The organism is Peribacillus sp. FW305-BF15 (genome assembly GCF_058783805.1).
Genome location: NZ_JBYSYV010000014.1, coordinates 1 through 57,671 on the forward strand (window position 1 = coordinate 1; position 57,671 = coordinate 57,671).

Annotated in this window: 45 protein-coding genes, 1 tRNA gene, 1 pseudogene and 1 riboswitch (1 of these 48 running past the window's edge); of the genes and pseudogenes, 12 read left to right on the plus strand and 35 right to left on the minus strand. The window is 39.4% G+C overall.

Annotation, left to right across the window (positions count from 1 at the left end):
• Nucleotides 1-153: 153 nt before the first annotated feature.
• Both AC3WLU_RS15805 and AC3WLU_RS15810 read left to right on the plus strand, forming a co-directional pair.
• Nucleotides 154-831 (plus strand): FadR/GntR family transcriptional regulator, encoded by a 678-nt coding sequence (locus AC3WLU_RS15805; protein ID WP_492597528.1) that lies wholly within the window; start codon nucleotides 154-156, stop codon nucleotides 829-831.
• A gap of 14 nt (nucleotides 832-845) precedes the next feature.
• The gene (locus AC3WLU_RS15810) at nucleotides 846-2,072 is read left to right on the plus strand and encodes a CynX/NimT family MFS transporter (protein ID WP_034315150.1); all 1,227 of its coding nucleotides are present in this window, start codon (nucleotides 846-848) and stop codon (nucleotides 2,070-2,072) included.
• Nucleotides 2,073-2,635: 563 nt separating this feature from the next.
• Here the strand turns inward: AC3WLU_RS15810 and yhbH are convergent.
• Nucleotides 2,636-3,805 carry a sporulation protein YhbH gene (yhbH, locus tag AC3WLU_RS15815; protein ID WP_492597529.1) on the minus strand — a complete coding sequence of 390 codons (1,170 nt, stop codon included), beginning with the start codon at nucleotides 3,803-3,805 and terminating at the stop codon, nucleotides 2,636-2,638.
• 469 nt (nucleotides 3,806-4,274) lie between these two features.
• On the minus strand, nucleotides 4,275-4,454 hold the full coding sequence (locus AC3WLU_RS15820; RefSeq protein WP_034315155.1) for a hypothetical protein: 180 nt from the start codon (nucleotides 4,452-4,454) through the stop codon (nucleotides 4,275-4,277).
• Nucleotides 4,455-4,572: 118 nt separating this feature from the next.
• Between AC3WLU_RS15820 and AC3WLU_RS15825 the strand changes: the two genes are divergently transcribed.
• Nucleotides 4,573-4,782 carry a metal ABC transporter ATPase gene (locus tag AC3WLU_RS15825; RefSeq protein ID WP_034315156.1) on the plus strand — a complete coding sequence of 70 codons (210 nt, stop codon included), beginning with the start codon at nucleotides 4,573-4,575 and terminating at the stop codon, nucleotides 4,780-4,782.
• 212 nt (nucleotides 4,783-4,994) lie between these two features.
• Here AC3WLU_RS15825 and AC3WLU_RS15830 read toward each other — a convergent pair whose 3' ends face one another.
• The 3 genes from AC3WLU_RS15830 to AC3WLU_RS15840 all read right to left on the minus strand — a co-directional run bounded on the left by AC3WLU_RS15830 (nucleotide 4,995) and on the right by AC3WLU_RS15840 (nucleotide 10,216).
• Complete coding sequence (locus tag AC3WLU_RS15830) at nucleotides 4,995-6,890, minus strand: PrkA family serine protein kinase (RefSeq protein WP_034315159.1); 1,896 nt, start codon at nucleotides 6,888-6,890, stop codon at nucleotides 4,995-4,997.
• A 497-nt stretch (nucleotides 6,891-7,387) separates the two neighbouring features.
• The gene (gene aimA / locus AC3WLU_RS15835; RefSeq protein WP_492597530.1) at nucleotides 7,388-9,022 is read right to left on the minus strand and encodes a glutamate/serine transporter AimA; all 1,635 of its coding nucleotides are present in this window, start codon (nucleotides 9,020-9,022) and stop codon (nucleotides 7,388-7,390) included.
• Nucleotides 9,023-9,226: 204 nt separating this feature from the next.
• The gene (locus AC3WLU_RS15840) at nucleotides 9,227-10,216 is read right to left on the minus strand and encodes a glutaminase (protein ID WP_492597589.1); all 990 of its coding nucleotides are present in this window, start codon (nucleotides 10,214-10,216) and stop codon (nucleotides 9,227-9,229) included.
• A 421-nt stretch (nucleotides 10,217-10,637) separates the two neighbouring features.
• Between AC3WLU_RS15840 and AC3WLU_RS15845 the strand changes: the two genes are divergently transcribed.
• Together AC3WLU_RS15845 and AC3WLU_RS15850 are read left to right on the plus strand one after the other, a co-directional pair.
• The gene (locus AC3WLU_RS15845) at nucleotides 10,638-11,900 is read left to right on the plus strand and encodes a sensor histidine kinase (RefSeq protein ID WP_283930813.1); all 1,263 of its coding nucleotides are present in this window, start codon (nucleotides 10,638-10,640) and stop codon (nucleotides 11,898-11,900) included.
• A 4-nt stretch (nucleotides 11,901-11,904) separates the two neighbouring features.
• Complete coding sequence (locus AC3WLU_RS15850; RefSeq protein ID WP_034315164.1) at nucleotides 11,905-12,852, plus strand: response regulator; 948 nt, start codon at nucleotides 11,905-11,907, stop codon at nucleotides 12,850-12,852.
• A gap of 83 nt (nucleotides 12,853-12,935) precedes the next feature.
• On the opposite strand, the gene AC3WLU_RS15855 is transcribed toward AC3WLU_RS15850, so the two are convergent.
• From AC3WLU_RS15855 to queG, 8 genes are all read right to left on the minus strand, one after another.
• On the minus strand, nucleotides 12,936-13,943 hold the full coding sequence (locus AC3WLU_RS15855) for a FecCD family ABC transporter permease (RefSeq protein ID WP_057275625.1): 1,008 nt from the start codon (nucleotides 13,941-13,943) through the stop codon (nucleotides 12,936-12,938).
• Nucleotides 13,940-14,950 carry a FecCD family ABC transporter permease gene (locus tag AC3WLU_RS15860; protein WP_063577251.1) on the minus strand — a complete coding sequence of 337 codons (1,011 nt, stop codon included), beginning with the start codon at nucleotides 14,948-14,950 and terminating at the stop codon, nucleotides 13,940-13,942. Before AC3WLU_RS15860 ends, AC3WLU_RS15855 begins: the two co-directional genes overlap by 4 nt.
• A gap of 67 nt (nucleotides 14,951-15,017) precedes the next feature.
• Complete coding sequence (locus AC3WLU_RS15865; protein ID WP_145504876.1) at nucleotides 15,018-15,938, minus strand: iron-hydroxamate ABC transporter substrate-binding protein; 921 nt, start codon at nucleotides 15,936-15,938, stop codon at nucleotides 15,018-15,020.
• Entirely contained in the window at nucleotides 15,889-16,737 is an 849-nt protein-coding gene (locus AC3WLU_RS15870; protein ID WP_057275622.1) for an ABC transporter ATP-binding protein, read from the minus strand. Before AC3WLU_RS15870 ends, AC3WLU_RS15865 begins: the two co-directional genes overlap by 50 nt.
• Nucleotides 16,738-17,018: 281 nt before the next feature.
• Nucleotides 17,019-17,768, minus strand: coding sequence for an oxygen-insensitive NADPH nitroreductase (gene nfsA / locus AC3WLU_RS15875; RefSeq protein ID WP_413002556.1), 750 nt, complete (start codon nucleotides 17,766-17,768; stop codon nucleotides 17,019-17,021).
• Nucleotides 17,769-17,844: 76 nt separating this feature from the next.
• Nucleotides 17,845-18,333: a tRNA (uridine(34)/cytosine(34)/5-carboxymethylaminomethyluridine(34)-2'-O)-methyltransferase TrmL gene (gene trmL / locus AC3WLU_RS15880; protein WP_034315177.1), complete on the minus strand. Its 489-nt coding sequence runs from the start codon at nucleotides 18,331-18,333 to the stop codon at nucleotides 17,845-17,847.
• A gap of 67 nt (nucleotides 18,334-18,400) precedes the next feature.
• Nucleotides 18,401-19,258 (minus strand): amidase domain-containing protein, encoded by an 858-nt coding sequence (locus AC3WLU_RS15885; protein WP_098864967.1) that lies wholly within the window; start codon nucleotides 19,256-19,258, stop codon nucleotides 18,401-18,403.
• Between the two features lie 424 nt (nucleotides 19,259-19,682).
• Nucleotides 19,683-20,822 (minus strand): tRNA epoxyqueuosine(34) reductase QueG, encoded by a 1,140-nt coding sequence (gene queG / locus AC3WLU_RS15890; protein ID WP_492597531.1) that lies wholly within the window; start codon nucleotides 20,820-20,822, stop codon nucleotides 19,683-19,685.
• 105 nt (nucleotides 20,823-20,927) lie between these two features.
• On the opposite strand from queG, the gene AC3WLU_RS15895 reads away from it, so the two are divergent.
• Nucleotides 20,928-21,596 carry a B3/B4 domain-containing protein gene (locus tag AC3WLU_RS15895; protein WP_057275618.1) on the plus strand — a complete coding sequence of 223 codons (669 nt, stop codon included), beginning with the start codon at nucleotides 20,928-20,930 and terminating at the stop codon, nucleotides 21,594-21,596.
• A 562-nt stretch (nucleotides 21,597-22,158) separates the two neighbouring features.
• Here AC3WLU_RS15895 and AC3WLU_RS15900 read toward each other — a convergent pair.
• The 4 genes from AC3WLU_RS15900 to mgtE form a co-directional block, all read right to left on the minus strand.
• Nucleotides 22,159-22,232: transfer RNA gene (locus AC3WLU_RS15900), tRNA-Gly, on the minus strand.
• 190 nt (nucleotides 22,233-22,422) lie between these two features.
• Complete coding sequence (locus tag AC3WLU_RS15905) at nucleotides 22,423-22,836, minus strand: YbjN domain-containing protein (protein WP_053533892.1); 414 nt, start codon at nucleotides 22,834-22,836, stop codon at nucleotides 22,423-22,425.
• A 436-nt stretch (nucleotides 22,837-23,272) separates the two neighbouring features.
• Nucleotides 23,273-24,301, minus strand: coding sequence for an NADP-dependent oxidoreductase (locus AC3WLU_RS15910; RefSeq protein ID WP_187050511.1), 1,029 nt, complete (start codon nucleotides 24,299-24,301; stop codon nucleotides 23,273-23,275).
• Nucleotides 24,302-24,613: 312 nt separating this feature from the next.
• Nucleotides 24,614-25,945: a magnesium transporter gene (gene mgtE / locus AC3WLU_RS15915; RefSeq protein WP_492597532.1), complete on the minus strand. Its 1,332-nt coding sequence runs from the start codon at nucleotides 25,943-25,945 to the stop codon at nucleotides 24,614-24,616.
• A gap of 267 nt (nucleotides 25,946-26,212) precedes the next feature.
• A riboswitch (M-box (ykoK) riboswitch) is annotated at nucleotides 26,213-26,378 on the minus strand.
• A 333-nt stretch (nucleotides 26,379-26,711) separates the two neighbouring features.
• On the opposite strand from mgtE, the gene AC3WLU_RS15920 reads away from it, so the two are divergent.
• Nucleotides 26,712-28,034: an alpha/beta hydrolase family protein gene (locus tag AC3WLU_RS15920; RefSeq protein ID WP_492597533.1), complete on the plus strand. Its 1,323-nt coding sequence runs from the start codon at nucleotides 26,712-26,714 to the stop codon at nucleotides 28,032-28,034.
• Between the two features lie 82 nt (nucleotides 28,035-28,116).
• The gene (locus AC3WLU_RS15925; protein WP_492597534.1) at nucleotides 28,117-28,863 is read left to right on the plus strand and encodes a 4'-phosphopantetheinyl transferase family protein; all 747 of its coding nucleotides are present in this window, start codon (nucleotides 28,117-28,119) and stop codon (nucleotides 28,861-28,863) included.
• A 307-nt stretch (nucleotides 28,864-29,170) separates the two neighbouring features.
• Here AC3WLU_RS15925 and AC3WLU_RS15930 read toward each other — a convergent pair whose 3' ends face one another.
• From AC3WLU_RS15930 to AC3WLU_RS15940, 3 genes are all read right to left on the minus strand, one after another.
• Nucleotides 29,171-30,421, minus strand: coding sequence for an MFS transporter (locus AC3WLU_RS15930; protein WP_492597535.1), 1,251 nt, complete (start codon nucleotides 30,419-30,421; stop codon nucleotides 29,171-29,173).
• 24 nt (nucleotides 30,422-30,445) lie between these two features.
• Nucleotides 30,446-34,549 carry a non-ribosomal peptide synthetase family protein gene (locus AC3WLU_RS15935; protein ID WP_492597536.1) on the minus strand — a complete coding sequence of 1,368 codons (4,104 nt, stop codon included), beginning with the start codon at nucleotides 34,547-34,549 and terminating at the stop codon, nucleotides 30,446-30,448.
• 126 nt (nucleotides 34,550-34,675) lie between these two features.
• Nucleotides 34,676-35,704 carry a hypothetical protein gene (locus AC3WLU_RS15940; RefSeq protein WP_427525870.1) on the minus strand — a complete coding sequence of 343 codons (1,029 nt, stop codon included), beginning with the start codon at nucleotides 35,702-35,704 and terminating at the stop codon, nucleotides 34,676-34,678.
• A 1,378-nt stretch (nucleotides 35,705-37,082) separates the two neighbouring features.
• Between AC3WLU_RS15940 and AC3WLU_RS15945 the strand changes: the two genes are divergently transcribed.
• The gene (locus AC3WLU_RS15945) at nucleotides 37,083-37,211 is read left to right on the plus strand and encodes a hypothetical protein (RefSeq protein ID WP_258832991.1); all 129 of its coding nucleotides are present in this window, start codon (nucleotides 37,083-37,085) and stop codon (nucleotides 37,209-37,211) included.
• Between the two features lie 295 nt (nucleotides 37,212-37,506).
• On the opposite strand, the gene AC3WLU_RS15950 is transcribed toward AC3WLU_RS15945, so the two are convergent.
• The 7 genes from AC3WLU_RS15950 to AC3WLU_RS15980 form a co-directional block, all read right to left on the minus strand.
• On the minus strand, nucleotides 37,507-39,006 hold the full coding sequence (locus tag AC3WLU_RS15950; protein WP_492597537.1) for a sodium:solute symporter family protein: 1,500 nt from the start codon (nucleotides 39,004-39,006) through the stop codon (nucleotides 37,507-37,509).
• Nucleotides 39,003-39,203 (minus strand): DUF3311 domain-containing protein, encoded by a 201-nt coding sequence (locus AC3WLU_RS15955; RefSeq protein ID WP_096340270.1) that lies wholly within the window; start codon nucleotides 39,201-39,203, stop codon nucleotides 39,003-39,005. The genes AC3WLU_RS15950 and AC3WLU_RS15955 overlap by 4 nt, the downstream gene beginning before the upstream one ends.
• 12 nt (nucleotides 39,204-39,215) lie before the next feature.
• Nucleotides 39,216-40,403 carry an amidohydrolase gene (locus AC3WLU_RS15960; protein WP_492597538.1) on the minus strand — a complete coding sequence of 396 codons (1,188 nt, stop codon included), beginning with the start codon at nucleotides 40,401-40,403 and terminating at the stop codon, nucleotides 39,216-39,218.
• A 176-nt stretch (nucleotides 40,404-40,579) separates the two neighbouring features.
• Complete coding sequence (locus AC3WLU_RS15965; protein WP_492597590.1) at nucleotides 40,580-41,878, minus strand: hypothetical protein; 1,299 nt, start codon at nucleotides 41,876-41,878, stop codon at nucleotides 40,580-40,582.
• Between the two features lie 723 nt (nucleotides 41,879-42,601).
• Nucleotides 42,602-43,282, minus strand: a complete 681-nt coding sequence (locus AC3WLU_RS15970; RefSeq protein WP_440438678.1) for an LbetaH domain-containing protein — start codon at nucleotides 43,280-43,282, stop codon at nucleotides 42,602-42,604.
• Nucleotides 43,283-43,653: 371 nt separating this feature from the next.
• The gene (locus AC3WLU_RS15975; protein ID WP_413002580.1) at nucleotides 43,654-43,806 is read right to left on the minus strand and encodes a sporulation protein YjcZ; all 153 of its coding nucleotides are present in this window, start codon (nucleotides 43,804-43,806) and stop codon (nucleotides 43,654-43,656) included.
• Nucleotides 43,807-43,944: 138 nt separating this feature from the next.
• Nucleotides 43,945-45,249, minus strand: coding sequence for a helix-turn-helix domain-containing protein (locus AC3WLU_RS15980; protein WP_098185642.1), 1,305 nt, complete (start codon nucleotides 45,247-45,249; stop codon nucleotides 43,945-43,947).
• Between the two features lie 475 nt (nucleotides 45,250-45,724).
• Between AC3WLU_RS15980 and AC3WLU_RS15985 the strand changes: the two genes are divergently transcribed.
• The 3 genes from AC3WLU_RS15985 (at nucleotide 45,725) to AC3WLU_RS15995 (ending at nucleotide 50,092) form a co-directional block, all read left to right on the plus strand.
• The gene (locus AC3WLU_RS15985) at nucleotides 45,725-47,269 is read left to right on the plus strand and encodes an AbgT family transporter (RefSeq protein ID WP_098864956.1); all 1,545 of its coding nucleotides are present in this window, start codon (nucleotides 45,725-45,727) and stop codon (nucleotides 47,267-47,269) included.
• A gap of 120 nt (nucleotides 47,270-47,389) precedes the next feature.
• The gene (locus AC3WLU_RS15990; RefSeq protein ID WP_098864955.1) at nucleotides 47,390-48,649 is read left to right on the plus strand and encodes an amidohydrolase; all 1,260 of its coding nucleotides are present in this window, start codon (nucleotides 47,390-47,392) and stop codon (nucleotides 48,647-48,649) included.
• 36 nt (nucleotides 48,650-48,685) lie between these two features.
• Complete coding sequence (locus AC3WLU_RS15995; protein WP_063577271.1) at nucleotides 48,686-50,092, plus strand: M20 family metallopeptidase; 1,407 nt, start codon at nucleotides 48,686-48,688, stop codon at nucleotides 50,090-50,092.
• A 193-nt stretch (nucleotides 50,093-50,285) separates the two neighbouring features.
• Here AC3WLU_RS15995 and AC3WLU_RS16000 read toward each other — a convergent pair whose 3' ends face one another.
• The 8 genes and pseudogenes from AC3WLU_RS16000 to AC3WLU_RS16035 all read right to left on the minus strand — a co-directional run.
• Nucleotides 50,286-50,807: a P-loop NTPase family protein gene (locus AC3WLU_RS16000; protein ID WP_492597539.1), complete on the minus strand. Its 522-nt coding sequence runs from the start codon at nucleotides 50,805-50,807 to the stop codon at nucleotides 50,286-50,288.
• Between the two features lie 142 nt (nucleotides 50,808-50,949).
• Nucleotides 50,950-52,008 carry an alkene reductase gene (locus tag AC3WLU_RS16005; RefSeq protein ID WP_492597540.1) on the minus strand — a complete coding sequence of 353 codons (1,059 nt, stop codon included), beginning with the start codon at nucleotides 52,006-52,008 and terminating at the stop codon, nucleotides 50,950-50,952.
• 191 nt (nucleotides 52,009-52,199) lie between these two features.
• Nucleotides 52,200-53,627 carry an MDR family MFS transporter gene (locus tag AC3WLU_RS16010; RefSeq protein WP_492597541.1) on the minus strand — a complete coding sequence of 476 codons (1,428 nt, stop codon included), beginning with the start codon at nucleotides 53,625-53,627 and terminating at the stop codon, nucleotides 52,200-52,202.
• 61 nt (nucleotides 53,628-53,688) lie between these two features.
• The gene (locus tag AC3WLU_RS16015) at nucleotides 53,689-54,261 is read right to left on the minus strand and encodes a TetR/AcrR family transcriptional regulator (RefSeq protein ID WP_063577274.1); all 573 of its coding nucleotides are present in this window, start codon (nucleotides 54,259-54,261) and stop codon (nucleotides 53,689-53,691) included.
• A gap of 259 nt (nucleotides 54,262-54,520) precedes the next feature.
• Nucleotides 54,521-54,613: a putative holin-like toxin gene (locus AC3WLU_RS16020; RefSeq protein WP_220126990.1), complete on the minus strand. Its 93-nt coding sequence runs from the start codon at nucleotides 54,611-54,613 to the stop codon at nucleotides 54,521-54,523.
• 161 nt (nucleotides 54,614-54,774) lie between these two features.
• Nucleotides 54,775-55,764 (minus strand): D-2-hydroxyacid dehydrogenase, encoded by a 990-nt coding sequence (locus AC3WLU_RS16025; protein WP_492597542.1) that lies wholly within the window; start codon nucleotides 55,762-55,764, stop codon nucleotides 54,775-54,777.
• 83 nt (nucleotides 55,765-55,847) lie between these two features.
• On the minus strand, nucleotides 55,848-56,654 hold the full coding sequence (locus tag AC3WLU_RS16030; protein ID WP_487374262.1) for a class II aldolase/adducin family protein: 807 nt from the start codon (nucleotides 56,652-56,654) through the stop codon (nucleotides 55,848-55,850).
• Nucleotides 56,654-57,671 (minus strand): annotated as a pseudogene (locus tag AC3WLU_RS16035) (sodium:solute symporter family protein); it runs 421 nt beyond the window's last position. The gene AC3WLU_RS16030 and the pseudogene AC3WLU_RS16035 overlap by 1 nt, the downstream one beginning before the upstream one ends.

Sequence of the window (57,671 nt, forward strand, 5' to 3'; positions counted from 1 at the left end):
ACGCTTGCGTCGAGGAGGCTTGGCAGACTGTCGGCGGAAAGGGAGCGGATTTCTGAAATCAACTGCAATTTTTTCAAGAATATACCCATTTTCAACATACATATGTTAAAATAACCAATGAACCAATCATCCTACAAATTTGAGGTGTGTATCTTGACCATATCTAAAACAAATCGCTTATCACTTGTAGAGCAGGTGGTTTCCCAAATCGAATCGTTAATCGAATCAGGTGAATGGAAAATAGGAAATCAAATTCCCCCTGAAATGGATTTGATCCAACAGTTCGATGTAAGCAGAAATACATTAAGGGAAGCTGTACGATCACTTGTTTATGCAGGGCTTTTAGTAACGAAACAAGGAAAGGGGACATTCGTAAGGTCATCAAGTGCCTTGGGGGCAGCATTTGAAAGAAGGATCCAGCAGTCAAGTATATTAGAAACGTTAGAGGTCCGTCATGCCCTTGAAAGAGAAGGAGCCCAGTTGGCGGCATTAAGACGTAATCAAGAAGATATAGATCAATTGCGGTTTCATATATCAGCCTGCAGTAGAGCTGCCGAAGCAAAGGATATCAAGGCCTACGAAGAAGCGGATATACAGTTACATAAATCGATTATGGTTTCATCACATAATGATTTATTGATTGATTTGTACGAACATATGGAACACTCCCTGCATGAATCCATCCATCAGATAGTGGTGATGAGTTCTGATGTGAACTTTCATTTGAACATTCATTGCAAACTTGTGGATGCCATCATCGAACAAGATGTGAACCGGGCAATCGAAACAGTGAATGAATACATTGCACAATTCAAAAAATCTTTAGAGTAAGTAAGGAGGAGATTATGGGCATTCATCAAGCGGCAAATCAACTAGAACAAAGAAAAGTGGATATTAAACCCAGATTAGGACTGCTCATCATCGGAATCATTCTTCTAGGGGCAAATCTGAGGGCTCCCTTAACATCGGTTGGACCCCTTGTCACTTCGATCCGTGATAACTTGGGGATTTCCAATACATTATCAGGTTCATTAACGACATTGCCTTTGCTTTCCTTCGCTTTATTATCACCGTTTGCACCTAGGATAGCACGGCGTTTTGGAATGGAGCTCACACTTTTCCTTTCCTTGGTATTATTAACGATCGGAATTGGGATACGCTCAGTTGGCGGAGTGCCGACATTGTTCATAGGGACCATTTTAATCGGGTTAGCCATTGCAATAGGCAATGTTTTGTTACCCAGTCTGATTAAACATAACTTTGCCAGGAACATCGGTTTGATGACAGGAACCTATGCTGTTTCCATGAATTTATGCGGCGCAATAGGTTCTGGAATCAGCATTCCCCTTGCTTCTTCATCCGGATTGGGATGGGCTGGTGCCCTTGGATGTTGGGGGATTTTATCACTTATTACAGTTTTCTTATGGATGCCGCAATTAAGACGGCCATTCAACTCAGGTAAGGATGTACAAACGGCGCAAAAGGATAAAAAGATTAACTTATGGCGTTCTGGTTTAGCCTGGCAAATTACATTTTTCATGGGTTTGCAATCGTTTATTTTCTATACAGTAATTACCTGGATGCCTGAAATCCTGGAGCAAAAAGGCCTGAATGCTGATGAAGCTGGCTGGATGCTTTCCATCATGCAGCTTGCAGTCATTCCCATAACATTCCTTGTGCCAATTTTAGCAGGGCGCTTACAAAGTCAGCGTCTGTTAGTGGTCCCGCCTGTCATCTTCCTTATATCAGGGATATTCGGAATATTATCCGGAAGCACTCTCTTCATCCCAGTATGCATGATATTGATTGGGATTGGAGTCGGAACCATATTCAGTTTATCGATGATGTTCTTTAGTCTTCGAACACAAAGCACCCATGAAGCGACGGAATTATCAGGAATGGCACAATCATTCGGGTACCTTTTAGCTGCCATTGGACCGGTATTATTCGGATTGCTTCATGACATTACACACAGCTGGACTCTTCCCTTACTGATGTTGGCCGCTATATCGGCACTTATTTTCATTGTTGGAATGCGTGCAGGAAATAATGAATATGTAACGACTCAATAAAGCCAGTAAAGGTATAAAAGGTTCTAAACGGCAATGGCCCCGGTATTGTACCGGGGCCATTTACATACCAGCCACTGATAGCGGTACGACAGGTTCCTATTCCGTGATTTTAATTTCGAATAAGTAGAGAGTGGTCTTTGGTTTAAATAGAGAAGGAATATATGGCGTTCTCGCTTCTCATTTCGGTCATTTCGCGGCTCCCTTATCTTTAGTAAAAATTATCAACCTCAAACTCTGTCAGATAAGAAAGTTTCACCTTCTCCATTTGGAGAAAAAGAAATGCCCTATACTTAGAGGAGGTTGCTGCATATTATGGTTCATTATCATTGGTTAAAGTACAAAGTGATTCCGATAACTCATTTACATTCTTTGGATCCTCGCTCAATATCCGAATGATGTGCATGCGAAAAAGCCATTGCTTAGTGTTGAGCAATGGCCTTTGTGTATTTCCTTAATGCGAAATAAAACCGATTATTCCGAAAAGGGCGTCCGATGTGAACCGCACGCCTTTTTACCTTCAACTATATTGAATTGAAAAAAAATTACTCTCCACTCTTCCTATTTTAAGCATACTTCTTACTTTCCTCATCTTTAAAAAAGCTCTTCATTGCATGGAAAACATCAGCCTTTTGCTTAAGGATATAGTACCTGAATTTTTCATTATCGATGTTCTTATAAGCTGTCATCAATGTCGAATGGCGATTGTATTGATTGACTTCCCCGTATCCGAACATATTGGAAACCTTCATGAGTTCTTCAACAAGCTTAACGCATCGGACGTTATCGGATGTTAGGTTATCACCATCGGAAAAGTGAAACGGATAGATATTAAACTTCGCAGGGTCATATTTATGATCAATAAGTTCTAATGCTTTTCGGTATACGGACGAACAAATCGTACCGCCGCTTTCCCCTTTTGAAAAGAAATCCTCTTCCGGAACGACTTTCGCTTCTGTATGATGGGCAATGAACTCGATTTCTACGGTTTCATATTTTGTCCGCAAGAAACGGTTCATCCAAAAGAAAAAGCTTCGAGCCATATATTTTTCCCATAACCCCATACTTCCGGAAGTATCCATCATTGCCAGTACAACTGCTTTGGAATCAGGTTTCTGAACCTCATTCCAGGTTTTGAATTTAAAGTCTTCCTTATAAATAGGGTGAAAACCGGGGTGCCCCCTTAAGGCGTTCCGTTTGAAAGCGGATATCATCGTTTTCTTTTTATCGATATTTCCCATCAGGCCTGTCTTGCGGATGTCGTTGAATTCAATATGTTCGAGAGTGTGCTCCGCATGTTCTTTCTTCTGAAGATTAGGGAGTTCCAGTTGACTGAACAGGGCATCCTCCAATTCCATCATCGACACTTCGGCTTCATAATAATCCTCGCCGGCCTTGTCACCTGCACCTTGACCCTTACCGGCTCCGGCATCGGACGGTGAGCCATCCCTTGCGACTACATCCCCCACTTTACTGTCTCCATCGCCTTGCCCTACATGTTTGTTCTTATCATAGTTATAACGAATTTTGTATTCATCCAAGGAGCGAATGGGGATCTTGATGACATCCCGGCCATTGGACATTACGATGCTTTCTTCTGAAATTAGATCAGGCAAATTATTCTTGATCGCTTCCTGCACCTTTTCCTGATGACGTTGTTGATCATCATAGCCTTTCCGATGGAGGGTCCAATTTTCCTGTGAGATTACATACTGTTGATTATTCTCTTCCGACATTCTCTTCCCCCCTTAAAAATGTTTGCACGCTTTTCATCATTCCTTCATATAATAAGTTAGTGTGGGAATGCCCACATCATTCCGGTTTTCCATTGAAAAATACAGTGCGAAAAAACGGATGAAAAGAAAAGTATTACTCTATCTTATGCAGCGACGCAGGATAATTTACAACAAAATTAATAATGGATGTTTGCCCATGAACTAGACAAGTCCTGACAGGGGCGTTAAAGCCCTTTAAGGTTATTTATAAATAAGGAATATAACAAAACGAACAGACCTGATGATTTTCAGGTCTGTTCGTTTTTTCATTCATTCGTAATAGGATCGCTTTAAAGCCAGAAGTAATGGAGCAGCAAAAGACTTCCAAGGACATTTAAAAAAAGCAATGGAACACAACAAAAAGGGTGTCCCAGCAGTTTTTCTGGACACCCCTTTTACACAGATAGAATGATTCTGGTTGTAATATTCGTCAATCCTTCTCTTCCTCTATTTCATGTTGAACTGTACCTGGGCGTTTATCCCACTCTTTCAATTCTTCATTCGTCCTTTGATTTTCCATCTGCTTTCCAAGTTCTTTCATCTCTTCATAATCCTTAGCCATGGAGCTATTTTCCGGTACATGTTCTTTTTTCAGTTCCTCTTTGCTCATTTGCCATCACCTCTACTTATTGATACCCAATATTACCAAATCCGAAACGTAACATATCTAATGGAAATATGGGGTATAGATAAAACATTATGAGCAAATGTAAGGAGGTGCAAGATCTATGCAAACAACAACCCTTTATGTAAAGGAAGCAACGTCAGAAGGCCCTATTTTAAATCTGGAGTCCATACTTTTGAAAACGGAAGGTGTGGAACGTGCGATCATCGATGTTGATGATGGGGAAATTAAAATCGACCATAGCGAAGAAAAACTCTCACCGAATCAACTTATTACACTTATTGAACAGTATGGCTTGAATGTAACTAAATAGAAATCAATAGCACCGGGTTTCCTTCATTCAGAAGGGCCCGATGCTTTGTTGAGTTATAATCTCCCATGCCTACTATAATCACCGTTTTCAAAAGATTCATGATTTCAATAGAAATTCTGGATTTCCTCTAATCCACCTTTCATCCATCCAACCTACCGTAAACGGTAATAAACCCCTGCCCGATGAGGGGGCAGGAGCAAAAAAACTATGGATTACCGATTTAACAAGCTGCCCACATAGCGCAGCAAATCATTGGCTGAAGTCGAATTATATCCATGCTCGTCTATAAGTCTCGTGATGACCTCGTTCACTTTCTTCAGTTGCCTTTCGTCTGGTGTCTTCGTTGAAGTGGTGATCTTAACGACATCCTTCAAATCAGCGAATAGTTTTTTCTGGATCGCTTCCCGTAAACGATCGTGGGAATTATAATCAAATCGCTTCCCTTTACGGGCATATGCTGAAATTCGAATCAATATTTCTTCGCGGAATGCTTTTTTTGCATTCTCGGAAATTCCAATTTGCTCTTCTATCGAGCGCATCAATTTTTCATCTGGGTTGATTTCTTCTCCAGTCAATGGATCGCGCAGCCTTGATTTATTGCAGTATGCTTCGACATTATCCAGATAATTATCCATGAGGATTTTCGCCGACTCTTCATATGAATAGACAAAAGCTTTTTGCACTTCATTTTTTGCAATGGCATCGTATTCTTTACGTGCCAGTGAAATGAAATTTAAATACCGCTCCCGGAGTTCGTTCGTAATGGACGGATGCTGGTCAAGACCTGCTTTTAATGACATAAGTACATCCAATGCATTAATGGACGGATTCTCCTTACGTATGATCGTAGAGGAAATCCGGTTAATTACGTAACGCGGGTCGATTCCGCTCATGCCTTCGTCCTGATATTCTTTTTTCAATTCATTGATGTCTGCGGAATTAAATCCTTCAACATTTTCCCCATCATAAAGCCTCATCTTTTTCACTAAATCGATATCGCCCTTTTTGGGATCTTTCAGGCGGGTCATGATGCTGAAGATTGCAGCCACCCTCAATGTATGCGGGGCTATATGAACATCCGAGACATCACTTTCACGAATCATTTTTTCATAAATCTTCTCTTCCTCGGTAACCTTCAAGTTATATGGAATAGGCATGACAATGATACGGGAATGCAATGCTTCATTTTTCTTGTTGGAAATGAACGCTTTATACTCCGTTTCATTCGTATGAGCCACAATGAGTTCATCTGCACTGATCAATGCAAAACGGCCAGCTTTAAAATTCCCCTCTTGTGTTAATGATAGCAAATGCCATAAGAATTTCTCATCACATTTCAGCATCTCCTGGAACTCCATCATCCCGCGGTTCGCCTTGTTCAGCTCGCCATCAAAGCGATAGGCTCGCGGATCTGATTCAGAACCGTATTCGGCAATGGTCGAAAAATCGATGCTGCCCGTCAAATCAGCAATATCCTGTGACTTAGGATCAGAAGGACTGAATGTTCCAATTCCAACACGCTTATCCTCCGAAAGGAAAATACGTTCGACCATAACATCTTCAATCCTGCTTCCATACTCCTGTTCTAATCTCATTACATTCAGCGGCGAAAGATTTCCTTCAATCCTGATGCCATATTCTTCAAAGAAATCATCCCGTAAATACTGCGGGATGAGATGCAGTGGATCTTCATGCATCGGGCATCCTTTTATTGCATAAATCGCACCAGAGTCTTTTAACGAATAATTTTCAAGTCCACGCTTCAGTAAAGAAACGAGTGTGGACTTCCCACCTGACACCGGACCCATGAGAAGCAATATCCGCTTACGGACATCCAGCCGTTTTGCTGCCGGATGGAAATATTCCTCGATGAGCCTTTCCAGTGAATCTTCAAGGCCAAATAACTGACCGCTGAAAAAATTGTATTTCTTTGTCCCATTTACTTCTTCTATCCCTGCATCTCTGATCATGTTGTATACACGTGAATGAGCAGATTGAGCAACTAAAGGCGTTTCTTTCAATATTTCTAAGTACTCTGCGAAGGTGCCTTCCCACTTCAGCTTCTGTTCATCTTCTCTAAATTTTTCGATTTTCTTTAAAATATCCATTAAGGAACCTCCCCCTGTCACTTTCAGAGAATACTTAAATCTATGCTCCAAGTCTGACAAACATGTCAGACTTTAAAAAGTGGACGGGCATTGTTTCGAATCCCCCTTGACTCTCCATGTATCGAAAAGGGCTTAATCATTGAGAATTGATGACAAATATGCTGGCAAGAAAATTTGTGTGCACTCCTGCTAAAAATTAGGGTATACTAAGCCTATACTTAAGTGGGACAATATGGGTAAAGGGAGGTCACAACATGGGCACAGTTATTATCGTTGGAGTTGCTTTAACATTTTTAGCCGCTATCTTCACTGCCGGGTATGACGATAAACCAGGTGTGAAATAAAAAATAACAGCCTTTTCCAAAACTCCAAAAAAAGGGACAGCAAATTAAATTTGCCGTCCCTTTTTTTATTCCTCATCTATATAAATATAGAAGCACTTTCGCTGTCATTCACGAATGGCTTATTGAGCATGCCAAACGAATAAGCTTCATCATTTATACAGCGTTCTTTTTATCAGTTTGAGCTGAAATGTTGTTCTCCATCGATCTCAAGTCTTCATTTACTTTTTGTCCTTGTTCCAAATATTCCGTTTGGAAACCACTCTTTAATGCCCAACTATAAAACAATAGTGATAAACATGTAATGATGACCATATCCAAACCAAATGGGATTATATTTAGTCCACCAAACTTTTCACTGCCTAAGTATGAAATGGTCATCATACAGAGTAAGTAAACAACCATCCAAAGCCCTGCTGAAAAGTTTTGGCGGAATCCCTTCCATTTTATTTTTGATTGATAATAGAAATAAACGGGAAGACCAGCCATAATGATAAATAATACTTGACCTGTAAGCGGCCATCTTGCCCAATATAGAACCAAAGAAGCAAAAACAAAGCCCAGTGGTGCAATGATGCTTAATCCTTTTAAACGTAATGGTCTGTACAAGTTCTGACCTGTGCGTCTTAATGTCATTACAGTAACTGGACCTGTAATATAAGAGACTAAAGTCGCAACTGAAATAACCTCTGCCAATACGCCCCAGCCTCTAAACATGAATAAAAATAAGAAAGATACGCCTAGATTAAAAAACATGGCTTGACGCGGGATACCATAAAGAGGATGCAGTTTTCCAAACACGCTTGGTAAATATTTATTCTTTTCCATTCCATAAAGCATTCGTGACGTTGTCGCCGTGTATGTTATTCCTGTCCCTGAAGGAGAAATAAAAGCATCTACGTATAGTAAAATAACCAACCAGTTTATGCCTAAAACAATTGCTAAGTCAGCAAACGGTGAATTGAAATTCAAATGTTGCCATCCATTCACAATCATGGACGGGTCAACGGCTCCAATAAATGCAACCTGTAATAGAACGTAGATGACCGTTGCAATTAAAATGGAGCCAATTACTGCAATTGGGATCGAACGTCCAGGATTCTTTGCCTCACCTGCCATGTTAATTGGACTTTGAAAACCGTTAAATGCAAAGATGATACCAGAAGTTGCTACAGCAGTAAGTACACTTGCCCATCCATTAGGAGCGATACTTCCTGCAGATGTAAAATTGGATGCATGAAACCCGGCAAATAAAAGTGAGCCAATCGTAAGTCCAGGAATAATAACCTTAAAGACTGTAATGAATGAATTAGCTTTCGAAAACAAACTGACTGTCCAGTAATTTAATAAAAAGTAGACGATCAGCAATACAGAGGCAATTGCCAAGCCTCCCCCAGTAAGACTTCCATTTTCTACTAAACCATGTGTCCACCGTGCCCATTCCCATGGCCATGAGCTCATATATTGAACAGAAGCAATCGCTTCAACTGGAATTACGGAAACGATTGCAATCCAGTTTGCCCAGCCTGCAATAAACCCTAAAAAAGAACCATGTGAATACTGCGTGTATTTTACCATTCCCCCAGCTTCAGGAAACATAGACCCTAATTCACTGTAAGATAGTGCGATAAATAAAATAACAACCATCCCGATAATCCAAGAAATAATGGCAGCGGGTCCTGCAATCTGTGCCGCTCTCCAAGCTCCGAATAACCAACCTGAGCCAATAATTGACCCGAGTCCCACCATCATTAACGAAAATGTTCCCATCTTTCGCTGCATATTATTCATACATTTTTCACCATGCTTTCTAAAATTATTCTTTACGTTTAAAAGTAACTGGATTAATGATTCGTGTAGTGCGCCCAATTACATCTTAAAGTAATTGCTGCATTTACATCACCTCTTGTAAAAGTTTGAAAATTGATGAGGAAACCTTAAGGGTCTCCCCTTATTGCTTCTATTAATTACACCGGAACCAAATTTTTCTGCATTTCAGAAAATGCTTAAATCCCATTCTTGTGCCATTTGTTTCAATAACAGACTACCTGCTACGCTATTCCCATATTCATCGATGGCTGGTCCATAAATACCAATGCCACATCCATCTTGAAAAGGCATTTCGCTTCTGGCACTTGGAGGAACTAGTGCCAGAATCCCGCCAGATACTCCGCTTTTGGCCGGCACCCCAATAAAAGCCGCAAATTTCCCCGAAGCATTGTACATACCGCAAGTAAGCATTAATGCTTTGGCCAGCTTAGCCAATTTTTTAGGGATTACTTGTTCTTTACGAACGGGATGGTAACCATCTTGAGCAAGAATCAGTCCAAGGAGGGCTATGTCTTCTGTGGTCACTTCTATGGAACATTGCATGAGGTAAACCTCTAAAGCTTCCTCTACTTCCGATTCCAAATAATTCGTCTCTTTCAAATAGTGAGCCAAAGCTCTATTTCTATGAGAGGTTAACCACTCAGATTGATACACTTCCTCATTGATTGTCGGGCGCTTCCCTAACAAATTTTCAAATAGCTCATAGAGAAATTCCAATTTATTTTGTGAAGAATCCCCTGGGAGAAGCGAAGCTACTGTAATCGCCCCTGCATTTATCATAGGATTGAACGGCTTTCCCGGCTTATGCATTTCTAAACGAATAATTGAATTGAAAGCATCCCCAGTCGGTTCCACATCGACCCTCTCTAACACATAAGAAATGCCGCGACCCAAACATGCGGCTATAAAGCTAAGCACTTTTGAAATACTTTGCAGCGTGAAAGGAACTTCCCAATCCCCTGACTTGATCATTGTTCCACCCGGCTCCAGTATGGTAATGCCCAATTGCGATAAATGTGCATTTCTCAATGCCGGTATATAATTAGCGGTTTGTCCTTCAATAGCAAAGGATCTGTAATATGCTACCCATTCATCTAAGTCGGATTTTCTTTGACTATTAACGTGAATGTCATACTCTTTTGACAATTCTTCAATCACATTCTTCCACCTCTTCAGTTGTTGTATCATTATATTTTCAATATGAGCGTTTTACCGAATGCCATTACTAGATTCGATGAAAAAATAATGAATATTCTAAAAATTGTTAAGCGCTTTCAAAAATTTCTTTCTGCTTAATTTTAAATTGGGAACTACATAATCATACAAAAACCTACAAAATCTAAAAAATAAAAATCCACTAAAAAAACGTGATCATCTCACATGTCCCGTTACCATTTTTTGTGGATAGAAAAACAATTTGGTTTTGCCATAATTGATTATAAGCCGTTCTATTCAGGAAAAAGTAAGCGTTGTATTGAAGCCGATGAAACTGTATACTGATTTTTTAAACAAATTAGGAGGTGACGACTTGTATCTCAGTACGTTAATGAAAAAAGAGGTCTATGTCCTTGCTTTGATGTTGTTAACTGTGCCATTAGCAGGCGAATTGAGTTTTTATCCTTTCAATGAAACGTTTCGGGTAAGTTTTGGTGTGCCTGCATTTTTCTTCTTTTTACTATTATTACAAAAAACGCCTGCCATATTTTCGGGCATCTTGACAGGAACAATGGTTGTGATATTTCGCATTCTAATCGACTTTTTCATGCAGGATAATTTCTCCTGGATTTCCGCATTTCACGCTCATTATCCTAGTTTTTTCTTTTATTTTACCTATTCCGTTCTATTCTATTTTGCGAAAATCAACCGCTTTCAAAGCCGAACTTTGATTATTGGATTTATTGGTCTCATTATCGAAATATTGTCCGACTCCGTAGAATTAATCTTTCAATATATTGTGTTGGAAACAACGATTACGTTTGGTTCACTAAATGAGATGATCGTGATCGCATTCGGCCACAGTTTTATCGTTTTGAGCTTTTTTAATATGATGAAACTTTATGAAGCACAATCAAGGGAGAGGCAAATCAGAAAACAAAATGAACATATGCTGATGCTCATTTCCAATTTATACGAGGAAACGATTCATTTAAAAAAAACATTAAAAAATGCTGAGAATATTACAAAGAAATCATATGATTTGTATCGCGAATTAAAAGCATTGGAAAAACGGGAAAAGCTACTTCATGATCTTACAGAGCCATATAGTCAAAAAGCATTACGCATCGCTGGTGAAATGCATGAAGTCAAGAAAGATAATCAACGGATTTTTGCTGGTCTCTCCAAATTGATCTCCAATGAGAGTTTTAAAGATTATATGAATGCTGCTGAACTTTTTTATTTAATTATCCGAATTAATGAAAAATATGCCTTATCATTAGGAAAGGACATTCAATTTGAATACTCATTGGAAGGAAAAAACGATTCACCTTATCATGTATATACCGTGTTATCTCTTTTCAATAATTTAGTCGCCAATGCAGTGGAAGCAATTAAAGAAAAGGGAATCGTCCGTTTAAGTTTGTTTGAAATTAGTGACAATGTAGAATTTAAAGTTGCTGATACCGGACCTGGAATTCCTCAAAAATACCAGACTGTCATATTCAAACCTGGTTTTACATCAAAGTATGATCAGTTCGGGACACCTTCAACAGGGATTGGACTCTCATATGTTAAAGAAGTCGTGAAAGAACTGGGAGGGGAAATCCTATTTGAGAATAGTTTTAATGGCGCTGTTTTTTCAATAAAGTTACCAATCCAGAAGTTGATTCAGAAAGGGTGATTCCATGCGTTTTTTTATAACAGATGATGATTGTGCCATACGTTCAAACTTAAGCCAAATTATAGAAAACGAAGATTTAGGTGAAGTGGTGGAGGAAGCGGAAGATGGCAGTCTATTAGAAGGGCATATTTTGAATTTAAAACAAATTGATATATTATTTATTGATTTATTAATGCCCATCCGGGATGGTATTGAGACACTTCGTCATATAAAAAGTACATTTAACGGGAAAATAATAATGATTTCGCAGGTTGAATCCAAGGAGTTGATTGGCGAGGCTTACTCGCTCGGAATTGATTATTATATTACTAAACCAATCAATCGGATTGAGATATTGACAGTCATTCGAAAAGTCATGGAACGCATCCATTTAGAAAGATCGATCACTAATATCCAAGCCTCTTTAAATAGTGTATTGAACTTTGAACAGCCAAAAGTTGATAATTCCAATAGTTTTAATGAAAAAAGTATACGGGAGGTGGGTGAATTCCTTTTATCGGAATTAGGGGTCGTTGGAGAAAATGGCGCAAAAGATTTAATGGAAATGCTTCAGTATTTATTTATGTATGAACGGACTTTTACTTTTGGAAAGCAATTCCCCACCCTTAAAGAAATCTTTGTAGAAATCACCAAAAAAAAGCTCGGAACAGCAGCTTTGCCGGTTGATATCAATCGTGAAATAAAAGCTGCCGAACAGAGAATACGCAGAACGATTAACCATTCGTTAAATCATTTCGCTTCGCTAGGTTTAACGGATTTTTCGAATCCGAAGTTTGAAAATTACGCTTCCAAATTTTTTGATTTCACAGTCGTTCGCCAAAAGATGAAAGAACTGCAAAATGATTCAAAAATCGTTCTTACACCTACCCGGGTAAATACAAAAAAGTTTATTCAAGTATTTTATTTCGAAGCGAAACGATTGAATCCTGATGAAATAAATAGATATAGATAATACATGATTAAATACGAAAAATTACGGAAGAACCAAAAAAACATAAAATCCCCTGAATGATTTCAAGGGATTTTAACAATATCTTATTTTTTCAACAATAAATACATGAAATAAGGTGCACCGATCAATGCAACCATGATACCTGCGGGAATCCCCTCGGGTTCAATTATATTTCGGCCTATCGTATCGGCAAGCAGCAATAGCCATCCACCGATTAAAATGGCAACCGGAATGAATAGTTGATTTCGAGGTCCTACCAAGGATTTTGCTATATGCGGGGACATAAGTCCAATGAATGCAATTCCGCCTGTAACAGAAACGGCAGCCGCTGCCAGTGCCACAGCCGTGATCAGCAGTACGATCCGCTCCTTTTCAATCGATACACCGACCCCAATTGCGACCGGTTCACTTAAACCAAGCAGATTCAAACGATTTGCTTTATATAAGGTGAATGGAATGAGGATGACTAACCATGGAATGATTGCCCAAATGAAAGGCCAATCCGTGCCCCATATATTTCCTGCCAACCATTTTGCGATGAAATCGACCTTCGCTCGTTCCGCTGACGAAATGAGGACAATCATCAGGCCTGAAAGCGCCATTGAAAAACCTACGCCGATCAACACTAACCGGACGGGTTCAAGTCCACTCTTCCTCTTGTATGAGAGGATATATATTAAACAGGCCGTCAGTAACGCTCCGATAAAACCAACAAGCGGAACCATATAAACAAAAGAACCAGCGTCAAGAGGGAAAAACAGAAAGAATGCGGCAATGGCAACACCTGCTCCTGAGTTGATCCCGATGATTCCGGGATCGGCTAAATCATTACGCGTGATCCCTTGTAGAATGGCTCCCGACAGTGCAAGGGCCATGCCTGCTAAAAGGGTGATGATGATACGCGGTAAGCGGACGGAAAATAATATGAATTCCTCTTTAAACGTCCCTTGCCCGAAGAGCGTTGGAAACAGTCGTCCTATAGAAAGATTGGAATATCCCGAACACGTCCCTATAATGATCGTAATGATGATGAGTGCACTCAATGCACCTATTATCCAACGCTGTTTTTTGACTAAAGCTGACTGGATCATGAAAATGCTTTACCTCCTTTACGCACGATTAGGAGGAAGAAAGGTAAACCTATCATCGCAACAACCGCTACCACAGGTGTTTCATATGGAGAATTGATCGTACGGCCGATCGTATCGGCAAGCAGCATGAAGGTGGCTCCCAAAATCGCAGACATAGGGAGGATGAATCGATAATCCGTACCCACGATAGCCCGAACGATATGTGGGACCATTAACCCGATGAACACCATATTTCCGACAAGCGCAACGGCAGCCCCTGCCAGGAGAATGATGACCACGAAGAGAACCGCCTTTATTTGTGTTGTCTTTTGTCCTAAGCCTACGGCCACTTCTTCACTTAAGCTAAGTATGGTGAGCTGTCTGGAAAAGATAAGGGAAATCAGGATTCCTATTAGAATGAACGGAACGATTACACGAAGCTGCTCCCATGAAGTTCCGATATTCCCGCCAGCTGTCCACATCGATACATCTTTTGATACCTTGAAATATATGCCGACCCCTTGCGAAACGGCAAATAGGAATGCAGAGACTGCAGCACCAGCCAATACGATCCGCAAAGGTGAAAATCCTCCCTTTTTCATCGCACCGATTCCGAAAACCATGGTTGCCCCGACAGCGGAACCTATAAAACACGCAATCATGATCCCTAAATTATTAGCATTTGGAATGAATGCCAAAGTGATGGCGAGACCTGCATTGGCTCCTGCCGTCAATCCAAGCAACCCGGGATCGGCAAGTGGATTTCTTGTCATTCCCTGCATGATGGCCCCAGAAACGGCAAGGGCTGCACCCACAAAGATTGCCCCCACTTCACGAGGGAAGCGGATTTCCCGAATGATTGAAATCTTTTCACCGACAGCATTTGATGTCAGTGCTTGCCAGACGTCTTTAACGGTAACATCAGCCGCACCAAATGCCATTGAAATAATGAACATGCCTATAAAGGCGACGATCGCTATGATCAGTTTACTTATAAATGGGATGAAACGTTGATTTTCATTAGTCATCTGTCTCTCTCATTTCTTTTTTTATAGAATAAAAGGAGAGGAATTGGAATCCCTCTCCCTCGCAGTATTATTTTCCAAGAAAACTTTTGGAAAAGAAGTCTAATTGGTAATCTAATGTGATTGGATCATTGAAGTAGAATTTTTTTGCATCCGCTTCATACAGTTTATTGTTTTTAACGGCAGGTATGTTTTTAAACGTGTCAGTTTGTTGGAATGAATTGTCCTGATCTTTGTTATTGCTCAAAATCACATAATCACCTGCATAGTCTTTAAGGACTTCTAATGATAAGGCAAAGTAACCATCTTTCAGTGCCACTTCTTTTACCTTTTCAGGCATACCCAATTTCATTTCTTGATAAAGGATTTCCGTTCCACGTCCCCAATTATCACCGTATACATAGAACTGTTTGTCAAACTTTTCGAAAACGGAAACGGTAGCATCTTCTCCAATTTTGGCTTTAATTTCATCACCAGTTGTTTTTGCCCGTTTTTTGAAATCATCCACCCATGCTTGAGCTTCTTTTTCTTTATTCAAAAGTTTACCGATTTCTACATGTTGTGTTAAATAGTCAACTTTTCCGTATGTATAAGTTACGGTTGGAGCAATTTCCTTTAATTTATCGACATTTTTAATCGTCGATAAACCAATGATTAAATCCGGATTCAACTCGATGATCTTTTCCAGGTTTTCGTCCGTCACTTCTTCCACATCTTTTAACTCTTTAAAATTCGGGTTCATTTTAGACCAGGAATCAACCCCTACAAGGTTAACATCCAAAGCCATTACGTTACCTGCGAAAGATGATAGTACTAAAACACGCTGAGGATCTGCGGGAACTTCAACAGGACCATTTTCAGATTGATAGGTGATGGTACCTGATTTTTCTTTTTTGGAAGCGGAGCTTTTTTCTTTTTCGGCTGACTCGTTACCACAAGCGCTAATAATTAACACTAACAGCAGTATAAACGGAAACATTATCTTTTTCATTTGTTGTCAAATCTCCTTTTAGTAAGTTGTATGTGCTGCACATTGGTTTGTTCGTTCGTTGATCTCGTCCGATTACCGCATCAATATGGAATACTTCCTTAAGAACTTCATGAGTGATGACTTCTTCACAATCTCCTGCTTTGACTATTTCCCCGTCCTTTAAGGCAATGATATAGTCGGCAAAGCGAGCAGCTTGGTTTAAATCATGAAGAACCATGACAATTGTACGTCCCTGTTCTACATTCAGCCTCTGTAATAATTCCAGAACCTCCAGCTGATGGGCCATATCCAAATAGGTGGTCGGCTCATCAAGGAAGATGATTTCCGTTTCCTGGGCAAGGGCCATCGCAATCCAAACACGCTGGCGCTGACCTCCTGAAAGAGCATCCACGGGACGGAACTTGAAGTCTTTCGTGCCGGTCACTTCAAGTGCCCAATCAATCACATCATAGTCTTTCTGGGTCAGGCGCCCAAAACCTTTTTGATAGGGAAAGCGCCCATATGATACGAGCTCCCCAACCGTCAAACCGCTTGCACTCTCGGGTGTCTGCGGAAGTATGGCCATTTTTCTTGCAAGGATCTTAGTGCTTTCTTTTGAGATATTAACCCCATCTAAAACAACCGTACCTGATTGATTTGGAATGATTCTGGTGATCGCTTTCAAAAGTGTCGATTTCCCACATCCATTTGAACCGATGATCGTTGTGATTTTTTTATCTGGTATTTCCACACTGAGATCTTTTACAATTAAACGTTCACCATAACCAATATTCAAATTCTCTGTATATAGGCGAACCATTTTTTAACCTCCATTTACTGAAAAAAATAGGTAAGTAAAAATTCAAATGAAAATGATTATCATTATCCATTACTTAATTACTATAATTCTATCTAAATATATTGTCAATGGTAATTTCATGGTCATATAAGAAGAATTTCTGACAGGATTTTTGGGGCCGGTCCGTATTACCGACTGACAATGAAAACAATAAAGATCCCGGAGACGTTCCCGGGATCTTTACTGTTTGCCTCATACTCAGCACTTTGGCAAGAATATTCCTAATAGGCCATTTTCATTAATCAATGTTTCTTAAATCCTTGCTTCTCAACATAATCCTTCATGTACAGCCTGCTTTTCTTTCCAAGCATTCCTGCCATTTGCCCGGTCCAGGTGTCCTTTCGTTTACCTTTAGTCCGAAGCTCATAATAACTGGAAATCGTTTCATTATACTCTTCAAGTTGTCCGATGAACTCTTGCTTATCCTCCTGATATCCATTTTCATGATAAATGTTGGACAACGGCAAACGCGGCTTTTTATCCGAACGGTTTTTCGGATATCCGACCGCTAGAGCGAATAATGGTATAACACGATGCGGTATATTCAAAATCGCTGACACTTCCGGGAGATTATTGCGGATCCCGCCTATATAGCAAATGCCTAGATCCATCGATTCTGCCGCCAATGCTGCATTTTGGGCCGCTAGAGCCGCGTCAATACAGGCAACCATGAATTTCTCGGTACTTTCAATCGATTCGGACAGGTCCGTGTTTTCCATTTCGGAAACCATATCCTGACGATATAAATCGGCGCAAAAGACGAATAGATGTCCATTCTTCTCTACATATGACTGTGGTCCGGCAAGTTCGGCAAGCTTGGCTTTCTTTTCCGGGTCGGTTACCCCTATGATTGAATACGCTTGAATATAACTTGAAGTCGATGCAGCTTGGGCACATTCCACAATCGTATTGATTTGCTCCCCAGACAATAACTTGTCCTCAAAGGAACGAATGGAACGGTGATCTAAAATCCTCTCAATAATGTTATTCAATGCTCCCACCCCTAAAGAATATGTAAAGTATCCATCATCGGGGCTAAAATGCCCCCGATGACAGTATTGATGAAACTTAACCTTTTGTTTTCAAATCCAATTCACGGTAATTTTGCTGTCTAAGTGCTTCATAAACCAAGATGGCTGCCGTATTCGACAGATTAAGGGAACGTACTTTATCCGTCATTGGAATCCGCAGGCACCGATCCATATTTTCTTGGATCAGATCTTTCGGGAGACCCGTCGTTTCACGGCCAAAAATGAAGAATATCTCACTTTCTTGATCACTGTAATCGAAGCTGGAATGCGGCTGCTCCCCAAATTTCGTCAAGTAATAAAATTCGCCGCCGGCGTTTCTTTCAAAAAACTCTTCTAACGAATCATAATAATGGATCTTTACATTCTCCCAGTAATCGAGCCCGGCCCGTTTGAGCTGTTTGTCATCCGTCGAGAAACCGAGCGGGCGAATGAGATGTAAAGACGTATCCGTCCCTGCACATGTTCTTGCGATATTTCCTGTATTTGCTGGAATCTGTGGTTGATATAAAACTACATGTATTGACACTTCATTTTCACCTCTAGTTTGAACTTCACCTTAATTATAGCATTAAACAAAAAAGACTAAAAACCTATCACCCTCCATCCAAAATCACAAAGAATTTATAAACGATGTTCGGTGTATATCTTGTTGAATCCTCATACGTCCAATATCGGTGACGGCTGTTCATCGTATGTGCATTCACAAGCGGCATCCCGTCCTGATCCTTCGCCGTTACAATCAAGTTATGGTCAAACCGTCCGTCCCCTTCGAAATCTATGCAGAGGATATCGCCCAAATTCAATTCCTTGGCCGACTCCACCTGCTTTGTCCTGATGGCATTCCCGGCTTTAAGCAGATGATATAAAGAATGAGCTGTCGTCCATGTATAACTCCAGCTTTTCCCCCTTATCCACCAGCCCTTATTTTTATTTGGCGCCCCCCACATCGGTATTCCCCCTGCATGTAAACATTGTGAAATGTAATTCGTACAATCATCGGTGAATTTATAATAAGCCGGATTGAATTCATTCCACCAACGCTCGGCATATTGAACGGCCTTCATTCGATCATACCTATATGCGAGACGATCTGCGCCTGGATCACATTTTGGCGGTGCCTCTTCGGTTTCAAAGCTGGGAATCAACTCATTTTCATCCACTATATACCCATTTCGAAACCGTGCCTCCCTTTCTTCCATTTCTTCTTCTATATAAAATGAATCTTCCTGTTTCAATAAATATTGCAGATGGACATGATAGGTCAGGACTGTATCCCTGTCTTCCTTTCTCTTCGAATGTACCTTGCCTGCCGCATTCACCCGAACAATTTCGGCGGCGCGGTTCCTCAACATTTTCTTCTTCAAATGTAACTTCCTTTCACCCCGTTCCAGATCATCTGAAGTATAGAACTCCACTCTTTCTTGTAAAAGGCGTTGCAATTGTTCCCTCAAGTTCATGCCCTCCTTCTTACCATCTATGCTAATGTGTATGTACGAGGGCATGGACAAAAACACAACTTCATAAATGTGGGAGTTTCAATCCTTAACCATAATGAAACTTTTTATAAAGATTTTCCTTGAAGGAACCGGAATATCTTAAGCAAAGGCTGTTTTCACATACTTTGTTGCTATTTACCAAGTAGTGCGGTGTGGTTGATTTCCCCTCCAGATGCTCGCTTTCCGCGGGGCGGGCGGTGAGCCTCCTCGGCGTAAACGCCTGTGGGGTCTCACCTGTCCCGCTGCTCCCGCAGGAGTCTCGCACTTCCGCTCCAATCAACCTTAAATAGTTTCGTTTTAAAAACAACCAATCTTTACGAAAAGAGCCTAAGCAAAAAAGCCGCCCCGTTATATTTACGAGGCGGCTGCATTTTAAATATTATTTTGTTTCCAAGGTAAACTGCAGTCCTTTCTCAATTTCCGCCAATACCTCTTCATCCTTTTCCTTCATTCGTGCTTCTTCCAATGCGGAAACAGCCTGCTCCCGGCCAATTTTCCCAACTGCCCAGGCCGCCGTCCCCCTGATGACAGGTCGCGGATCATTCTTCATGACCTGTATCAATAGAGGCAATGCCGTTTCATCTTTGAAATGGGCCAATGCTAAAATGGCATTTCGTTGGATTGGTTTTTTACCGCGCCAAGAGCCAGATACATGGCCGTATGTCTCTTTGAAGTCCCGATTTGAAATTGTAAGCAGGGGTTTTAACAGCGGTTTCGCCAGCTCGGGATCGGGTTCCATTTCTTCATGAAAATGAAAATCCATTCCTTTGTTTTTCGGACAAACGGTCTGGCATGTATCACATCCATACAAACGATTGCCTATTTTCGTCCTGAACTCATCCGGAAGGAAACCTTTTGTCTGTGTCAAGAACGCAATGCAACGCTTGGAATTTAGCTGCCCGCCCTGAACGAGCGCTCCAGTCGGGCAAACATCGACACATTTATTGCATGTCCCGCATTGATCTTCCATCGGTTGATCCGGTTCAAATGGCAGGTTGGTGATCATATCTCCCAAGTATACATAAGACCCGAACTCCGGTGTGATGATCATACTGTTTTTTGCACTCCAGCCAATACCTGCACGCTCAGCCACTGCCCTATCTGATAACTCACCCGTATCAACCATGGACTTCATCATTGCCCCGGGCACTTTATCTTTAATGAAATTCTCAAGTAACTGCAATTTATTACGAAGAACGGTATGATAATCCGTTCCCCAAGACGCCCGGCAAAAGATCCCGCGGCGTTCACTTTTTGTACTTTGCGGAGCATCCTTCAATTTCGAAGGATAAGCAAGCGCAATCGAAATGATGGATTGCGGTTTATCGAATATCAATTCAGGCCTTACCCTTTTTTCTATATCGTCTTCTTCAAACCCTGACTGGTAATCCAGTTCCTGTTGACGTATCAGCCGACCTTTCAGTTCGGTGAAAGCCGTAGCCGAAGTAAAGCCGATTTTATCGATGCCGATTTCCTTACTATATAAAATCACTTCTTGCTTGAATGAGTTCATATCCATATTAATCACCTACGTTCATTCAGTATTCCCATTGAAGCTTGAATCCATTTCAAACCATTGCTATCTATGATAAACTAATTGCAATCATTTTTGGAGGTGAAACGGTTGGAAATTACCGTATCAGCTAATCTTAGCAGTAAAATCCCTGAATTTAAAGTCGGGGTCATTACATATGAAAACATCGAAGTCGGTCCCTCCCCGCAAATGGTGAAAGGAAGACTTCAACTATTTCAGGAAGCTCTTTTCTTCGACCTTGAAGAAAAGGAATTGACCGACTTTTCCGGCATTAAAGTGTGGCGGGAAATTTTCAAGGCTACAGGAACAAACCCGTCACGGTATCGTCCCTCCGTGGAAGCCCTATACCGCCGCGTGAAAAAACAGAATTACTTGACGCCCATCCATTCGGCCATCGATTTGAATAACTTCTTCTCACTGTTATATGAAGTTCCGATCGGCATTTATGATGCTGAAAAATTAACGGGAGACATCTCGATCAAGATTGGCGAGGGGGCAGATGGGTATGACGGTTTGAACGGCCGCTTCAATTCCATGGAAAATATGATTACCTCAGCCGATCATGCTGGCGCATTCGGAAGTCCCTACGTTGATTCAGAACGCACGAAAGTCACTGAGGAAACGAAAAAAGCCATCCAAATCATTTATTTACAACCCAATACTTCAACCACGGAAGCAAATCAGCTAACGAAATCCTTGATGGATATGTTCCTTGAAATCCACGGTGGTGAAGGGACTTACTCGATTATGGAAGGATAATTACGGAAATAAACCCTTTCCACAATCGGAAGGGGTTTTTTCATTATTGTTCCGCTTAATAAAACCAGTGAAAAAGGTTCTTAAAAATTTCTTTTCAGTCGATTCCAGAAATCTGCTCCCTTTCCGCCGACTGTCTGCCAAGCCTCCTCGACGTAAACGTCTCCGGGGTCTCGGCTAGCCAGTTACTCGGCAGGAGTGTCGCATATTTCTTCCATCCTTTAAGGATTAATGTAAAAAACCTCAAGGATCACATCGTCTTAAACTTGGTTCGGGATGTCCAGCCTACGGTTTTTTTCTTAATATTTCATTCCAGTCGATTCCTGAAATCCACTCCCTTTCCGCCGACTGTCTGCCAAGTCTCCTCGACGTAAACGTCTTCGGGGTCCCGGATGAAGGATGAATCAAAAATTTTTCGGGTATGACTACTGTATTACCGCTTCGATAAATGCAGGGAATTTGGACAATAAAAAAATCCCACTGTAAACAGTAGAATTCTTGTAATAATATTAAAACGCAAAGCTTCGTTCTCCAGGTAACGAAACCCTACGTTATGAGTATGTATTGGAGCGGGTGAAGGGAATCGAACCCTCATCATCAGCTTGGAAGGCTGAGGTTTTACCACTAAACTACACCCGCATATTCTTGTAGAAGTTTGTCGAATTACCAATCAACAAAATTAATTATATAGTTTAATGTGAAAAAATGCAACAGGTTTTTAAAAAAAATTAATAATTAGCGTATTGTAACGTTAATATATTCATTCACTCTAGTAAGTATGTTAAAAAGTCCTCTGATTCAGAGAACTTTTTTCATCCTATATGATGATTTAAGACCAAATGACTTCCATTAAACGCGGATAAACCTGCTGTGCCGTTTCAAGCAGCATGATTAACTTCCTGAACGCCAGATCCGGTACGATATCCCCCTCAATGGAGTATGAATAACGAATCGAAATGGTCCCATTTTCTTCATACAGCTTGGAATACCTGAAATTAGCATTAAATTCATTCAACAGTGTATGTACATCCTGTTTCTTTTCGGGGTTCTTCAACTCGGCGACATTAAAGCAAAATAAGTCCGCCACATTTTCATCTTGATTGAAAGCAAATACTAAAAGGACCTTCCACCCGTCCTTTAACTTTTGCTCGGCTCTAAAAAAGGTGGTGCCATCTTCATTCAACTCATTCATATAGATTTTCTCACTAGTTAAAAAATCACGAAATTTAGCAACGTTTGACATGGTTCATCACCTTTCTGTTTATAAGTCCATTTTATAATGAAAACAAGCATTTTTACAGACTTTTCTATTATCCTGCCAATTTCCTCCTATTAACAGGGGCGACCTTAAAAGGAAGGAAGTCATATATGAACTCCCTTCCTGGATTGATTATCCAGTTGCTTCTCCGCAAAACTGAAGCGCTACTTGCAGGTCCAAAATTCCCTGGCGGATTTTTGAGTATCCTTCCATTTCAGGAACTTCTTTATTCGTAAGTGGTCGACCTTTATCTGCCGCTATCGATGGCTTATCCTTCAAATGGTTTAAGAGATACTACTAATATATTTTACTAGAAAGGAAATCGGCCTTTTCCCGATTGAATATCGAAAAAAGGCCGATTTTGTTATAGCTGCTTAAAAATCACATCGAAGAACCTTCCTCAGCTATATTTCCATAAAACTTATAGTTGAGCGAATTCGGGTTCCGCAACTTTTACAAGCTGTTTTCCGAGGTTCGTTCCTTTAAACAGACCTAAAAATGCATCCGGTGTGTTTTCGAACCCTTCAATAATCGTTTCTTCATACTTCAGCTTTCCTTCTTGAAGCCACTTACCTAATTCGGTAGCACCCTCCTGGAATCTAGCAGCATAATTTCCAACTGTGAAACCTTTCATTAGTGCACTGGTTTTGATCATTGCCGATTGCAGACGCGGTCCTAGATCTTTTCCTTCCGCGTTATATGAGGAAATCGCCCCGCATAATGGAATTCGGGCATTCGCATTCAAAAGTGTAAAAACAGCATCGGACACCTCGCCGCCCACATTATCGAAATAAATATCGACTCCATCAGGAACAGCATTGGCTAAATCTGTCGCAAAACTATCACTTTTATAATTTACGGCTCCATCAAACCCGAGCTCTTTCGTTAAGTACTCAAGTTTTTCATCCGAACCAGCGATGCCAACAACCTTCGCACCTTTAATCTTAGCAATTTGTCCGACTACTGAACCAACTGCTCCAGCTGCTCCTGAAACGACTACCGTTTCACCTTCTTGAGGTTTACCAATATCAAGCAAACCAAAATAAGCAGTTAAACCGGTCATTCCAAGAATCCCCAAATGAGTTGTGACCGGAGCCACCTTGGGATCAATCACACGGATTTCCTTTTCAGTGACAACTGTGTATTCTGCCCAGTCGATATTCCCAACAACGACATCCCCTTGTTTGAAGGAATTCGATTTCGACTCAACAACTTCAGCAACAACGCCCCCCGTGATGACCTTATTCAATTCAAATGGAGCTATATATGATTTGGTATCTTGCATTCTGCCACGCATGTATGGATCGACAGATAAATATAGTGTACGTACTAAAATCTCATTATCCTTCGGTGTGGGAACTTCACTCTCAACAAAGTTAAAATCCCCTTTCGAAGGCATACCTTTCGGGCGATTTGCCAGGGTGATTATTTGTTGTTTGGTTTGTGTCATCATTGTTCCTCCTTGGTTTGAATACGTAATTTCGAAAAGAAGCGTATCACTGATGAAGTTCATAGGTCAAAGAATATGATTGGCTATTGCTTCCATAACACTATTTATGTATCCTTTCCTGAAAACCTCAAACTTGCTACAGCCTATTATGTCCCATTTTTTTCATTTTAATAAACGTTTCGCTCACCAGAAAAATTTAACGGCCTTTCCCCGATTGGATACCGGGAAAAGGCCGCAGCTTGAAATACTCTTTTTTTATTTTCCGTTACAGGGCTACTTCCCCTTCTTCTTATGAACTATTTCATGGATAGTCTACATCAATTTTGAAATGAACATCGTTGCAATTCCAAAGTAAATTAGTAACGAGAGTATATCATTCAGTGTTGTAATTAGCGGACCAGACGCAACTGCGGGATCGATGTTGAATTTATATAATATCAAAGGAATAATGGTCCCAGCTAAAGTCCCGATAATCAGGGTCATCACCAATGAACTTCCAACCACTAATCCCAAAACGGGATTTCCCTGCCAGACATAAGCTATGATGGAAATTAATATTCCGCAGGTGATGCCTATTATCAAGCCAACTTTCAGTTCCCGTATAATGAGCCTGGTCACGGCTCCTTTATCCGTATCACTAGTGATTAGGCCTCTTACAACAACAGCTAAAGATTGAGTGCCTGTATTTCCAGTCATCCCTGCGATCATCGGCATAAAGAAGGCAAGTGCAACAACTTTGGACAAGGTTTCTTCAAAACCGCTTATAATGGTTCCGGACACTAATCCGATGAATAAAAGTAAAATAAGCCAGGGCAGCCGACGATATGCGGCCACATGCGCCTTCGTGTCAAAGTCTATAGCTTTACCGGATGCCGATAATTTTTCAATATCTTCATTCGCTTCCTTAATGACAACATCAATAATATCATCGACGGTTACAATTCCTAATAACTCATTATTTTTTTCAACTACTGGAATTGCTAAAAAATCATACCGCTCGATAACACGAGCCACCTCTTCTTGGTCTTCATCTGCAGATACGGAGATAACCCGGCTGTACATAATATCTTGAATTTTTTCAGATTCATCATTTATTATTAAATCCCGATATGAGACAACACCTACTAATTTTTTATCATTATCTATTACATAAAGATAGTTGATCGTTTCCGAAAACTCCGCAAAGATTTTCAGTTTTTCAACTGCTTCACGCACCGAATAATGTTGGGGGATCCATACAAAACGGTTTGTCATGATTCTCCCTGCCGTTTCAGGGGGATAATTCATGATATTTTGAACGATTTTTGATTCTTCTTGTTTCATGCCAGAAAGAAGTTCTTCGATTTTTCCAGGGGATAGGTCCTCTAACAATGAAGCTAGATCATCATTATCCATTAAATCCATTACATGGCCGGATTTTTCTATTCCCAATTTACTAAGGATTTTTAATTGATGGACTTTCTCAACTTCTTGAATCAGTTCAGCGATTTGTTCTGAATCGAGTAACAACAAGAAGCGTGTATGATTTTTTTCTGGGAGCCCCTCAAAAATACGCGCAATGTCATATGGTTGGAGTTCATCCAATATCGCTTGAAATTCTTTCTTTTTTCCTTCTTTTAATACCTTTATGATCTGTAAAGTCATTTGATCTTCACTCCTTTTTAGGGGAGCCAAAAAATATTTCCCTTAAATATTAAAAGTAAAAAAAATATTATTATTCCCCTTCCAAAATCTTGTTTCCATTCACGAGTATGTCGTCGTGAATAGTTATCCAAATCCCTCACCTCCAGGAAAAAAATAAAAACACCTCCATTACAAATGAAGGTGTTAAATACGGTATATATGCGTACATTGTCTGGATGACAAATACAAACAGCCGTATATGACTGAATGACAAATACAAGCATAAATCCAGTTCCTCCATTCGTAGAGCTTTAGCACTGTGTGGCATAGGACAAAGCCAGCTACATTAAAAACCACCTTATGTCGATGGTTTCTGTTGACCCATTGGCGTCTTTCGACATTTTTGGGCAGTAGCGTATCTCCTACACAGGAGCCTCACCTAACGAGGATATTTAATTTACACATCCACTCTAAAAGAGTTTCATTTAGATGTCAATGGTTAATTCAAATAATTCTAACTTTGACCTGATATCCATCCCCAAAAAAGTTACCTGAAAAAAACACCGACTTTTGCTCTCCCGGTTATTATGCCTGATTGAATGTCCCTTCGATATTTTTTAAGAATTCCTCTTAACAGCCACAATTGCCACCCTATTTAAAAGGATACAACGGAGAAATACATGCAACTACAAGGGAAAATATTGGAATTACATATTGAAACTTACTTATAATGAAGACGGATATCCAATGACTGAGTCTAATTATTTTAAGAAAGGAACTGGCTCAAATGAAAAAAATTTTGTCGATTATATGTATTATCGTAAGTGCTGCTTTATTAATGGCTGGTTGCAGAACCAAGGACGAGGTGCAGGTGGAAGAGAAATCGAAGGAAGTGAGCTCATTGAACGCTATTGAAGGCAGATGGGAAGGAGATATTAAGATCCCAAATCAGCCGCTTCCAATCATTGTTCATTTTACGAAGAAAGATGGAACGATAAGTATTCCTGTACAAGGGTTGAATGAATTCCCCTTAACAAGTGTAAGGTTAAGTGAATCAGACTTATTTTTTGATATGAAAATCCAAAACCAGCAAATTACGTTTGATGGGAAAGTAAATCAGGATAAGATTTCAGGAACATTCGTTCAAAAAGGGCAAGCCTTCCCCTTTGAATTGCTCAAGAAATCCGATCAGGCAGTTGAAGAAAAAGAATCAGGTGAAATCGTGCAGGCCGACTTAAAGAACGGAACCATTAAAGGCCTTTTAGAAACACCAAAACATGAAGGGCCTTTTCCTGTGATGATTATAATTGCGGGTTCCGGGCCGACCGATAAAGATGGTAACACCATTGCAAATCCCGGAAAAAATAATAGTTTGAAAATGTTAGCCGAAAGTCTTGCTGAAAAAGGGATTGCAAGCATCCGGTATGACAAGCGCGGAATTGGTGAAAATATGCAATTGGCAGGAAAAGAAGAGGACCTGAGATTTGAACAGTATATTGATGATGCAGCTGCCTGGGTCCAATTTGCCAAAAAGGATGGCCGTTTTTCCAAAGTCGGCATCATCGGCCATAGCGAAGGCTCGTTAATTGGAATGGCAGCCGCAAAGAAAACAGAAACAGACATATTCATTTCATTGGCGGGTGCAGGTGAACCTATTGACCAAGTTCTCATCAAACAGCTTGAAGAGCAGCTTACACCGGCGTTATTAACGGAATCCAAAGATATACTGGCAAAGCTAAAACAAGGAAAACAAGTCGAGACTGTCAGTGCTGATCTGCAAAGTGTATTCCGTCCCTCTGTTCAGCCATACATGATTTCTTGGATTCAATATAACCCGCTAGAATCAGTAAAGGAACTGAATATCCCTGTTCTAATCGTAAACGGCAATAGAGACATTCAAGTGCCGGCAACTAATGCAAAAGCGTTACATGAGGAAAAAGGCGATTCAGAATTACTTATAATCGAAAAGATGAATCATGTATTGAAAGAAGCCCCTGCAGATCGAGCAGGAAATTTAGCAACCTATACAAATCCTGAACTGCCATTATCCTCTGGATTGGTGAGTGGAATCATTGAATTTTTAAATAAAAATGACATCACCAGAAATTGAGAATTGTGTCTCACCCGGGTTTGCAAAGATCACTCAAATGATTCTCGTGCCTACAATATTAAGGTAAATAAGGAGATCAAAATTGAAGATTATCGCTTTAAAATTACCAATTGATTTGAATGAAAATACTTATGAAGAAATGCTCAATTTGTGTTCTCGACAAAGACAATTGAGCATACCCAAATTACAAAAGATAAAGGATAAATACCGTTCTTTATTTGGGGAGCTATTAGCTAAGTGGTGCATAAGTGACAGTTTAAAAGATCCATTTCAAAATATCCAATTTGTCTTAGGTGAAAATGGGAAACCCCATCTAGCAGGAGGAAGAATTCACTTTAATATTTCCCATTCAGGTGATTGGGTTGTTGTTGGCATTCATAATGATTCCATAGGCGTTGATATAGAAGAGGTCAAAGATTTCAACATCTATGAAATTGCCAAAAGTACTTTTAGCAGTGAAGAACTAATGTATTTAATTAAATCACCCAAAGCTAATCAAATCGAAATTTTCTTTAAAATGTGGACGCTGAAGGAAAGCTGGTTAAAATGTATAGGTTCAGGTTTTTTGGTTCCTCCAAATACTTTTTCAATCTTGAATAGAAGGAATCGTTATAGTTTAGAAATACCAACTGAGGAATTTTCAAAAATAAAATCACTAGGTTTAAAAATTGGAAATACGTATGACTATCGTTTTAAGTTGTATCATCTTGGACCTGGGTATCCCATAAGTGTTTGTATTAATAACGGAAATGAAAATCACTTTGAATTCCCTGATAATATCGATATTATAGAATTGAATAGTTTAATAATTGAGTTGAAAACACTTTAACGGTTAGCCCTATTTGTTTTCAACTTCTTCAATTTTTTTACGCCTCGCTGAATGGAATCATATTAATAAAGCATCTTCATCACCTCAAGCTTTATTCATTCTATTTTAAAAAAATGAAGACTTTAGGCAATTCTTTCTAGATGGCAAAACAATGTTGAGTGGAACGTAAGGTGCGAGACGCCTGCGGGAAAAGCGAGTGCCTGGAGTGAAAATCAAAGTTCAAAATGTGCTACCGAAAAAAATGTAGACAAACTCAAATTCCATCGAGTTTGTCTACATTCCGAAGGCAGAATATTTCTGCCTTTTTTTATATTTTCTCCGATATACTCTGTCCAACTTTTGAATTATAAGCTAATATACTTTTTTGAAAGAGCATGAAAAATAGGAAAGCGCTTATTAAGGAAGAAAAAGCAGCGACCAGAAAAGCTCCCTCATGCCGAATCAATGGTACAAATGCTAGTAACTGTGGAGCAAATATTCGACTTATTGAATAGCGTATATTTGCCGCAGCAAAGTACTGTGCTTTTTGGTTAGCAGGCGCAATGCCAGCAATGTAAGAATCCTGTGTACTAACAACAAGTAATTCAGCTACTGTAAGGATTAAGACTCCTATAAAAAAACCTATATAATTTTGAGAAAAACCAAAGATAACCATGGAGAAAGCATACAAAATACTGGAACCAACAAACCCCAAACGGGTGCTATACTTTGAAGAAAGTCTAGCCGCCATGCTGCCTAAAATAATGACCAAAATCCCATTCGTCATTAACAAAGAAGCATAGTTTTGAGAAGCATTAATTGTAAAACCGAATATTGATGTACTTTCAGATAAACGATCTAGTAAAGTTGACGGAAGCAATATTTCTAACTGCATGAAAGCTTGAGCTGCAAATACACTGGCAACAACAAAAATTAAAAGGCGTTTATCTTTTCCTATAAGCACTACTGCTTTTGTAAACTTACCATTTGCATTCATTCTTTCTTCATTACCTAATTTTCTATCATCCTGAAATTCCGGAGTTTTCCATAGAGATATATATACTAAAGTCAGTACAGATACCAAGGCTGTTCCAATAAACCAAATAGGCATGGAATCAAATATAAAACTTCCTATAAGTGGACCAAGCGTCACCGCAACATTAAATATCTGGTAGGTGAATACATAAGCTTTTTTTTGTTCCTTTTCATCGAGCCAATCAGATATATAAGCTCTTCCTGCGGGTATATATGAAGAATAAGCTATACTCATTAAACCGAAGCTGCCAAACACCATTATATTGCTTCCAGCTATTCTTCCAATGATAAATAATATAGTCGCAACCAGAAAACCTATACTTGAAGATATCATCATAGGTTTTCTTCCTATCCTATCTGCAAAGATCCCACCCCAAATACCTGATATTACACCCAATACTGAAATTATGGCTAAAGCAAAAGATGCTAGGTAAGGGTTCCAGGCATCGTTTAAATATAAAACAATAAATGGAAATAGCATATAAAATAAAGTGTTTTGAATACCCTCAGCAAAAAATCTCCAACGCATATGATTTTTTTTCATACTAAAAACCCTTTTTCCTTAGATTTATACATACCTTATAGATGCAACTTGTTCCATAATAATCTTAGCAACATTTTCAGCATTTGGAGATTTATAGATCGTAAAATGTTGAGCTGGAACTGAACGCACTGTTAGTTCCCCAGCCAAGTAATTTTCCCAACCCACAGTGGTATCCTGCTCATTTTCTTCAGCTCGTATAAACAGAACTTTTCCATAAAAAGCTCCTGATATATTGTAACGATGAATAGCGACATTATTTGCTTCCCAAATTCCCAAGCCGCTCTTAACATCCTCAACTTCCGCGTCCATGTGGAGATGACCGCCATCTTTTCCTAAGTTTAAAAGGAATTCCAATAGTTCCCCTTTGTCCATATGGGTTAACTCATCCGGATTAAACTTATCATTAGCTCCATTTGTAAACTTTAATGCATATGATTTAACAAACTCCATTTTGTCGAAATCACGAGCTTTACTGAAATGACAGTCTAATAATGTTAATAAACCAACGTCTCTTCCTTCAGCCTCAAAGGAACGAGCTATTTCATAAGCCACATTACCACCGAACGAATAACCCGTAATATAATATGGCCCTTCATGTTGAACAGATAGAATATAAGAAGCATATCGTTTAGCCATATTTAATAAATCATCTTCATATTTATCACTTTCAGGAATCTCCGCACTTTCAATTCCCCAGACGTCAAACATTTCATTTAATTCCGCAGCCATTTCTTTATAACACCAAAGTGCTCCGCCAGCTGGGTGAATAAACCATATTTTTTGACGGTTCTCAGCTGGTGAGACGTGTACTACGCCATTAGGTTTAATGGAATTTGTTATAACATGAGCTATTCCTTGTATAGTGGGATAATCAAATACAATTGATACTGGCAAAGTTAGCTCGAATTGCTTATTTAGTAGAGCAATAAATTTCATGGCCAATAACGAATGTCCACCTATTTCAAAGAAGTTACTATTTATATTGTCGTCTGAGTTTCTGAAGATATCCTTCCATATGTTCTGAACTTTCATCAATGTTTCTTTATCCGCATGATAGTTTTTGTCATTTTTCAATGTAGTAGCTTCAATACTATTTTCCTGGATTTCAAATTTAGTGGTTTCATCAGCTATTCTTTGCATTTGAGAGATCCATTCTTGCTTCACTTCCGAGATTACATGATCCGTAAACAAATCGTTACAGTATTCTATTGTGAATGTTGAATTCTCTCCATCATGTTCTATGATGAAACTAAGATCGCATTTGGAAGTATCACTTAAAACCGATCCCATCTTAAATTGAGTATAGGGTTGTTTTTTCAAAAATCTATTATATACAAACATAACTTGAAATAGGGGCCGATAGTCACTACTTCTACTCTTCAGAACAGCAGGAATAATTTTTTCAATGGGAATATGCTCGTACTTTATTATCTCGGCATAATCCTGTGCAATTTTTTCGGAAATACTTTTTAATGTAGCATCCTCAGTAAAGTTTATTCTAAACGGAACAACATTAACATAATTCCCAATCGCTTCAAAATCCTGTTCGTGGGTTCTATTTGCTACTGGTACCCCCATGCAAATATCCCGTTGACCACTCATTCTGGCAAGGACATAAGCTGCCATTGCTAGATGAATGGAGAATTCTGTAATTGATGTATTCTGACAAAAAGAAAGTATCTTTTGCTCTAGTTCTTTTGGCAGCGAAAACTTTATATGATTACCATTTATTGTTTGGGTACTCCCCTTCATCATACTTGTTGAGAATCTTGATTGATTTGGAATCTGTTCTAGATACTCCCTCCAAAATTTAAGACCCTCACTAAAATCCATTGAGTTTTGATGATGTGCAAATTGGAAGAATGCAGCATTCATTTCCGTATTTTCCACTAGATCGGTTCCAATAAGTTCATGCAACTCATCTACAAATAACTGAGAGGACCAACCATCAACTATTAGATGATGGAAAGTTAATAATAAATATTCCGCCTTGTCAGTACTAAATAATGAGGCACGAAATCCTCCCTTATTTAATTCAAACTTCCTTTCTGCTTCAGTTTGAATTTCTTCTCTTAAGCCCGTTTCCTCAACTGAACTTTCACTTATTTCGGAATTCAGCGTACTGTCATATTTCTGTATATATTCACCATTGTTAGTTAATATAATTCGTGATGATAAAATCGGATGTCTTCTTCGTAAATAGGAAATTGCTTTTTTTATTTTTGTAGTTTTACCTTTTTCAAAGTTTAACAGAAACGCTATATGATATTGAGATGCTCCTTTTTCTTGTTCAAAGAATAGTATTCCCTGTTGTCCCAACGATAATGGGGCTTCAAGATTAGCATCAAATTTTTGGTTTATCTTTTCCAATTTCTTAGGTTCTACAGTATTCTTGCCATTCTTTGAAATATTCTTTTTCAGATAATCTGCTTGTTTTCGAATTGTTGGATACAAGAAGACAAATCCATGTGTTAACGAAAGTTGAAACTCCGCGGAAAGAAGATTTGCGAGTCGAATTGCCAGTAAAGAATGCCCTCCTGCTGAGGCAAATGCAGTTGTAGCAGAATGAACTTTTTCTCCTAAGACATCTTCCCAAATATTCGCAATGACTTGCTCCCATTTATCATGAATTCCGCCAAAATCATTATTACTTCTAAAAGGTACTAAAGATAATTGCCGTCGATTCATTTTCCCATTCTCTAAATAAGGGAAACGATCCATCTGGACAAAAAAATTAGGAATCATATAGGAAGGCAAACGTTTTTCAATATAGCTTCTCAGCCCAATCTCATCCCAAGACTCAGTATCACAACGTATATAAGCTACAAGCCATTGTTCTTCGACTTCTTCACGAACCTCTACAACTATGTCTTTAACGAAAGATACTTCTCGTATGGTTTCTTCAATTTCACCAAGTTCAATACGAAGTCCTCTTAACTTTATTTGTAAATCTTTACGACCTCGAAATTCGTAATGACCATCTTCTCTAATATGAACAAGATCTCCAGAGAGGTAAGACAATTGACCTGTAGAAGGACATATAACAAACTTTTCTTTTGTAGCATCGGGAAGACCAAAATAACCCAAGGCTAGACCCTCACCGGAAATCAGTAGTTCCCCTTCGCATCCAGTACCTAATAAATTCAACTCTTCATCCACAACATGTACTGAAGCATTATCGATTGGCTGTCCCAAATCGATTTCTCTAAAAAGGTGATTTTCACCTGGCAAACAAACTCTATAAGTAGTATCAATAGCTGCTTCAGTAGGACCATATAGATTTATAATCGGTATTGGTAAATTCGTTTGGATTTTATTTACTAATGATGTTTGCAATGACTCACCACCGCAAAACAATAGGCGCAAGGATGTGAAATTGGATAATGACTCCTGTTCTGACAGTAATTTAAGTACAGTTGGTACAAACTGTACAACTGTTACTTTATGCCTTTTGATATCCGTTGCAATATCAAATGGGTTGGATGAACCGATAACCATAGTACCACCAGACGATAGTGGTGCAAATATCTCCCAAACAGAAGCATCGAATCCCGATGCAGTTTTTTGTAAAAATATATCATCTTCAGTCCAAGAAAATTCTTTTTGCATCCATTGCATATGATTGACAATGGCACGATGCGGAATAACTACACCTTTTGGTCGTCCTGTAGAGCCCGATGTGAAAATGATATAGGCAGGTGTTTCATTATTAATCAGAACCATTGGAGGATCTTCCGCCCTAATTTTAGAATGCTCCCTTAAATCTATCAAATTCCGATTAAAGGCTAAATCCTTAACGGAACCGTCAGTCATTAATACATTGACTTCTGCTTTTTCAATACAATATCTCAGTCTGTCTAATGGATAAGAAGGGTCAAGTGGTACGTAAGCAGCACCCGCTTTTAGCGTTGCAAGCATGGCAGCTATTAATGAAATGGATCTTTCTGCTGCAATGGCGACCCGGTCTCCTTCGTTAATACCCTTTTTTGCAAGCAAATGGGCGAGAGCATTTGCCCAAGTATCCAATTCCTTATATGTTATAACCATATCTTTATCTTTTATTGCAATGTTATTGGGATATATAGTTACCATAAGTTCAAAAGCATTTTGAAGAAACCTATTATTCATAATAATTTAGCGTATTGGCAAATCAATAACGCTGTCCTCCTTTGGGCAACTTAGTATGTATTATTAAATTCAAAACTATTAGAGGAAACAAACCTGTCGGGAGCTAACTCCCGACAGATTTATTATTTATCCGTTTACAATGCAATCTGTACCATCTACATAATGCTCTTTATGTTCTTCTAAACTCCACAAATTAACGGTTTTCATTATCCAACGAGTTCTTTGCTTTTCCACATCCGTGATTTCTTCAACATCCTTACCATGAATAGAATGATTGTTTGACAAGGAAATGAATTCACCCGCCTTTAGTAGGTGCGGAGCCTTTAATTCATGTAGTAAAACTTTTATTTTATCTACAACTCCCTGGGCTTCTTCCGTAAGACCCACTGTCCGATTTTCAAAATATGCAATATCAAATTCTTCTTCATTCAATAGGATGGCGTGATTTTTTGCACGCCCTAATTCAGTACGATTACCATATGTCGATAAATCATCAAAAGGTGTATAGAAGAGTTCTTGACGCATCAAATTTAAATCAGAAGGATCAAGTTTCTGAATTAAATCAATATTTTTGACGAATGTTGTAAAGATTTGATTTCCTTCATAGGCCCTCATTGATAACATATTCACAAAATCAGGCCGAACGAAATGATTTGCTAAATCTTTATGGAATCCTAAAGCCACCAGTGCTTTTTGTGATTGTGTTTCTGATAAAGATTTCATGGGATAGATATCTTGAAAGACATCGCCATCATTTACATTTATATATCCAATAGCTGGCATTTCCATGACTTGAGCATAGAATTGAAGAAAACCTTCCCCAACATATGTTTTTTTAAGCTCCCTTTTTGATTGAACTGGTGATTCATGGTCAAAAATAGGAACATCTTTATCTATAGGGCAGTTTTGTAGGTATAAGTAAGGTTCTTCCTTCCAAATCCTATTACCGGCAGCTTTTATTTTTTTCACAATATCTTCTATTTCAACATCGTTTTCGACAATGTTTTCGATTTCTGAACGAAAGGAAGTGTAATCTTCATAAGGATTACATTTTAACTCCAAAAATTTATTTGTAAGAAGTTGATTCTCTGCATCTGTAAACACATAATCAACTTTTAATTTATTCTTCGTACTTGCATTAGTATCTACACCCATTAACTTAGCTCCAATTCTATTGATTTTATTTTTACGCAGTAAATCACTAAAGTCTAGATGTGAAAAAATCTAGCAATCTTCTGAATAATAGGGCCCTATTAATATGTAAATACGTAATATGATTGCTGGTGCTACCAAATTTTAACACGATAGTTTTCAGAATTCAACGAATGTTAAAAAAATACAACTTCTTGCTCATTACCACTCACATTAGAGCTTTCATAATATGGCAATGTCATGATTCGTCATTTTCTGAACACCTGGCATGGCCAGTGTTACATGAGATCAAAAGGAGGATTTTGGTGTTTTATAACCTGATTTATGGTGATGGACCGCCTCGTTGATAACAGTTAAATCTTGAGAAATACAAGAAAATGCCTGAGCTTATATGTCATTAAGTCAGGGCATCTAAATCAACCGGGCATCGAATTTTTCTTCATTTTTTGAATATATGTAAGTAATGAAGAGTAAGAGCATTCCTCTATTGACCTGATCGAGTAATGATCCTAAAACCCTGAGATCAGAAAGCAACGTTGCGACTTCCTACCTAATTTGATCACCGTAAATGGAACAGGAACTTATGGACTGTCATTTTGAGTGGATAAAAGTAATCACTTAAGTACATATTCCGTACTTAGGTTAAAGAATGATGCCCCTTACCAAAATAGCAAGTGTTTATTGAGCCACGTAAAATAGCCTCCTTCATATACATGGCATCAGTTGGCCAGGGTGAACAATCCTGTTTCAACAAAAGCGTACATCCAGAAAAACAATGGCAGGTAATCTAACAAAGAGGAAGATTTTGTATAAATTCATTAGTATAATTGATGAAATTACATTAAGAAAGGAACGATCACTCATGCATGCTTTAAAAAAGAATGCCACATGTACCCTTGAAATCAGTTATCTGTATATACTGTTCTTTTTTTCAGAGCTACAAACTACTATTGCAAGCTTTTTAAAAATAAAGTAAGTATTATGTAATTAAAACCTCTTGAATGAACTATGCTAAAAGATCCTACGAACATTCCCTTACGAGTATTTCATCTTCATTATTAGCACTTTCAACCGTCATAACAGCCAATTTGTACGCCTTGTCTGTGCAAGATCCCTCAAAGGCGAAATGGCAATTCCCCTTACGGTTCCAGATTGATAAACTGGATGCCCGACAAGCGTTTTAAGACATTAACTCAGTCCTCCATAACTCCATAGGGCTGAGCTTTTTCAACAGGTAATGATTATTCTACCTATCCTCCCTACTGAGCTGCCTTACTAGCCGTGAATGAAAAAGATTACAAAGTTGTTCCTTTCAAGTGAGAAACATAAGTTCTCCAAAAAAGGACAAACTGTATTTGAAAAAAGAAAGGAGATGTGAGACATGACAAAAAAATTCAATAAAGGCAGCCGTAACCAAAATTCGCCGCAATTACACGGACAAACCCCTGTTAGTGGGGACAACAGCAAAGGAAATAAAAGAAATAAAGATCAGAGCTCTAAATCAGAGTAACTAATGAAACAAACCGGTCATATTCAGACCGGTTTGTTTCATTGCAGGCACTATTCATTGTTAAAAAGAACAATTCTCAAAAGATCCCCTTCTAGCGATCATTGAATTATCCTGTGTACACTGGACCAACTTTGATTCCAAAAAGCCCAATTCAGTAAAAGCGTTCCAAACTGAAAATGGAGTGCTGCAAAACTGACCCCAGGAAAGTTTTAATTGGAAGGAATTCGTTTTACATATTTAAACCGGATGTAAATGTGAAAAATCATGTTGAGTTAGCTATTTGATTCTTTTTGCATTAGATTTTCTGCTCTAGTGTTGATGTCTCCAAATCATCAGTATCTTGATGAGTATAAGTAAAGTTTTTTGTCATCAAACTGACCACCACTAAAACAACAATGTTAACAAATAGGGCGATAATACCAACATTCAGGTCTTTTATTGCCTGAGGAATATAAGGAAACAGTTGACCAATTTTTATATTCCCCAGTTCCATGATGGAAACTAGCACTCCTCCTGTTATAATCCCGGCAAATGCTCCATGTTTGGTTACAAAATTATTTCTCATCAAACTGGCGAAAAAGGCAGGAGCTAGTTGTGTGATGAAATTATAGGCGATTAACGCGAGACTAAAGAGGGTATTTCCACCCTGAAAGGTCAAGTATATTCCTAAAAGAGAAATAAGCGGAACCATGTATTTTACCAGTTTTGCAATCTGTTTTTCCGTTGCTGATGGAGTGAATACGCTATATACATTTTTCGAAAGCAACGTTGATATAGACATCAACAGCATGGAACATGGAACTAGAGCGGCTAACACGCCTGTACCACCGATTAAGCCCACAAACCATGGATCAAAATCCTGTTTAGAAAACTGCAGCAAGATCAGATCGGCGTCGCTTCCTTTTAATCCTGGTGTCTGTAAGATAGCGGCGAATCCAACAAAAAAGGCAAACAATAACATCAATTGGTACAATGGCATTAGGATTGCATTTTTTCTTAAGGCTTTCTCGCTAGAGGCAGCATAAATAGGAGAAAACCCGTGCGGCCACATATAAAATCCAATAGAGCTTAATATAACGGTCGATATATACCACGATACGCTCATTCCTTGATCTGGGAGTATGGTAAAGTTCGGCTTTGCCTGTTCAATGGCCTCATACATAGGCTGAAGCCCGCCATAATAATGCATGGGGAAATAAACCCCTAGAAATACGATAATGCCCAGAATGAGAATATCCTTCAAAATAGCTGTCCTGGCTGAGCCATGAATACCGGAAACCATTACAAAAATCGTAACACCTATTGCTCCAACCCAAATGGCAGCTGTAGAAGAGATTGCCCCATATGATGTTGCAAACACGATATATCCTAGTCCCTTCAATTGCAGGACCAAGTAGCAAGTACAAGCTATAACACCTATAACCGCAACAAGTACACCAAGATAGGGACTTTGATATTTTTTTACAAAAAAATCAGATTGGGAAACTAATTGATGCTTCTTTGCATACCTCCAGATTGCCGGAAATGTCCAATAGGAGATGACTGTAGCCAGACAGCCATATGTGACAATACTAAAGATGGAACCACCTTCCCCATAAGCTGAGCCACTTGCACCTAAAAAGGTAAAGGTAGTATACATTTCACCTGCGGATAAAAGGAAAATCAAAAGGGCTCCCATTCCGCGGCCACCAACCGACCATTGTTCCAAACTCATTTCTTTCCCTTTTTTAGCCTGGATACCGATCAAAACGGAAATGACGAAAAAAAACAGGATGAAAAGAACGGCAATATTCATCTTGAATCTCCCTTCTGATCAGCAGGATCCAGTAGATAAATAACCCACATTATACCTGTAGTTAGCACAGACCAGAGTACAATCCAAAAATGAAAAAATGGCATACCCAGAACATAGGGAGTCACTTTATTTGTAAACAAGGCGCCTACGATAAAACCAAGAAACGGGATAATTCCGAGCCAATATATTTTTTTCATTCTCTTAGCCCCCTAGTATGTTAGATTTAACATTTTTAAAGTCCCATGAACATATAACTTCACCCCATTTTGTAAAGCCTGTTCATCGACTGTAAATTTAGGATGATGGTGAGGATATATAATCCCTTTTTCTTCATTACGAGCCCCTATTCCAATATAAGTTCCTGGAACTACTTCTTGAAAAGCAGAGAAGTCTTCACTTCCCATAATCGGCTTTAAAATCTCTCGACTTTCTTCACCAAATACTTCACAAACCGTTTCGTCCATCAATCGGGTAACTTCTTCATCATTAATGGTAGGAGCATAACCAAACTGATAATCGAATTCATATGTAGCTCCATGTGCTTCAGTAATCCCTTTTACTATCCGTTCGATAAAATTCGGGATTTCTACCTGCAGCTGTGGATTAAAGCTTCGAACTGATCCACCAATGCTTACCTTACTTGGAATAACATTAATCGCACTTCCCCCATGGAACTGGGTCACTGAAATCACCAGAGCATCCTGGGCATCACGATACCGCGAAACAATGTGCTGGAGATTCGATACCACCTGTGTTCCAATTGCAATGGGATCGACGGTAAGTTCAGGTTGTGAGGCGTGCCCCCCTTTACCCACCAAGGTGATGTTAAAAGTATCGGCCCCAGCCATTATCGGACCGTAACCCAAACCAATTTTCCCTAAAGGAAGAGTCGACAAGAGATGGGTGCCAATGATCATATCAACCCCATCAAGCGCACCAGCCCTCACCATTTCTTGAGCTCCACCTGGCGGCAGTTCCTCAGCATGTTGAAATAAAAAACGCACCTCCCCTTTAATTTGCTCCTTTATCTGTGTAAAGATTTTTGCTGTTCCGAGCAGCATCGCCGTATGCCCATCATGTCCGCAAGCATGCATGACTCCTGAATTCTGTGACACAAAGTCAAAATCGTTTTCTTCTACAATTGGAAGCGCATCCATATCTGCCCGAAGTGCAATGACCTTCCCAGGCTGCTGACCGATCAAACGAGCCATAATACTCGTTTTTGTCGGACGTGAAATTTCCAATTCACCAAAAGTTTGCAGCTTTTCATAAACAAATTGTGCTGTTTTTTCCTCCTGAAAAGACAGCTCCGGATACTTATGTAAATATCTTCTCCAAGCAATCACTTCATCTTTAACGGCCTCGATCAAATCATGAATCATTTTGGTTTGAGACATACGCTACAACCCCTTTTCGTTTGATTTTAAACAGCAACTTTTAATTTAGGTTAGTTTAAGGAAAAAATTCCTTAAATAGAGTATAATCTCATACAGTCTTCATTACAATATTTTTCGAAAATTCAAAACCGTTTTTCCCACACTAAAAAAGCACCCAAATTATGGGTGCCTGTAATTCATAATAATTGATAAATCTTACTTGGCCTTCCTCGGGTGGCATTAGCCTCTTCGCCAACGCATTGTGCCAAATCAACTTCGCACATATCCGCAACAATTCGCCGTACATTGCGCTCTGTCATCTCTAGATGTGTCGCTAAGTCCTTTGTAGTAAAATCACTCCAGCCCATTCTTTGAACAAGCGCCGATATCTTCTTATACGTTTTAACACTGATATTTCCGTTTTTCAACTTTTCTATAAGGGGTTTATTATGGGTACGGGTATGATATTGCAGTTCTTTCTTTTTGCCTGGTGATTCGATTATTTTGCCATCATCTTGAATAATCACAATTTCTCGCTTTTTCATCTCTTTTGAATGTTGAATAGCACGAAAAGCATTGATTTCCGCCGAATAGGCAGTCTCGCCGAAGCCAATTCCAACTGCAACGGTTGTATCTGCTTCAAAAGCCAATTTTTCAATCGTTTCTTCGAGCGTAATGATTTCTCGTTCAATTGCGCCGCGAGAACTAAAAATCATGTATCTTCCATTCCCTTTCTCTGAAAAGGAACCATTTATTTTTTCACCAAGTTGAATCAACATTTCTTTTAGCCTAAGCTCCAAGTACTGTAAATGATATGGAGTTTTCATTTCCTCCGCCACTTTATTAAAATATTCGACTTCAATGATTTCGACTCCGATTTGTGTATCCTTAAAGTAGGATGCCTTTACTTTTTCAGAAAGAATTCGAAGAGTTTGCCTCACTTCCATCTTACTCATCGACATACGGTAGGCTGGAATGCCAAATTCCCTTAAAGCTTCACACACGGAAGGAAAACAAGAAAAAGCGCCTTCTGTCTTTCCCGCATTCCATAAATCCAAGTGAAAATGTACCAATTCATCCGTATCAACATCTGTCTCAAACACTTTCGTATAAATCTTTTGGGTTTTTATATTCAACTGTGACAAAGCTTCTTCGCTAATATTATTTGAGGACATAGTATCGATACTTAGATGCTCAATGATTTTCCCTTGTTCATAGATCATCTCTAAAAAGGATTTATAAAAACCAGATTCCGTAGCTGGGACATGGACCATTATTTTATCTGTACATAGTGTTTTTCCCGCAATTTCATAGGGAAGTGGACCAGAAAAAAGCCATGCATGTACATGTGAATCATGTTCCTTTACAATATTCTCTACCTCTTCGGTCCTTACATAGGGCAAAGAGATGAATTCCAACTCATGTTTATATTCTTCTGCCGCGGCTAAAATTTGTTCTATAGAAGTTTTTAGACCGACAAGTCCGATTTTATACATCCAGTAATCGACTTCCTTTACCATCTGTAATAGATTCATTGTTATTTGTAGAATATCCTGGTTTAATCCAAGTCATGATATGTTCCTAATTCTTCTGCTGTCTAACTATTGTTTCAATTTGTATGAGCCCTTGTTTTTATTTTTTTTGTTACCTCTTGATCATATCAGCAGCAAAAAGAAAAATGTGGTAGCCAATGCTTTAATATATAGTTGTATTCATACCCACGCCAAATTTTTTTCTCTTATGTCTCATTTTATCATGCAACATGAAGGAAAAATACGTTGTATTCGTTATTCATCTATAATCACTGCACGGATAAATATAGTTAATGATTCACCACTCTATGTACCTTAAAGTAGGATACTAAAGTTATTTAATAGTTTAATTATGTTTTTTAAAATAGGTGTTTTGAAGAAATATTGTTGCTTTATTTTATAGACGCTTCTCTGGGGTGCCCAATCAAACTCATTAAATAGCATAATATACTTTAGGCTAGGGGGAGTTATATAAGCCCCTAATATGAATGCAAAACAAAGAAGGGGATAGGGCCGCCTTCCAGTCACATCATCTCTTTAAGTTTATTATTTTGTTAACAACTTTTATTCGGAACATCTCCTCTTAGGTACGATTATAATGTCCGCCCATAACAATAAAAAAGCTGCCTCAATGACAGCTTCGCATTTCTGGAATCCTCTACGAATGACCCAATCCAGCCATACTTATTACTGGTCATAGGCAAATCCGCAGGAGCAACGATTTTTCCCAAATAACAGGTGGTAAGATGCGGGGAATTCATGATTGACCCGTTGAACTTCATGTGCAAATTCCTTACTATCTTTAGGTACTGTTGAAAGTGCATCCGCTTTTTCTTGTGAATCAATATTAGCTCCTGGCGGTACAAACCTACCAGGCGGTATTCGAACGCCATTTGTTACTACCGCATTATAAGAAATAAATGCGCCCCTTCCTACAATTGCCGTATAAACAATGGATTTAAAACTAACAAATACCTTATCTGCAATATAATAAGGCCCATGGACAATCGCACCATGAGCAATGGTCACTTCATTTCCAATGAATATTGAATAGCCATTTGTCCCAACTAAAATCCTTTTATTGAATAATCCATGTAAAATTATTCCGTCCTGTATATTTGAATTGGATCCTATATAAAAAGGAGTTCCTTCATCCGCACGTATACTTACATTAGGCGCTACATAGACATTGTTACGAATGGTAACATCACCTATGACGCTGGAAAACTGACTGACAAATGCTGTTTTATCAATTTTAGGAAAGCATTGAACAGGATTTAATGAAGTAATGGGGTTGGGGCTTATAAATGGTTCAAAACAGTGAGAATGGTTATTGGAAGAGGCGTTTGATCCTTTTTTTTCACCCAAGCAATTACCTCCCTCACAATCTACCGGGCTTAATTTTTTTATGCAGGAAGATGGGTGGCGAAAGGGCTATCATTCAGGTATCCATCCCTTTCCTGCAGTACAGTTTTTGCCTTGGTATAGAAATAGAAATAGAAATAGATATTTCGGTGTTTGAAACTTAGGAAAATACCCATCGATCCTGTTATGCACCTGCAAGTTTGTAAATCAACCAAAAGAATCACGAAGTTTCTTCGCCACTGGGGATCTAAAATGTGAAATATACCACAATCAATACAGATATCAATGGAATTAAAAAGAATGACCCCTTTTAAACAAAGATCATCCTCCTTAAACTAGCCTTATTTACTCTGTTCGTTACAGCGGGTGAGCTTTTAGCAGAAACCGCCATATCCTTGGACCGCTCCATTACCGCTACCATAACAAGTAGCTCCAACAATGATTAAGAGTATAAAAGCGAAACCTCCACCAAATCCACCAACACCGTTATCAGAATCACAATTTGATTGATGACCACAATTTGACAATAGAAACTTCTCCTTATTTGTTTTAAGGAGGAATTAATTAAATGGGTTCCTTTACTTTATGTTCTAATTGGGATATTGGCACAATAATCTCACCGGAAACCGAATTTCATTTACGTGAATACGAAGAACATCAAGGTGTTACTTCTTTAACATATAAATTTTACGAGGTCTTCCCCGAGGTGATTGAAGTTCTTCTCCTTTATACTCCACTAAACCGCTTTCACTCAAACCACTCATGATTCTCTGGGCATTTCGAACGGTCATGGATAAATGGGAAGCTAAATCCGAGGAAGTGAAGCCATCCCAGCCCATACGATCGATCAATGCTTCTATCTTTTTATACGTTTTCACACTAATGTTAGCCTGATTCAATTTATCCAGCAGTTCTTTATCATTGGAACGGAAGGTGTATGCCAATTGTTCTTCTTGACCTACGGATTCGATCATTACACCATCTTCCTGGATAACAACAATTCCAGAACTTTCTTTCTTTTTTGAATGACGGATCGCCTTGCGGGCATTGATTTCTGCCGATGCTGCCGTTTCACCAAAACCAATGCCGACTGCAACAGAAACATCCATCTCAAGGGCCAGTTGTTGAACGGTACTTCGCAAGCTGCCAATTTCCCGTTCAATGGCCTTTCGTGAACTAAATATTTGATAGCGTCCGTTTCCATTTTCGATGAGGGATCCATCTAATTTTTCGCAAAATGTAAGCAATGTTTGTTTAATCTTAAGCTCCAAATGCTGCAGATGGTAACGAATATTAACCTCGTCAACAAATTGATCAAACTGATCAATTTCAATGATTTCGACACCTATCTGGCTATCCTTGAAATAAGTACTTTTTGCCTTTTCAATTAAAATCTTGACCGCTTGCCGAATTTCCATTTTGGTCATATTAATTTTGTAGACAGGAACACTTTCCTTCTTCAAGGCCTCATAAACAGATTGTAAAACGGTAAGGACACCATGTACCTCCCCTTCCCTCCACAACTGAAGATGAAATTGGACAATTTCTTGATAATCATATTGTTCATCAAATGTTTTTACATAAATATGTTCAGTGGAAATCCCCAGCTCTTGCAGCGACTCATGAAGAAAAAAGTCTTCCAATCGAATCATATCGATGGACAACTTATCGAAAAAATGTTTTTGATCTGCAGACATTTGTAATAAACATCGATATAGACTAGATCCTACAGGGGGACAATATGTAAAATTAGCCTCTGAATCCAACATTCCTTTTGCTATTCTATAGGGTACCGGTCCAGAGAAAAACCAACCATTTACTGTACTTTGATGTTTTTTTATAATATCCGTTACCTCACGTGCATCTTCATATGGAAAATCAATAAAATCAATTTCATGTTCAAATTCATTAGTAACATCCCGAATTTTCTTTAAAGATGAAAGTGGACCAACAACCCCAATTTTATACAAGTTTATTTCACCCCTACATCATACTATTCGTTTTATTATATCAAAATAACCAACCCTAACAGGGAATAAAAATGATATCCAAATATACAAGCATGGTAAAGCACCGTTTGACATGAATAAACGGTGCTGCTTAATATGGTTTATTTATCTATCGTAAGTTCAAGAATGGCAGGATTTAATCTTTCAATGATTTCGCATTCCATTGTTTACTTCACAACAATTACCAGAAAATAATTTCCCTTTATTCAGAAAATTTTATTGAAATAGATTATTCTTAATTATATAATACATTTAACGAAAATAGCGCTAAATATTCGTTAAATAAAAAGCAGTATATTTGGAAGAGATTAATAAAAGTTCACAAAGGATGAAAGACGTTAATTTGAGTTTAAGGCAGGTTTAGAGAAAAGTTTATAAATGGAATGGTGCAAAACGCACAAACTACAAATGGAAGAAGGTTTAGGAGGAGAATGTAATGGAACAAAAAGTAATCAAAGATACAACTAATCTTCAAAATCAGAAAACGGGTGGTTTTTTCAATAGAGTAGAGCGAATAGGAAACAAAATCCCCCACCCCTTTATCTTATTTATTTATATGATTGCCTTTTTATTTGTTGTAACCGCTCTCTTATCCGTTTTCCATGTTTCGGCATCGGACCCCATTAGTGGAGAGAAAGTGGAAGTTCAAAACCTTTTAAGCCGTGAAGGTATCCAATGGATTTTGCCGAATATGATTAAAAACTTTTCAGGGTTTTTACCATTGGGATCTATTTTAGCCCTAATGCTGGGAGTGGGACTCGCTGAAAAGGTCGGATTGTTAGAAGTTTTGATTCGGAAAATGTCGTTAAAGGTCTCAGGGAAATACGCAAGTTATTTAGTTGTATTTGTTGCCTTCTTCAGTCATGTTTCTTCTGATGCTGCGCTTGTCATCATGCCTCCCCTTGGAGCTTTGATTTTCCTTGCTGTGGGACGGCACCCTGTTGCAGGCTTGCTCGCTGCCATTGCTGGGGTTGGTTCAGGTTTCACTGCCAACTTATTAATCGTCACAACAGATGTCTTGCTTTCAGGAATCAGTTCGGAAGTAGCGAAAGGCATGAATGCAAATTTGACCGTTAATGTTACGGATAACTGGTTCTTTATGGCGACTTCCGTTCTCGTACTCACGGTAGTTATATCCTTGATTACAGATAAATTTGTTGAGCCGCGTTTAGGAAAGTATGAAGGTGGCGGTAAACATAAAAAATTGGAGCAATTAACGAAGCAACAAAACAAAGCACTCCTGGCTACAGGTATTTCAGCATTGATTTTTATAGCTGTTATGGCCATTCTAGTCGTTCCAGAAGGAGCCCTATTGCGAAATCCAGAAACCGGAGCCATCCTCCCTTCTCCATTCATGTCCGGAATTGTCGCAATCATCTTACTCTTCTTTTTTACAGTTTCCATTACTTATGGAGTTAAGGTGGGAGCAATCAAGAAACAAAATGACATTCCGGAATTATTGGTAGACCCAATTAAAGGCATGGCCGGATTCATTATTATGGTTTTCCCGCTTTCCCAGTTTGTAGCTTGCTTTAACTGGAGTAATATGGGTAAGTTTTTGGCTTTATCTATCACAGATCTGTTGGAACAGCTAAACATAGAAGGTGCACCTGTCCTAATAGGGCTAATGTTCTTATCTGGACTTCTTTCCATGTTCATTGCCAGCGGATCGGCAATATGGTCTATATTGGCACCCGTTTTTGTCCCAATGTTCATGGTATTAGGCTATCATCCTGCCTTCGCCCAAATGTTGTTCAGGGTAGCAGATTCATCTGTACTGCCATTGGCACCTGTATCTCCATTTGTCCCACTATTCTTAAGTTTCTTACAAGAGTATCGAAAAGATGCAAAACTAGGAACTTATTATTCTCTTATTTTGCCTTATCCGATTATCATCTTCATCATTTGGACATTATTGGTTGTGGTTTGGTATTTCCTTGGCCTCCCAATTGGTCCCGGAGTATATCCGAAATTACCGTAATTTGAAAAGTCCCAAGCGCCCCGTATGTCCCTTAAGCGACTTGAGGGGCTGGGCCGCTTGATATAGACACTAAATTGTATGATACGAATTATCATCAAATAAAATTAGGAGTGAAACGAATTGGATATTATTTCTTTAAGACGTGATCTTCATCAACACCCGGAAGTTGGCTTTACGGAATTTCGTACTGCTTCAAAGGTAGTGGAAGCACTAACTTCCCTGAAGTATAACGTGATATTTGGAAAAGACGCTTTAGATGGTGATTCTCGCCGTGGAGTCCCCCCTATCGAAGTATTAGAGGAAACATTTAATAGAGCATTAAAAGATGGTGCCAATCCAAAGATCCTCCAAGAAATGGAGGGTGGATATACTGCCGTCATTGGTGTATTAAAAGGAAAAATGGCTGGCCCAACCGTTGCTTTCCGCTTTGATATGGATGCATTGCCTGTTACGGAAAGTACTGATTCTGACCACTTCCCGCAAATAAACGGTTTTCGTTCAAAATATGAAGGGAATATGCATGCCTGTGCACACGATGGCCATACAGCCATTGGCTTAGGACTTGCTGAAAAATTAGCGGATGGCAATTTCGCAGGAACCGTAAAGCTTATTTTTCAACCAGCTGAAGAGGGCGTACGCGGTGCCTATTCAATTGTACAAAAAGGAATTTTGGATGATGTGGATCATATATATTGTCTGCACCTTGGCACAGATGTCCCTCTAGGAGAATTTCACGGTGGGTCTTCCGGATTTTTAGCAAGTACGAAAATGGCTGCACATTTTCATGGGGTATCTTCTCATGCAGGTGCTTCACCTGAAAAAGGTAAAAATGCATTATTGGGAGCAGCCACCGCATTGTTAAATATTCATGCCATTCCTAGATTCAGTTCAGGCTCGACCCGTGTGAACGTAGGTGTTCTTAATGGAGGAACAGCCGCTAATATTATTCCAGCGCATGCAAAAATGATCATTGAAACCCGATCTGTAACCGAAGAAGCAAATGCTGAAATGGAGAAACGTGTTCGAAATATCGTGGCTCATAGTGCAGGTATGCATGAGCTTGAACATGAAATTGAAATTATAGGACAAGCAATTACGATTCGCTGTGATCAAGAACTTGTCGAACTGGCCATGGAAGAAGCCAGGAATGTAGATGGTTTTTCAACAATCGAAGCATGCAGGAAATCCGGTTCTGCGGGAAGCGAAGATGCAAGTTTCATGATTCGAAGAGTACAGGATAATGGCGGGAAAGGGACATATATGATTATTGGGACTGATATTCCTGCACCACATCACCACCCTAAATTTGATATTCAAGAAGAGGTATTACCAAGGAGTGTAGAACTTTTGAATCTTATTGCTAGACGGCTTTTAAAATAGTTTTTCAGTATATATATAGGAAGGAAAGAGTGAAAAATGACATATGTAAATAGACTATCGGAAATCATTGAACAAAAAAAAGAAAAATTCATTGAAGTCAGTGACTGTATATGGAATTTTGCAGAAACACGTTTCGAAGAATATCAATCTGCTGAATTGCTATGCAAAACATTAGAAAGCGAAGGATTTTCTGTTGAAAAAGGTGTTGGAAACATAGAAACGGCATTCATCGGCAGCTTTGGAACCGGTAAACCTATTGTGGCAATCATGGGAGAGTTCGATGCATTGTCAGGTATGAGTCAAAAAGCGGCTACGGCTAAACAGGAGCCACTAGTACAAGGTGAAAATGGCCATGGCTGCGGTCACAATTTACTTGGTACGGGATCTTTAGCTGCAGCTGTTGCAGTGAAGGATTATATGGAAGAGAATCATATAAATGGGACAGTTCGTTATTATGGATGTCCTGGAGAAGAAGGCGGATCAGGCAAAACCTTCATGGTCAGAGAAGGTTTGTTCGATGACGTTGATTTTGCATTTTGTTGGCATCCACTGGATGTTAACGGCGTCATGTCGATGGATTCACTTTCCAATTTCCAAGTGTATTATAAGTTTAAAGGCAAAAGCTCCCATGCAGCAGCATCACCACATTTGGGACGGAGTGCTTTAGATGCCGTAGAACTTATGAATGTTGGCGTGAACTATTTAAGAGAGCATATTATCCAGGAAGCAAGAGTCCATTATGCAATAACGAATTCAGGTGGATTATCTCCTAATGTTGTCCAACAAGATGCTGAAGTTCTTTATTTATTACGAGCTCCAGAAGTTTCACAAGTTCAAGATATTTACTTAAGAGTTTGTAATATTGCTAAAGGTGCTGCCCTGATGACAGGAACTGAATTGGAAATCGTTTTTGACAAAGCCTGTTCCAATGTTATCCAAAACACTGTGTTAGATTCCGTCATGTATAAGAATTTTCAAGAATTAGGCATTCCACAACACGATGATGATGAAAAACAGCTTGCCAAAGAAATCCGCGCCACCTTAACCGAACAAGAAAGGAACAGTACAATCAATCCATTTAAAGATAATCAAGATGATGCACTGGCAAATTGGTTAGAACCCATTGAGGGCCTCCAAGCGCCATTAACAGGTTCATCGGATGTGGGAGATGTTAGCTGGATTGTTCCTACTGCCCAATGCACAACGGCTTGTTTTGTTCTTGGGTCACCTTTGCATAGCTGGCAGTGGGTTACACTGGGATCAACATCCATTGCCCATAAAGGAATGCTTCATGCCGGCAAGGTTATTGCGGCAACTGCAGTAGAAGTACTTCAAAATCCGGAATTAATTGAAAAGGCAAAAACGGAACTAAAAGAACGATTACAAGGAAAAAGCTATATCTCCCCTATCCCGCAAAATGTAAAACCTTTAGTAAAAAGATGAAGACTAGATTACTGAGTTGCCGTAATCGTAAATTGTTCGCAGCCAAACTCGATTTCTTCGAATTTTTCTAAAGTCTCAGGGATCTTCGATTGGAAGATCCCTTTTCCATTTGTGCTTATGAGCTAGCCGTTAAGATCAGGAAAGACCCAGTTTTGAAAATCTCTAAGATTCATAAAGGTTAATGGTAAGAAGCTTATCCCTTCATATTCCACAAATATCCTTCAATATCGGGCTTACTTTTTAACATGACTATCACCTTTTCAGGGTCACTCTTTTGAAGATCTGCCAATTTGATTTTCATTTCTTTCTTGCGAGGAAAGTAAGTGGATATGATAAATTTGATAAACTCCCAGTTTAGTTTTTCATTGCAGCCTTTAGCCATATCAGGCCTTGTTTTACCTAGATTAGACAACCAGCGTTTTATCACCCGGTAAAGGCAAACACCGAGGGGAAGTTCTAAATAAATAATCGTATCTGCTAGCTCCGAACGCAGGTTAAAAGAATGACTATAATTGCCTTCCATGATCCACTTGTCATGACTCACTACTTCCTTTTGAGCAGAAATAAAATCCTCTAAAGGAGCCTCCACCCAGCCAGGCCTCCAGTAAAATGTATCCAAATGATATACCTCGATATTCAAATGATCTCCAAGTCTTCTTGCAAAAGTAGATTTCCCGACACCCGCGGACACTCCGATAACCATGATACGTTCCATCGATATACCATCCACTCTCCCCTTTTATGTTCATAAGAAAAGGCGACCCTTCTTGAAGAAGAATCGCATCAGTTTTAGAAAATGAAGTATGGTTGCTGCGATGTCCTGTCAAAGAACAAGCCAGCCTTACATTTTATCTCTATTAAATCAGATGCCCTAAATGTTTCTTTACCTCGTAATCAACAAGTTTTTCATCTTTCTTAATTCGTGCCAGATAATCCGGGTTGGCTATAAGCGGACGGCCAATCGCCGCAACGTCAATGATGCCTTTTTCCAGTGCTGCTTCCGCTGTTTCAGGATCAAGCCCGCCCACACCGACTATGATTCCATCCCAGTGGCTGCGTACCAATTCATGCATGGTCAATCCTCTTGCAATCGGTTTGGTAAATTCCATCGTGGATGGGTGAATCATTTTGACTCCTGTTTCATTGAACGCTTCAATAAATGTTTGGATCGCTTTTTCAGGGTCTTCCCACATATAAGACGGCTGGTCAATTTTCAAAGCCGAGAAACGAATAAGGGTACGTTCCGCTCCTACCTCATCAATAACTGCTTTTAGCACTTCCTTCATAAATGTCAGACGCTGTTTTAAATCACCACCGTACCGATCGGTCCTTTTATTGGAGGTGTCAGAATTGAACTGGTCTATTAAGTAGCCATGTGCACCATGAATTTCAACGCCGTCAAAACCAGCAATCATTGCATTCTTTGCAGCTTGTTTATATTGGTTCACAACTTCTGCAATATCCGTCTCTGTCATTTCTTCAGGAGTGTCAAAAGGTTTGCCGAATCGTGAAACCTTACCTTCTGCAGCGATAGGTGACGGAGCCTGCGGAGGAAGTCCTCCTGCAATTTCATGGTGGCTTGCACGGCCCACATGCCAGATTTGCGCAATAATCGTTCCGCCTTCAGCATGTACTGCTTCCGTTACTTTTTTCCACCCGTCGATTTGCTCTTGAGTATATATACCGGGAACTCCAGGATTGCCCTTTGCTCTTGGTGAAATCACTACACCTTCAGTAATGATAAGTCCGATTCCATCTTGAGCCCGTTTTCGGTAATATTCTACGGTCAGGTCATTCACAACACCAGTTTCGTTATCGGCAAACGACCGAGTCATAGGAGCCATTGCCGTTCTTGTTTTTAAGTTCCATGCACCTATTGTTACAGGTTCAAACATTTTGGTTTTTATTGTTTTCATTTGAGTTCCTCCTGTTAACCGCTTTACCTGAGCTGAATTTTAGTAACTTTCATTGTGTAAGATTATCCGATAAGTGGTTAGTTTTCAAATAATTCACTCTGTTTTTTTCGTTTTTGATGAAATATGGTAATAAAGACCAGTAAAAAAAGCCAGACAGAGAAACTCCATTCCCTGCTGGCTAATTTATCTTATTAGTCTCGTGCTGTTCTGATAAAAAACGATACGATCAAACCAATGATTGCAAGGACAAGGCCGAAAATAAAGGCATCTTGAACACCTGCAGTCAATGAACCGCTAATGGCAGACGGATCGAACGGATCTTCTGCATTTGCCATATAATTTTTTTGGGATGCTGACATGATCGTAATGGCAACGGTTGTACCGATGGCCCCCGATACTTGTTGCAATGTATTCATTAGAGCCGTTCCATCCGGATAAAGATTTTTTGGCAGTTGATTCAGGCCATTTGTCTGGGCCGGCATCATGACCATCGAAACACCAATCATAAGGAGGGAGTGCATGACGATTACCATTATGATCGTCGTTTCAGTCGTTACGTTCGTTAAAGTCCATAACATGACAATCATGATAATAAAGCCTGGAACCACTAACCCTCTTGGACCGAACTTATCAAAAATGCGCCCCGTAACCGGAGACATGATACCATTAAGCACTCCACCCGGCAATAGTACAAGCCCAGCAGAAAACGCAGCTAATGCAAGCCCGGTTTGCAGGTATAGCGGTAAGAGAATCATGGATGACATGATGATCATGAAGGTGATGAAGACGGTTATTAACCCTAACGTGAACATCGGGTATTTAAAAACGCGCAAGTCAATCATTGGTTTATTCATATTGAATTGCCTCACAGCAAACAGGAATAACGCTATAAGTCCAACAATGATCGAGGATAAAACGATCGCATTGCTCCATCCTTGCTCTCCGACAATACTAAAGCCATAAACAATTCCCCCAAAACCAATGGTCGATAAAATAATGGATGGTACATCGATTTTAGGTTTGGTGATTATTGAAACGTTTTGCATATACTTGAGACCGAATAGTAAAGCGATCACAAAGAACGGCAAAGACACCCAGAAAATGTAGTTCCATTTTAGATTTTCAATAATCAAGCCTGAAACTGTCGGTCCGATGGCTGGGGCAAACATGATCACCAGCCCCATCAATCCCATCGTCGCTCCCCTTTTATGAATAGGAAAAATCAATAAAATGGTATTGAACATGAGAGGCAATAAAAGACCCGTTCCGATTGCCTGGATGACACGGGCTAGCATCAAGATGCCGAACCCGGGTGCAATTGCTGCAATGAGCGTCCCAATGATGGAGAACACCATTGAGGCAATGAATAATTGACGAGTATTGAACCACTGAATCAAGAGTCCCGAAACGGGAACCAATATCCCCAATGTCAATAGGTAACCCGTTGTTAGCCATTGCACGGTTGAAGGACTGACATTGAATTCTTGAATTAGATCTCCCAGCGCCATGTTTAATGCCGTCTCGCTGAATAACCCGATGAACCCTGCAATTAAAAATGCAATTAATATAGGGGTCGTCCTAATGACTGGGTTTTGTTGCTGTGTTGCATCTGCTGACATAAAATAATTCCTCCAATTACTAACTGTTCGACCTAAGCTTAAGATAATTTTTCCGCATGACTTATTTATTTATCAGCAATAATGGTATCTGTTCCGCAATGGCTTGAAGAGGTTCCCCGTTTTTCGCCGTTAAGGATAAAAGGATACCCCCTTCAATCAAAGCATTAATTACGATACTCAATTCTTTTGCCCGTTTCTCACTGAAGTCCGCTTCGAGTAATTTCTTCACATAAATGGATTGCCAATCTTCCATCGCTTCTTGACAGGCCATTCTTATCTGCTCACTCGTCGTATATGTTTCCGCTGCAATCGTCCCGATTGGCAGTCCTAATAGATTTTCACTATGACCAAAAACCTCGGATAAATGAAAAATATGAGACTGAATGGCTTTAATAGGGTCTTCAATTTCATCAAACCCCCGTTTAATTTCATCTATCACGAATTCCTTTGTATGAATAATCGCCTCAATCGCCAATTCTTCTTTACCTTTCGGAAAATAATGATACAGCGAACCTTTTGGGATACCACTTTCCTCAATAATGTCCTTAAGCCCCACACCGTAATATCCACGTATACGAAAAAGTCTGGAAGCAGTTTCAATAAGAATGTCTTTCGAGTTTCGTTTCTCTGCCATAGCTGGATCACTCCTTGAAATTATATCAACCGGTCTATTAGAGACTATACTTGTATATCATTGTTTTGTCAAAGATGACACTTATGTATGCATGGAATATCGATTAAAACTCATTGGAAACAATACAAAAAAGAACACCTCATAATGGTGTTCTCTGCAAGTTTAAAAAATCGAGAAAATCAATACCTTCTTTAAATAACCCGGAATTTTTTAAAACGCTTCCATTATTAATCAAACACATCGGCCTGCCTCAATATCTTCAAGGATTTTTGTCATGATTTTTGAAATCAAGAATAGCAATTACAAACATGCCAAAGCTTAGCATCAGGGAAATAACTTCGAAAGTACCCATTCATACATCGCCTCCTTATATCCAGCTTTTCCTGATCAGAGATTGTCCTATACAAGAAAAAGAAAAAGATGAAGCAGCGGCTTTTAAACAAAAATAAGCAAACCCAATCAGGGTCTGCCCTTGTACTCCATTCGAATTTCTTTTCAAAAGACCGATCGCTGTTAATAACCAAGTTTTTTTTCTACAACGTTCATTAGGGGTTTACCATCAGAAAAAAGCTTTAAATTTCTCAGGAATAATTCCATTACACGATCTAGGTGCTTGGAAGAGTTGTAAGCATTATGTGGGGATACCATGACGTTTTCCAGCTGCCAAAATGGGTGGTCCTTAGGTAAAGGTTCTACTTCAAACACATCCAGAGCCGCTCCTGCTATGTGCCCATTGCTCAAGGAATGAATTAAATCTTCATCGACAATCGTATTACCTCGGCCGACATTAATTACATAACTGCCTTTTTTCATTTTATTTAAGCGTTCTTTATTGAAAAAGTATGAAGTATCTTTTGTAAACGGAAGGGCCAAGACGACAAAGTCGGACATGGAAAGGACCTCATCCACTTGATCCATTCCCATTATCAAATCAGCAGGTTCATATTCGGTGTTCCTCTTGGCGGGATTCCGGCGGCACCCAATAACGGTCATACCCAGCGCTTTACATCTCTTGGCTATCTCATGGCCAATATCACCATACCCTATTATCCCCACTGTCGCATTTTCAAGATCTTTCACTGGAATTTCAACCCACGTTTTGTTTATTTGATTTCTGATCATTGTCGGTACGCCTCTTGCTAACGAAGATAGCATCGCAATTGTATGCTCGGCTATCGGGACAGATGTGCAGCCTTTGACATTGGTGATGATGACATCGCTGTTTTGTATATCTTCATTCTGCATGGCCTCCACTCCAGCACTGTCTGAATGGACCCATTTAATCTTTGGAGCTTTTTTTATAATGTTAAGATTATCATGAAGCCCCAGCGTATATAGGACATCAAACTTTGTTAAATCAACCGTTGGCTGTGGTTCGGGTTCGCCGAATTCCCATGGCTCGACAACAACTTCCGAACAAATCTCCTTAAACTGATTGATGTATTTTTCCGGTATATCGACCCTGATATAAAGTGAAGGTGCTGTTTTCTTAGAAGCGGACATTATAAAACCTCCTCAAGAACCTACGATTCCTTTTTCCCTCTTTTACGGGAAGGCAATCCGTTGGGATTATACCATGCCGTGCTTCACTTCAAGAAATCTGGTTGCTCTTTTCTAATCCTTTCCCACAGAGGCTGGAAACTCAGCCATCCCTCATATTCCGTTCCCGTTTGTTCTGCAGTCAATTTTGCATACTCTTCTTCTATAAAAATCGGCTTACCTACAGATTCAGCCATTATCTGTGCTTGACATGAACGTTCCATCGTTATGAACCACCAAGCAGCTGAATCTACAGATTGGCCGACCGTTAACAATCCATGATTGCGGAGGATGACAGCTTTGAATTGACCTAAAGCCTTAGCGATGCGTTTACCTTCTTCGGATGCATAAACGACACCAGTAAAATCATCAAATAATGCATGGTCATTGTAAAATTGGCAGGCATCTTGCGTAATCGGATCTAACAGTCTCCCTAAGGAAGACCATGTCTTTCCATAGACCGAATGAGCATGTGCCGCTGCAATCGCATCCGGCCGTGCTTTATGAATTTCAGAATGAATGGCAAAGGCAGCACCATTAATAGAATGTTCACCCTCTACAATATCACCTTTATGATTAACCAATATAAGATCCGAAACGGAAATTTGACTAAAATGCATCCCAAACGGATTGACCCAGAAATGGTCTGTATATTTAGGATCACGGACCGTAATATGGCCAGCTATCCCTTCATCGAAACCAAACTTTGAAAAAAGGCGGAATGAAGCTGCCAAGCGTTCCTTCCTGTGAATGCGTTCTTCTTCCATTGTATTGAATGTTGCCGGTTGCAGGGAAATTGTCTTTGTCATATTTCGTTCCTCCTCGAATCTTTTTCCGTTTTTTTGCTGAAACATTAATTAGCCATGGTATCCATGTCAGCTTTGCCCTTTATATCTTGCTTTACTTCACTTTCATTTATATGATCATTATTGGAACTTAGGAGAGTGATCGTAGTAATGACGACAAAACTAGTAGCGAGCCCGTACAGAATTGGTTGAGTGGAGGATGGTCCATTTATCACCAATCCAACAATAATAACGACCATGCTGGCCAGGATGGAGTAAAATGCCGCTGTAGCCGTTACCCTCTTCCAAAAGAATCCAAGGATGATTGGAAAGAATACAGCACCAGATAAAATTGCGTAAGCTACATCCAATGCAACTAAAATATCCTGAATCCATATCGAAACGATAATGGTCAATACACCAATCGTTAAAGTCGTAATCCGGGATGTTTTTAAAAATTGACGTTCACTCATTTTTGGACCAATATATTTTTTAATGATGTCATTAACAACTAAAGTGGACGAAGCAAGCAAAGTACCTGAAGCTGTGGACATAAGGGCAGATACCACACTCGCAATGACAACCCCCAATAGACCAGCAGGTAAAGTTACCATCGCTATACTGGTAAATGCATTTTGGGGATCGCCTAAATCAGGAAGGATAATAAAAGCGCACATTCCAATGATACTGATTGCAATCGCATAAAAAACACTATATAACCCCGCTCCAATCGTTCCGCCACGAGAAACAGCTTTCGTTCGTGCGGTGAATAGACGCTGCCAAATATCTTGGCCAACAACTACCCCGAGGGTAAATAATAGGAAATATTGAAAAATCGTCTCTCCTCCAATGTTCCCTAACTCGAAGTGTGATGCTGGGAGATTTTCTTTAAGCGAGCCCCACCCTCCTGCCTTAGAGATGCTCATCGGAAGCATGATAAAGAAAATACCGATCGTCATGATGACGAATTGCACGACATCAGTCATGGTGACTGACCACATACCTCCTAATATTGTATAAAATAAAACGATCCCGCCCCCGACTATCATGGAAACCGTTAAATTCCAGCCAGCCAAAACATGTAAA

Coding starts and splice junctions, on each gene's coding strand:
- AC3WLU_RS15945 (WP_258832991.1), top strand. CDS start 37,083: ATGACAAAAAAATTCAATAAAGGCAGCCGTAACCAAAATTCGCCGCAA.
- AC3WLU_RS15950 (WP_492597537.1), bottom strand. CDS start 39,006: ATGAATATTGCCGTTCTTTTCATCCTGTTTTTTTTCGTCATTTCCGTT.
- AC3WLU_RS15935 (WP_492597536.1), bottom strand. CDS start 34,549: ATGAATAATAGGTTTCTTCAAAATGCTTTTGAACTTATGGTAACTATA.
- AC3WLU_RS15850 (WP_034315164.1), top strand. CDS start 11,905: ATGCGTTTTTTTATAACAGATGATGATTGTGCCATACGTTCAAACTTA.
- AC3WLU_RS15820 (WP_034315155.1), bottom strand. CDS start 4,454: ATGAGCAAAGAGGAACTGAAAAAAGAACATGTACCGGAAAATAGCTCC.
- AC3WLU_RS15825 (WP_034315156.1), top strand. CDS start 4,573: ATGCAAACAACAACCCTTTATGTAAAGGAAGCAACGTCAGAAGGCCCT.
- AC3WLU_RS16030 (WP_487374262.1), bottom strand. CDS start 56,654: ATGTTTCAGCAAAAAAACGGAAAAAGATTCGAGGAGGAACGAAATATG.
- AC3WLU_RS15920 (WP_492597533.1), top strand. CDS start 26,712: ATGAAAAAAATTTTGTCGATTATATGTATTATCGTAAGTGCTGCTTTA.
- AC3WLU_RS15845 (WP_283930813.1), top strand. CDS start 10,638: ATGTTGTTAACTGTGCCATTAGCAGGCGAATTGAGTTTTTATCCTTTC.
- mgtE (WP_492597532.1), bottom strand. CDS start 25,945: ATGACTTTACAGATCATAAAGGTATTAAAAGAAGGAAAAAAGAAAGAA.
- AC3WLU_RS16005 (WP_492597540.1), bottom strand. CDS start 52,008: ATGAAAACAATAAAAACCAAAATGTTTGAACCTGTAACAATAGGTGCA.
- AC3WLU_RS15905 (WP_053533892.1), bottom strand. CDS start 22,836: ATGTCAAACGTTGCTAAATTTCGTGATTTTTTAACTAGTGAGAAAATC.
- AC3WLU_RS15995 (WP_063577271.1), top strand. CDS start 48,686: ATGACATATGTAAATAGACTATCGGAAATCATTGAACAAAAAAAAGAA.
- AC3WLU_RS16025 (WP_492597542.1), bottom strand. CDS start 55,764: ATGTCCGCTTCTAAGAAAACAGCACCTTCACTTTATATCAGGGTCGAT.
- AC3WLU_RS16020 (WP_220126990.1), bottom strand. CDS start 54,613: ATGGGTACTTTCGAAGTTATTTCCCTGATGCTAAGCTTTGGCATGTTT.
- AC3WLU_RS15865 (WP_145504876.1), bottom strand. CDS start 15,938: ATGAAAAAGATAATGTTTCCGTTTATACTGCTGTTAGTGTTAATTATT.
- AC3WLU_RS15940 (WP_427525870.1), bottom strand. CDS start 35,704: ATGGGTGTAGATACTAATGCAAGTACGAAGAATAAATTAAAAGTTGAT.
- AC3WLU_RS16015 (WP_063577274.1), bottom strand. CDS start 54,261: ATGGCAGAGAAACGAAACTCGAAAGACATTCTTATTGAAACTGCTTCC.
- AC3WLU_RS15910 (WP_187050511.1), bottom strand. CDS start 24,301: ATGACACAAACCAAACAACAAATAATCACCCTGGCAAATCGCCCGAAA.
- AC3WLU_RS15985 (WP_098864956.1), top strand. CDS start 45,725: ATGGAACAAAAAGTAATCAAAGATACAACTAATCTTCAAAATCAGAAA.
- AC3WLU_RS16010 (WP_492597541.1), bottom strand. CDS start 53,627: ATGTCAGCAGATGCAACACAGCAACAAAACCCAGTCATTAGGACGACC.
- yhbH (WP_492597529.1), bottom strand. CDS start 3,805: ATGTCGGAAGAGAATAATCAACAGTATGTAATCTCACAGGAAAATTGG.
- AC3WLU_RS15955 (WP_096340270.1), bottom strand. CDS start 39,203: ATGAAAAAAATATATTGGCTCGGAATTATCCCGTTTCTTGGTTTTATC.
- AC3WLU_RS15830 (WP_034315159.1), bottom strand. CDS start 6,890: ATGGATATTTTAAAGAAAATCGAAAAATTTAGAGAAGATGAACAGAAG.
- queG (WP_492597531.1), bottom strand. CDS start 20,822: ATGGATATGAACTCATTCAAGCAAGAAGTGATTTTATATAGTAAGGAA.
- AC3WLU_RS15855 (WP_057275625.1), bottom strand. CDS start 13,943: ATGATCCAGTCAGCTTTAGTCAAAAAACAGCGTTGGATAATAGGTGCA.
- AC3WLU_RS15860 (WP_063577251.1), bottom strand. CDS start 14,950: ATGACTAATGAAAATCAACGTTTCATCCCATTTATAAGTAAACTGATC.
- AC3WLU_RS15965 (WP_492597590.1), bottom strand. CDS start 41,878: ATGTATAAAATCGGACTTGTCGGTCTAAAAACTTCTATAGAACAAATT.
- aimA (WP_492597530.1), bottom strand. CDS start 9,022: ATGAATAATATGCAGCGAAAGATGGGAACATTTTCGTTAATGATGGTG.
- AC3WLU_RS15810 (WP_034315150.1), top strand. CDS start 846: ATGGGCATTCATCAAGCGGCAAATCAACTAGAACAAAGAAAAGTGGAT.
- AC3WLU_RS16000 (WP_492597539.1), bottom strand. CDS start 50,807: ATGGAACGTATCATGGTTATCGGAGTGTCCGCGGGTGTCGGGAAATCT.
- AC3WLU_RS15960 (WP_492597538.1), bottom strand. CDS start 40,403: ATGTCTCAAACCAAAATGATTCATGATTTGATCGAGGCCGTTAAAGAT.
- AC3WLU_RS15930 (WP_492597535.1), bottom strand. CDS start 30,421: ATGAAAAAAAATCATATGCGTTGGAGATTTTTTGCTGAGGGTATTCAA.
- AC3WLU_RS15870 (WP_057275622.1), bottom strand. CDS start 16,737: ATGGTTCGCCTATATACAGAGAATTTGAATATTGGTTATGGTGAACGT.